We start from the raw sequence: 41,793 nt of genomic DNA, 5'->3' as shown, positions 1-41,793 counted from the left end.
ACGGATTTGGGTGGAAAAGAATTTAAGCTCAAATTAATCTGACAGACACGGTAATTTAAAACGGGGGACTGTCAGATTAGGTTTGATCTTCTACAGATAATTATTATCAGTATATCATTCATATTTTGTCTATGTTTCATACTTCGTTCAGGTCAAAAATTTATAAAAATTGGCTTTTTGATGTGTTGTATAAGATTAGTGAACATCCGTCCATTAAAGGTAGTTATAACTTAAAGGATGATGTGTATTTAACTATTTTAGAGGAAATAGCTGATAAACATTATAAAAAGAATAAATCTGATGCTCCTAATTTTTTTGAGAATGGTCAATCAACTCCTCACTATATTTTTAATTATTTAGATTATCTTTTATGGAAAAATTGGGATAAATATCTAGATAAGAAGGAGAATATATTTATAGAAAAGAATCAGTTTAGATTTTCTTTGTCACGAACATCAATAGAACATTACCTTGCTCAAAATAGAACAAGTGATTCAATAGTTCACAATTTTGGTAATCTTTGTTTGATTTCTCCACATCAGAATTCAGCATTAAGTGATTATGAAACGACTACAAAGAGAAGTTTTTATGAGGGAGCAAGTAAACGTTTCGATTGTATGAGTTTAAAACAAGCTATTATGCTTTCAAAAGAAAACTGGACAGAGAAGGATATAGAAGAACATTGCGAGGATATGAAAAAACTTTTAGATACTAAGCCTTCTCAGAATAAATAAATTTTCACAAGCGGTGCAACTTTGCAAAAACTTCGGTATTATGTAGCAGTTGCACAAAACCCCAAATTCATTAAAACCGCTTAAAAATGAAATGCCCTAAACTGATTTTTCAGTCTAGGGCATTTATTATCACATATTATGGTTAATAGGGAAAACTCACATCATTGTTATGCTGGTGATATTTTTGCCAAAATGCGTGATATTGTTTTTTCACCGATGTGTTTAATAAAAACGGGATTATCAAGACATAGGTCGGGCAATTCCATAGCATTGCACGTTGTGTATCCGTGCCGATTTTGGTGCGTAAGTAACCAAACTGATACATTAGACCCAATCCAACCGTCACCCATTCTAATAGCATAATAACTAAGGTCGCATCATTAAATTAAAAGCTCATTTTTTGCAAAAAATTTCCCAAATTCCACCGCTTGTTGGCGTACAATAGGCATAATTTTGATTTACGATGGAGGCAGAATGTCTGAACCGATAAAACTTACGCAGTTCAGCCACGGGGCGGGTTGAGGCTGTAAAATTTCGCCTAAGGTGTTAGGGACAATTTTACAAACTCAATTAGAACAATTTGTCGATCCGAATTTATTGGTAGGCAATGAAACGGCGGACGATGCTGCCGTCTATGATTTAGGGAACGGGCAGGCCATTATCAGCACCACCGATTTCTTTATGCCGATTGTGGACGCCCCGTTTGATTTCGGGCGAATTGCTGCTGCCAATGCGATTAGCGATATTTATGCGATGGGTGGCAAGCCGATTATGGCGATTGCGATTCTGGGCTTTCCGGTGAATAAATTGCCGGCTGAAGTGGCTCAACAAATTGTCGAAGGTGGGCGTTTTGCGTGCCAGCAAGCCGGTATTGCCTTGGCGGGCGGGCATTCGATTGATTCGCCCGATCCGATTTTCGGCTTGGCTGTTACCGGCATTGTGCCGACCGAACGGGTGAAACGCAATGCCTCTGCGGTGGCTGGGTGTGAGCTGTTTTTAACCAAGCCTTTGGGGATTGGCATTCTAACCACGGCAGAGAAAAAAGGTTTGTTGAAGCCTGAACATCAACATCTGGCAAGCGAGGTAATGTGCCAAATCAACTTGATTGGTTCAGCGTTTTCCGAACTGCCTGAAGTCACGGCAATGACTGATGTAACCGGTTTTGGCTTACTCGGGCATTTAAGCGAGGTGTGTCAAGGCTCGGGCTTACGGGCGGAGGTTGATTTTGAGGATATTCAAGTCCTTGATGGCACTAAGGAGTATATTGCATTGGGAGCAGTTCCGGGTGGGACAAATCGCAATTTCGACAGCTATGGGCATTTGATTTCGGCAATGACGGACGAGCAAAAAGCGATTTTGTGCGATCCGCAAACCTCTGGCGGTTTATTAGTGGCGGTGCTGCCACAAGCGGTCGAAAAAGTGCAACAAATTGCAAATCGGGCAAATGTGCCGTTATTCCACGTTGGCAGATTGCTGGAAATGGAACAGGGCAAACCACGGATTGAGGTAATTTGATGTTTAAACCAAATGTAACAATGGCTTGCGTGGTGCATTGTAAGGGAAAGTTTCTGTTTGTGGAAGAAATTGAATATGGCAAACGTACCCTTAACCAGCCGGCAGGGCATTTAGAAAAAGATGAAACCTTGCTGGAGGGGGCAAGCCGTGAGCTGTTTGAGGAAACCGGTATTCGGGCAGAAATGGCAAATTTGGTGAAAATTTATCAATGGCAAGCCCCTCGTTCACAAACCGATTTCTTGCGTTTTCTGTTTTCGGTGGAACTGGAAGAGTGGCTGGAGCCGAATCCGCAAGATGCGGATATTACCCAAGCCCTTTGGCTTACTTTAGCAGAATTTGAAGACTACATTCAGCAACAAGGGCAATGTGCCAGAAGCCCGTTGGTGGTTCAATCGGTCAAAGATTATTTAAGCGGTGAGCGTTATCCATTAAGTTTGTTGAATGCGTTTGAATGGGCGAGAAATGGAAAATAAAACAACAACCCAATTTGATGTGGTGATTGTGGGCGGGGCAGTGACCGGCTCGGTGCTGGCATTGGCGTTAAGTAGTTTTACTCATCACAAAATCTCGATTGCGATAGTGGAAAAATCGCTGCCGGACTATGAACAGCAAGGCGGTTTTGATGCTCGCAGTATTGCCTTAGCCGAAGGCAGTTTGCAAAAAATGGGGCAAATCAGACCGCTTGCAGGCTCAAGTTTAGGCGAGATGATTAGCGAAATCGGCACGCCGATTCAGCAAATTCAAGTAGCGGATAAAGGGCATTTTGGTAAAACGACCTTGAAAGCAAGCGAGCAGAATGTGGCTCAACTGGGTATGGTGGTGGAACTTGCAAAATTCGGCAGAAAATTGACCGCTTGTCTTGCACAGCAAGCTAATATTACGCTTTTTTGCCCGAATCAAGTGGTTGGCATTGAGCGTTCCCAACAACATTGTGGATTGAGCTTGAAAAATGGTGAGAAACTAAGCTGTTCCTTGCTGGTGGCGGCAGATGGTATTCAATCTCAGATTGCAAAACAGTGCGGTGTGGAAACCGTAAAAGTAAGGGATTATGCACAATCGGCAATTATCGCCAATGTGGAACTGAGTGAATCTCACCAAAATCAAGCCTTTGAATATTTTACGCCTCAAGGCCCTTTTGCTTTATTGCCTTTGAGCGGAAATATGATGTCGTTGGTGTGGTGTGTGAAAGAGCCGAACGAGTTAATCCAACTTTCAGACAGTGAATTTTTAGCCCGTTTGCAACAACAATTTGGTTGGAAGTTAGGGCAATTTGTTCGAGTGAGCAAGCGGTTTGTTTATCCGCTCATTTTGCAAAAAGCCCAGTCGCATATTCACCACCGCTTAGCAGTTGTCGGCAATGCCGCACAAATGCTTCACCCGGTTGCTGGGCAAGGTTTCAACTTAGGCTTGCGTGATTTGACTACCTTAGCGGAATTAGTGGCTTTGGCGTTTAATCAAGGGAAAGATATAGGCGAATTTTCGCTCTTATCAACTTTTGAGAATGAGAGAACGCAAGATCAAGCCAGAATGATAAATGCTACAAGCGGTCTGATTTCGCTTTTTTGTTGCGAAATGTTACCAGTTCAGGTTGTGAGGAATTTAGGGTTATTAACGGTTTCCCATTCAAAAATAGCCAGAGATTTTGTTGCTAATCAGGCATTAGGTTGGTAAAAAACACAAAAGCAGCAATTTTCTATTTGACACTGTTTTTAAAAAGGCGTATTATCCAGCCCGTTTAAAAATCTCACCAAAGCCTTGAATGCAAATTCAAGGCTTTTTCCTTTTTAGTGAAAGCCTATGAATTTTGTTTGCCGTAAAATCGGCAAAAAAATTTTGCCTAAAATTCGCAATCGTTTGCGAAATAGGTTTATAGCGTTGTTTTCATCTGGGTAACTGCAATGGTTACATCGCAATACATCAAAGAGAGTAAAAAATGACCACAGAAAATATGAGTACGCCAAAGCAGGCGTTTATCGGGCTGCAAATGCTGTTTGTTGCATTTGGGGCGTTAGTATTAGTTCCGCTGATTACCGGTTTAGATCCTAATGTTGCCCTTCTTACCGCCGGTGTCGGTACGTTAATCTTCCAAATTTGTACTAAACGTCAAGTTCCTGTTTTCCTCGCATCAAGTTTCGCTTTTATCGCTCCAATCCAATTCGGTGTTCAACAATGGGGAATTCCCGTCACAATGGGAGCATTGCTCTGTTCCGGTTTTATTTATATGGCATTATCTGCTTTAGTGAAAGCGAAAGGGGTGAATATTCTGCATAAATACTTCCCTCCAATCGTGATTGGACCGGTAATTATGGTGATTGGTTTAGGTCTTGCTCCTGTTGCGGTGGATATGGCAACGGGTAAATCGGCGAATATTGCCTATAACACCGCTATTATTGTTTCAATGATAACGCTGGTAACTACGCTGATTGTGGCGGTGTTTGCGAAAGGGCTATTAAAGCTCGTGCCAATATTAGCAGGTTTAACGGTGGGATATATCTTGTCTGTTTTTATGGGATTGGTGGATTTTACTAAAGTGGTTGAAGCTCCTTGGTTTAGTCTACCGAAAGTTTCCGCACCGGAATTCAAATTAGATGCAATCTTGTATTTATTACCTATCGCACTTGCTCCGGCAGTCGAACACTTAGGCGATGTAATGGCAATCAGCCAAGTTGCCGGTAAAGATTTTATGAAAAAACCGGGGTTACACCGCACGCTTTTAGGTGATGGTTTAGCAACTTCAGCAGCTGCGGCATTAGGTGGCCCACCAAATACGACTTACTCTGAAGTAACCGGTGCGGTAATGCTAACCAAAAACTTCAATCCGAAAATTATGACTTGGGCTGCGTGCTGGGCTATCGCTTTCTCATTCTGCGGAAAAATCGGGGCATTCCTTGCCACTATCCCTACTTTTGTGATGGGCGGTATTATGATGTTGCTGTTCGGTGCAGTTGCGGTTGTGGGGATCAATACTCTAATTAAAGCTAAAGTTGATTTAAGCATTCCACGTAATCTTTGTATTGCTTCTGTAGTAATGACATTCGGTATTGGCGGTATGTTAATTAACATCGGCGAATTCTCATTAAAAGGGATCAGCTTGTGTGCATTAGTCGCTATTGTACTTAACATTGTATTACCAAAAGAAAAAGTAGAAGATTCTGCTGCTCATTAATCAAAGGACGCTGTGGCGTCCTTTTTGCTAATAACCCTCTATTTGTAAATAAAAAGGAATAACACTATGCAAAAACTCACATTTTCACCACCACTTTTAAATACGCCTTGCCCTTGGTGTTCGGAGTTAGAGAGCTTGCGTGAACTTTATGCGTGTGAATATACCGGTGCGGTAACAACCCGTACTTCAATGCCTCAACCATATCCACACGATTGGGCGAAGAACCAATATGTACTCTTTGATTCCAACGCACAGAAAACAGCAAGTGTGAATACTCAAGATGCAACTAGCTTACAAACAGCAAGCCTTAACACCATCGGTTTAAGCCCAAATAATCTGGATACCACCATCAGCTTTGTACGCACCATTTCAAATGAGCTGACAGCGCCATCAAGCAAAGCATTTATTATTTCGGTGTTTGGTTCACCCGAAGAGGTGGGGGAATGTTATGAAAAAATTGTTGCTTTCCAAACTGAAGTGAAAATGCCTTTGGCAATGGAGATTAATATCTCTTGCCCGAATATTCCGGGTGAAATTTCGCCTGCTTATTCCGCAGAAGAATTATCACATTACTTGCACGCACTACAAACTTCGCTAAAAAAACTGGCTCAAGGTGATAATGCTTTACCAATCGGGATTAAAATTCCACCTTTTACTTACCAAAATCAATATGATGAATTAATCAAAGGCTTATTACAAGCGGTCGAAAATGGCGAAAATTTACCAATTTCCTTTATTACTTCAACCAATACGCTTGGCTCATCGCTTGTCTTAAATGCTGGCAAAGCGGTATTAAATTCAGAAGTGGGAACGGGCGTAGGCGGAATGGCAGGAACGGCAATCCATGCACTTTCTTTGGGGAATGTTTACACGATTCGCCAAATGTTAGATCAAGAGCCTAAGCTCAAACATCTTCAAATTATTGGTGTGGGCGGCGTGAATGATAAAGCCGGCTTTGAGCGAATGAAATCGGTTGGGGCAGACTTTGTGGGGTTAGCTACCGCATTAGGGGTGGAAGGAATCGGCGTTTTTAAAGAGATTCTGTCTGAATAATGAAGAGGAGGGCGTGCATTGCACGCCCGAATAAATGAAATTAGCCTAACCATTTCTCCACTAATTCATTAGTGGTTTCTTTATGTACCCACATACTGCCAAGTTCCGGCATTGGGAATTTGGTGTGGTTGTAGCCGACAAATTGGCGGAAATCAAACACGGCGTGCGGGTAGCCGTTGATCAGTAAAAAGGCTTGATAGCCGTCTTCACTCCAGCAAATTTCTAAACGGCGAGGTTCTTTTAATGAATTTTGCTCAATATCGCTGACCCGAAACACAAATAAACTATCCACTACCGGCTGTTCGGTTTGGTGTAAGTCCATTGCATAAAAGTAGCCGCTTTCTTCATCAATTTCAAACATCACTACTAAATGTTCGTGCTGGGTTGAATGAGCGCCATTACGGTAAGGTTCGTTCAGTAGAATATGAGCAGTTAAAACAGAGTAGAGCATTAAATTATCCTTATAAGTAAAATGCCACCGATTTCTCAGTGGCATTTAAATATTTAATCAGGCAATTACGCTTGACCTTTAATCTCTTTACGGCCGTTGAACGGAGCCGGTGTACCAGCACGCTCTAACGCTTCTTCGATACGGATTAACTGGTTGTATTTCGCTACACGGTCTGAACGGCTCATTGAACCGGTTTTGATTTGACCTGCTGCTGTACCTACTGCTAAATCTGCAATGGTTGCATCTTCAGTTTCGCCTGAACGGTGAGAGATAACTGCGGTGTAACCTGCATCTTTCGCCATTTTGATTGCAGCTAAAGTTTCAGTTAAAGAACCGATTTGGTTGAATTTGATTAAGATTGAGTTTGCGATACCTTTCTCAATACCGTTTTTCAAGATTTTGGTATTGGTTACGAATAAGTCATCACCAACTAATTGTACTTTGTCGCCTAATACTTTAGTTTGGTATGCGAAACCTTCCCAGTCAGATTCGTCTTGACCATCTTCGATAGACACGATTGGGTACTCTTTGCATAAGCCTTCTAAGTAGTGAGTGAACTCTTGTGAAGTAAAGGTTTTGCCTTCGCCTTTCATATCGTACACATTGCGTTCTTTGTCGTAGAATTCAGATGATGCACAGTCCATCGCTAAAGTTACGTCTTTACCTAACACATAGCCTGCTTTTTCTACCGCTTCTTTAATGCACGCTAATGCGTCTGCGTTTGAAGCCAAGTTTGGTGCGAAACCACCTTCGTCACCTACAGCAGTATTTAAGCCTTTCGCTTTTAATACTTTTGCAAGATTGTGGAATACTTCAGCACCGATACGAAGAGCTTCTTTTAATGTAGAAGCACCTACCGGTTGAATCATAAATTCTTGAATGTCCACGTTGTTGTCAGCGTGTTCACCACCATTGATGATGTTCATCATTGGTAATGGCATTGAGTAAACACCCGGTGTGCCGTTTAATTCAGCAATGTATGCGTAAAGCGGTAAGCCTTTTGAAGCGGCTGCTGCTTTTGCTGTTGCTAAAGAAACCGCTAAGATAGCGTTTGCACCGAATTTTGATTTGTTTTCTGTGCCATCTAAATCGATCATAATTTGGTCGATTTCAGCTTGTGCAGAACCGTCTTTGCCTACTAATGCGTTTGCAATTTCGTTATTTACGGCAGAAACCGCTTTTAATACACCTTTACCTAAGAAACGACCTTTGTCGCCATCACGTAATTCTAATGCTTCACGTGAACCGGTAGAAGCACCTGATGGAGCGGCTGCTAAGCCTACAAAACCACCTTCTAAGTGAACTTCTGCTTCTACAGTTGGGTTACCACGAGAGTCGATGATTTCACGACCGATTACTTTAACAATTTTAGCCATTGTTGATGTCCTCTAATATACGAGTTAATAGAAAAAAGAATAGGTATATAGTAAAGCGATTTTCTGCTTTTGTCTTGGAAAAACTGATTGAGTGGCAGAAAATTTGCCACTAATTTGATCTAAGACTATATTCGCCTGAGATTATAGCAACCTTTGCAAAAAACGGCAAAAATTTGCCCGCTTGTATGCTTATTTTTTGATTAAATGTGGGGTACTGATCTTTTTTGCATAGAGAGAAAGAAAAAAATTTGGGCGGAAAAATAACGGCGAGGCTAGGAAATACAAGGCTTCGCCGTTTTTGTTTGGTTGGGGCTATGCAAAAAAACAAAATGAGCAGGATTAGAAAAAAATGAGCAGTTTTTGCGATATTTTTTGCATAGGTTTGATCGGTTTTAAAACCATTTTAAAGCAGTTTTAAACGAGAGAATGCCCGATATGTACCACTTGTCCGATGATTTGGAGGTTTTGAGCTTCTTCGGCGGTAATCTGTATTGGGCGGTAGGACTCGTTATCGCTAATTAATTCAATATAGTCCCATTCTTTTCTAATCCGTTTAACCCATACGCTTTCCCCATTCTGCACAAGATAAATCTTATCATCACCACGAGGCTCTCGTTTGCTGAAATCTACCAGCATTTGGTCACCGTCTGCAATGGTAGGGTGCATTGATGTTCCATTTGCCCAAAACACGCCGCAGTTGTGGGCTTTTACGCCGAGGCTTTGCAGCAGGCTGTCGGCGTAAGGTTCTTGCCCGTCTGGCTTCGTTACGCCCTCGTTAAAGCTGCCAAAGCCTGCTGAAACGTTGATTGTGCTGAATCCGTTAATCATTGAAACAATATCATCAGCCATTTTTTCTAGTCGCTCAAACTCTCTTGCCACAATACTGGTATTCTCTGATTGTGGTTTGCTTTCCTTACCTGTTGCCAGCCATTCAAGGCTCACATTTGACACCTCTGCTATTTTTACAAGATTTGAACGAGATGGATCTGCCTCTCCTTTTACCCACCTAGATAGTGATGCTTGGGCTACCCCCACTGCTCTTGCAAACTCACTGTAATTGTCCTTAAAGCTATTTTTTGCAATCCATTTCATTCTTTCTGAGAAGCTCTCATCGTAAATGTTTGGTTTACTCATCTTTTACGTTTCCATTAATAAAGTTTTACTCGTAAAACATACTCATAAACCATTGATTTTCAAGTGATTTGTGAATAAAGCAAAAATATTTTAAATATTTTTATGTTTTACGGTTGATTTATTTAAAGTTTTACGGTTAAATACACACATCAGATAGATAAAAAGAGGTGTATCAAATGAGTGTATTAAGCGACGTTAAAAAAACCGCACAGAGAGACTGGCATCGAGCCGATATTCTGGCGGAACTTCGTAAAAAAGGTTGGTCACTTCGCACTTTGGCAGATGAAGGTAATGTTAGCTATAACACCCTGAAATCAGTCTTAGACAAGCCTTATCCCAAAATGGAACGTCTAGTCGCAAATGCTATAGGCGTTGCTCCTGAAGTAATTTGGGCAGGACGAACCGCAGAACGTATAGAACGTAATCGGCGACCAACCTTAACGAATAAGTTCTAATCATAAATGATCTTTAACGTAAAAGATACAAAAAGGAGCATTTATGAGTGAGATAAGTTTAAAAACACACTATTCAGTAGCTGAATTATTAAGTTTTAAGTTATCTAGTTTGCCAAGTGCTCATAAAAATGTGCTTGATAAAGCTATAAGAGAAAACTGGCAATCTCAAAAACGCAAAGGGCGTGGCGGTGGTGTTGAGTATGAATTAGCCTGCCTCCCTCAAGAAATCCAAACCGAAATCCGCTCCCGCTTTATGTCGGCGGTGGTGGAAGCCAAGCCGAAAAAGTTACCGGTAGTGCGTGCGGAGGTGGAGTTAGGCAACCTTACTACCAAACAGCGAGAAATTGCTGATGCACGAATGGCACTGGTGGCGTATGTGTTGGAGTTGGAAGGCTCAATGAGCCGAATTAAAGCGATAACCTACCTTTGCAACCTTGCCAAACAAGGCGAAATGCCACCGCACTTGGCGGAGCTGGTTGCCGTAGCAAATGCTAAAAAGACGGCAAAACGCACACTCTCGGTGCGAACCTTAAACGGCTGGGTGGTGGATTACTGCAAGGCGGAGAACGCCGAGCAACGGTTGAAACTGCTTGCCCCACAGGTACGGCAGGAGACCAAGCCAGAAGAAATTTGGTGGCTGAGTGCCTTTTTGGGGACGTATCGTCAGAAAAACGGCATTTGCCTCACCGAAGCCTACCGAGAATTTGAGGTGGAATGGGCGTATCAGTATGCAGACAACCCGCTACTGTTGGCACAATGCCCCAGCCTAAGCCAAGTACAGCGAGCGATGAATAAGTTGCCGTTGTATGTGAAAGAGTACGGCAGACGCACCGGCTCGCATTACAAGCAGTTGCTTAGCTATGTGAAGCGGGATTGGTCGGTACTTCGAGCAAATGATGTGTGGATTGGTGACGGTCACTCGCTCAAACTCAAAGTGGCCCACCCGATACACGGCAAGCCGTTTACCCCTGAGCTGACAATGATTGTTGATGGTGCAGGCAGAAAGGTGGTCGGTTGGTCGCTGGCACTCAGCGAGAATGCTTTTGCAGTTGCTGATGCCCTAAGGCACGCCATTAGCCTACACGGTGTGCCGGCAATCTACTACTCGGATAACGGTGGCGGTGAGAAAAACAAATTTTTGGATGCAGAGGTGACGGGGATGTTGCCCCGCCTCGGTATCCGACACGAAACAGGGATTGCAGGCAATCCGCAGGGGCGAGGCATTATCGAACGGTTAAATAAAACCATCGGTATGACGATTGCCCGACAGTTTGAAACCGGTTACGCAAGCGGTGCAGATCCGGAAACAGTGCGTAAAAACCTGTATGCGGTGAACTCGCTGGCAAATGCCAAAGGGGAATTAACCCCACTACAACGTAAAGCACAAGGCAAATTGCCAACGTGGCAGCAGTTGATTGATGTGATCCAGTCTGTGATTGATTGGTACAACAACGAGCATATTCACTCGGAAATCCGTACCACGCCGGCACGCAAATATCAGCAGATGTTGCACGCAGAAGATGTGGTGATGTTAAGCCCTGTTGAGTTGCGGGATATGAGCCGACCGGAATTTATCCGTAAGCCGGAGCGAGGTTGGGTAAGTTGGAATAACAACCACTATTTTAACCTGAAATTACTGGATTTTGACCGTGAAGAAGTGGTGATCGGGGTTGATATTCACAATGCCGAGAGCGTGCAGGTGCGTACCAAAGACGGCAGATTTATTTGCGAGGCAATTTGGAACGGCAACACCCGAGAGGCATTCCCGGTGGCGATGGTGGAACAGCAGCGTAAAGAACGCCATAAACGCCGATCCAACCTTAAACAGCAACAGCTTGATGAGATTAATGCGGAATTAAACCCGGTTTTAACCATTGAGCAGAAAAAGAGGATTACGAAAAAAAGTTAGCAGTGGGAGGCTAAACGATGAAAAACCAAGAACTTAGAGCCTTAATGGATAGCAAAGGCTATCAACAAAAACAAGTGGCACAGCTTTTAGGTGTATCCGTTGCCACAGTCAGTCTGTATCTCAAAGGCGATTATAACGGCAATGTGGCTGAAATGGATCGCAAAGTAGACGAGTTGATTGAGCGGGATAAGGCGAAGGTGGTGGAAGCGAAATATAACGCTGCATTTGTGCCAACTTTAGCGGCACGCAGAGGGATGGAGGTAATGCAGTTTGCCCATATTGAAGGCGAGATTAATGTGATTTTTGGGGCAGCCGGTTTAGGTAAAACCCAAATGCTCAAAGAATACGAACGCCGAAACAGCTCTGCCACATTAATTGAGGTTGATCCGAGTTGCACACCTAAAGTCTTGCTCCGCAAGATTGCCGAGGCGGTGGGGGCAAATGCCAGAGGGGTAAATAACGAACTATTAGAAAGCATTGTGAACAAGTTAAAAGGCTCTGAAAGGTTGCTAATGATTGATGAAGCTGAATTACTTTCGACCCGCTCGCTAGAGTTTATCCGCCGAATCCACGATTTAACCGGCGTGGGCGTAGTGTTAGCCGGTATGCCGAGATTGTTGGTTAATCTTAAAGGTAAAAATAATGAGCTGGCACAGCTTTATAGCCGAGTAGGTTTTGCTTGTGACTTAGGCAATGCCTTGAGCGAGGAAGATTTAGGGCTGTTAGCAGAAAGTGCGTTAGGTACAAATGAATTTAATGCCCCGCTGATTAAAGCCTGCAAAGGTAACGCACGCCGATTAAGTAAGTTAATGCGTGGTGTCGTACGGTCTAGCGAGATTAACCAAACGCCAATTAGTAAAGATTTGGTTGAGCAATATAGCAAGATGTTGATTAGTTAGGGAGCGAATTATGACTTGTTTTAGACACTGGACACAAAGAGTAACAGATGGAACAGAAGATTTGTTTTGGTTGGATGAGTTGCTAGTTGGTAAAGATGAGAGAGATGGTAGTTTTACACTTTCTATCTTTGATCCTGATATAGATGACTTTTTGTTATATGAGAAAGTAAAAACAAGAAAAGATTGGGAAATAGCTTATCGAAAAGCCAGAGAAATTATTAATGAACAGGACATAGATTGTAGAAGCTTTAGAGTTTAAGGGGAAAGTATGCAAAAGGTATTTAGCGAAAAAGCAGGCGAAATGATGAACCCATTTAACGCTTATATCCACGACAGCCTTGTGAAGTTAGAAATTGCCACGCTTGAGTGCGAGGCGTTGGATTTGGAAATTGAGCGGGTGGAATTTGAGGCGGCAAGCCCACCTCGCCTTGTGTTGCGAGATAACCGCAAAACGCAGGATTTTGTGAAAAACGGCTTAGCAAGCCTATTTGGAATGAAAACAAAAGGCGGCAGACGGTATGACAGCTACCAAATGCAGGTGCGGGGTGTGAAATGCGTGTGGGAGTCTGAACGTGTTACGAAGGTGTAGAAATGAAAAAACGGCGAATGATTTATGCCCTGTATGTCGGCGAAGAGAATGTGGCTGACGGCACGGCGGAAGAATTAGCAAAACGGTTGGGAGTGGAAGCAAAGACGATCCGATTTATGTCGTCCCCTGCTCATAACAAACGAGTGAAGTATAACGGTAAAGCAGTCCGCACCGTGAAAGTCGGGTTGGAATAGAGAGGAAGTATTATGAGTAAAGTAACAATCGGTAATGAAATTTACTGGAAAGATGCTGATGGCAATTTAAAGCCGGAGGCATTAGTAAAAGAAATCGACAAAGAACGTGATGAATTAGTTCGCCAATTTGTAAGTAAAGCACAAGCGTTAAGCAAAGCGTTAGGCGATTTTAAACAATCCGTATTTGATGACGTAGGGGCTTTTGTCAGCCTATCGGCTGAAAAATATGGAGTAAAAATTGGCGGTGCAAAAGGCAATATCACACTATTTACTTATGACGGTGAATATAAGTTGCAGTTAGCAGTGCAAGAGAATATTCGCTTTGATGAGCGTATTCACGCAGCAAAAGCCTTGATTGATGAATGCTTGCACGATTGGTCGGAAGGGGCAAAACCGGAGCTTAAAGCCTTAATTGATAATGCGTTTGAGGTGGATAAGGAAGGCAATTTATCTACGGCGAAAATCCTATCCCTACGCCGTGTTGAGATTGATGATGCACGCTGGAATCAAGCAATGACGGCAATTTCAGACAGCGTGCAGGTAATTGGTAGTAAAGGTTATATCCGTTTTTATAAACGTGATGAAAATGGCAAATATCAGCCGATTAGTTTAGATATGGCGGGGGTTTAGAATGTTTATTACTTTTAATGTTAATTATACGGATAAACCTGTTGTGGTTAATACAGACAAGGTTTGTTCAATAGAAAATATTAACGGGAATGTAACAGTACACTTTTGTGATAACACAAAATTAATAATGATGGACTTTGATGATAAAGAATATGTATCGTTATTAAATCATTTGCATATTTTAAATCAGTTAAAAAGAAAGTCTTAGTTAAAAAACCTTTTCAATGCCCTTTAAAAATCTCCCCTAGCCCCTCTTTTTCAAAGAGGGGGACAAGATAGAAGGGCATTTATAAAGTGTTTTAACCACAGGAGGAAAAAATGAAAACAGAACAAAAGGCGACTAAGTTTGACCGCTTTCGGTACTATGCCGAGAAAGCCGCAGAAGCAGAACGCAAAGGCAATTATATAGAAGCCCAAGACCACTGGGAAGTTGCAAAATTATCGGCAAAATCGACCGCTAACCTTGGCTGGGCGGAACAACGGGCGGAATTTTGTAAACGTATGCACAACAAGCCATTTGAAGGGGAATAAATATGATGACCGAACAAGATAAAAACGAACTTAACAGCCAATTAAACGAGGCGTTAATGCAGATTATTCAAGCCCAAAAGTATTTAAAACAAAGTGATTTTATTCGCAGCGGCGTGTATCTCGGCACGGTGCAAGATTTGTTGCCAAAGGTGCATTTGAAGTTATTAACGGCAAATCGTAAACATTAACTAAACTAGCAAGGAGTTAAAAATGAAATTTAGATTTTTTAAAGGGGATATAACCCAAGAGCCACTAAAAAGCATTTATGCAGATTATCAAGTATCTAAAGAAGAACGCAAGGATAAGCTCAATGCTATTTTAGAAAAATATCCTTTCAATGATGGATTAATTAGTAGGTCAGGCTGGTTTCATAGAATAGTTATAGGGATTGCTTGTAAAGCAACCAATATTAGCCAAGTTTTAGGTGTTAAAGGGTTCAAGGTCAGTAAATTTGATGATGAGTTTTACCTCGTCAAACCTGATAAACGTTACAAAAAAGGGAAAGAACTTGCAGAAGATTTTAAAGCGATTAATGAAATTTATGAACAACATCGTGATTTCTCACCCTACATCTTAAAGCGTTTGAATATGTTTTATTTTGCAAGTGATTTTAGTTATTCCCCAACATCAGGTCGAAGTTATTTAGCCGTAGCAGACATTTTTGAAAACACCTTACTGGTTAAAGTGCCAATGCCTATTGATAAAAATGATCAACCATTTCCTGATATTGCAGAGGGATTGGTTGAGATTAAAGAAAGTGAGTTTTTAGCAATACAGGGGAAATAAAAAATGACAGAAATGCAACAACAAATCATTAAATGGCTAGCAAATGGTGAAACAGGGACAAGTAGCAAAACAATGGCATTTGTAATTGGTTTTGATGTTATCCCAAGTCGTAGCGGTTACCCTCACGACGTGTCTGATTTCCGCCTTTGTTTTCAGTTGGTAGAAGCCGCTCCAGAAATGCGTAACCATATTTACAAGATGAAGGCAATCAGCCCAATTTGGTCGGAATTTGCCGAAAATTGGGAAGAGTTAGAAAGAAGATATAGAGCGGAGCAAGGTCAAGGGAGGTTACCGCACACCTATGCCTTAATTCAACAGATTACTGATAAAGATCAGAATGTCATAAGAATGGGGAATGTGAGTTTTTCATTTGGTCAATAAGCAAAACCCATTTACAGCCCATTTAACCCCTATTTAAGTGGGCTGAATAATGTGTTTTATAGGAGCATAAAATGGAATATCAAAAAATGCCTGAATATCGGTTATGTAAAAAGAAATCGGGAGATATTGTGTTACAACAATTAGTTATTTGCGAGATAACTCCAGCAACTTGGCATAACCCATACCCTGATAGTCGAACTTATTGGGTTGATCTCGAAACAATAGAAGAAGGAGCAGAATGATGAAACTATGCAAATGCCCGATTTGCCATTCGGAAATCTCGCTGGAGGCGTTGATTGAAGATGATGCGGGGCGTGAGTTGTTAAATACGATAGTCAATATCGGTGGGAATTGTGGGCGTGCAGTGGTGGCTTATTTAGGGTTATTTAAGCCACAGAAAAACAGCCTTGCCAATAGCCGAGCCTTGAAAATTGTGCAGAGTTTGTTGGAGCTTTATACACCCTCTAATGTGTTAGAAAAAGCCTTAATGGATACGGTGGAGCAAGTCCGCCGAAATCGTAGAGAAACCGGTAGATGTGAGCCGCTGGCAAATCATAATTACTTGAAGAAAGTATATGAAAGCGTGAAGCCACAATTTGCAGTAGTAAGAAGTGAAGCGAAAGCAGTGAGTAGCCTTGAGCAACAGCAACGCCAAGCAGACCAAAAGAAACACGATGCGGTGATGTATGTGGAACGAATGAAGCAAATGGGGCAACTGGAAGCCGTTAAGAACACCGAAAGTTATCAAATTTGGCTGAAATGGCAGGAGGAAAAGCAAAATGCAACCGCAAACTAGAAAGCAGATGATACAGAAAATCCATATCGGTAAAAATGAGCTAAAACTGGATAACAACGCCTACAAGATGCTATTGCTGGAAGCGGTGGATAAGCCGAGCTGCTCAATGATGACCGACAGCGAATTAATGACCGTATTGCAAACAATGAAAGCCAAAGGGTTTGTGGTGAAGTCGAAAAAATACGGCAAACGCCCAACAGCAAGTAAAACCGCCCCTCACCGGCAAGGGTTGATAAATAAAATCGGGGCGTTGCTTTATCAAAGCCAAAAGCCGTGGGATTACGCCCACGCCATTGCCAAACGCTCGTTTGGTATTGAGCGGGTGCAATGGCTGACCGATGAGCAGTTGCATAAATTAGTGCAGATGTTGGCGAGTTATAACTACAGGCACGGAATGAGTGTATAGAATTTATTTACAGCCTTCTGCGGAGGGCTGAATAATAAATTTTACGAAATATTTTGCATAGTTATGATTTTTGGGCTTGACTGTCAAGCGGAAAAAGTTTATTTTTCGACAACGATCTCAAAAATCGACAATACAGCTTGCACGGCTGAAAGTATGTGCTATTTTTTTGCCTGAATATCAGAAAGCCTTTGAGCTTCGGAATATCCGTGTAGAAAAATAAATATAATTTAAATCAATGACCGACAGTGCGAGGAATACAAGACCCGAAAGGGGAATAACTCCGCTGTTTATTGTGCAGTTTTGAGCTGTCGGTCGCCCTACTCAAAATAGGGTTTCCAATTCAAGGAAAAACACAATGAATAACTTCCAAATTGCAACCTTTACGGGTTCTCTTCAAAATCAATCTACCTTACTAATTAATGCACGTGATCTACATCAGATGTTACAGATTGGGCGTGATTTTTCTAACTGGATTAAATCAAGAATTGAAAGCTACGGCTTTGTTGAAAATGAAGATTTTACTTGCTCGCCAAATTTGGCGAGCGAGAAAAGCAAAGGTTTAGCCAGCTTTTGGGGCGGTCAAAATAAAATTGACTATCACATCACCCTCGATATGGCAAAAGAACTCTGTATGCTTGAACGCTCCGAATTGGGGCAACAGGCACGCCGTTACTTTATCCAAAAGGAGAAAGAAGCCAACGCCCTGAAACAAGCCCAACCCAAAGCCACAATCGAAATCAGCACCGATAAATACATTGAGCTACTCGAAACCCAAAACCAACTGCTTAAACAAGCGATGAAACCGCAAAAGTACAAGCTACGCCTAAGTGCCGAAGAAAAAAGCCATATTTTCCGCCTGCACCAGCAGGGATTAAGCACAGGGCAAATTGTGCAACAATCGGGGCGTTCAGAAAGTGCCGTGCGTGCGGTTATTCGTGAAAATTTAGGCAAATAAGGAGTGGGTTATGAGAACAGAATTTGAAGATATTGTGCAAAATACCGAAAATTTGGCAAGTGGCTTGTATAGTTTAAGCCATTTACTGGAAATTTTGGATAATACCGAAGACCAAATTTCAATGAGTGGCTTAGCCCATCTTGTCGCAATCATTGCCAGTGCGACTAAAAAACAAGCAAATGATGCAGCAACAGCCTTAAATTGTGTCGATAATTAAAAATTTACACTATTTTTTGCATAGCCCACTTTTTAAAGTGGGCTTTTTTGTGGTAGATTTTAAACAATTCAGGCAGAGAATTGAGGGTTAAGATGTTCTCATTTATTAAAAAATTATTTGATAATAAACCATCATCTATACAAAATATTGAAGAGCCACCTAAGGAAATAGAATCAGAATTGACATCATACGATGAGACCATAAAAACTCTTTTTGAGAAATTTTTAGTCAATTATTCTATTCCTGAAAGACATAATTACAATGTCAGAAAGCGAGTAAGTAAAGAAATTATCTTCTCTCAATTATTAGAATCTGATAGTTTTAGTATGCCAGAAGATAAAAGAGATAGGCTATATAATGCCCTAGTTATTTCAGAGAGCGTAGATTATCAAGAATTACATGCTATTTTTTTGCTAGATGATTTCAAATGGAGGCTATTTGATAATTGCAGAGAGTTTTGTGAAGAGAATAAAATTTATCCATATGCATATCAATTTTTAGCAAATAAACCAGCTATCCCTGATAATTTAGAAAGTGCGTTACTTTTTGTAAAAGTTTCACAACTTAGAGAGTTGTTAAAAGATAAATTATCCCAAAAAATCCCTACAAGAAAAGATGAAGTTTATCCTCTATTTGCTCAACACTTTACTCTCGAAGAGATGAAAGAAATCCTTGAAGAAAGATTCATTGAGGTAAAAAATCAATTTGAGAATACGGTTAAAAATCATAAAATTAATATATTGGGACAATGGTTTACATATTATTCGAATAACTTGTCGGATTATTACCTCTACAGAATTTTGGATAGAACACTAACACATCCTAAACTAGATGTCCCAGAATTTATAAGGCATAGCTACAAAGATCTAGAATTTATAAAAAAGGCTGGTTTAAGTTGCTTTGATGAAAAAGGAAATTTGACAAGTGTCCCTCCTTTATTCCCTGGTGATTATTCCGGAATAAACTATGGGAATTATTATTAAAGTATAAGACCGCTTCAAGCGGTCTTTTTTTATGCAAAATTTGCAAAAAAATTTTTAAGTAAGTATTACAGATTTGAATAACCCCCTTGGATAATGGCTTTTGTGGAAATTATTCAAGGGGATTTTTATGTCTGAATTTGAAAGTGTTGAGCATTATTTGCCTGAATCTGTAAAGGAAATTGTTGATTTGATTGGCTTGTCTGCAACCGAGAAACTGATTAAAGCCTTTGGAGGCTTTTCGTTCCAGTTTTCCAAGGGGAAGGTTTATTTTGAAAAACTTAAAGATGTGTTAGGAGAAGAAGATGCAGAAAAATTATACGATTACTTAAGATCTAATATAGCTTATTTGCCTCGTTGCCAAACAGCCTTGCGATTATTGCGTAATGAGCGAATTTATACCGATTATTGCCGAATGACAGAACAAGAGGGAATAAGCGGTCGTTTGGCAATTATGCAGATTTGCTCAAAATACGGTGTGTCCGACCGTATTGCGTGGGATGCCGTAAGGTATTTAAAATCTAAACCTAAGCAACCTATTACGCAAACATCACTTTTTTAATTTGTGGAACTCTTTCATCTCCCCTATCTTACATTAAATCATTAAAGTCTCTTTAAATCATCATTGAATTTAAAGAGGCTTTTTTATGACTGAACCTATCAAAAACAAGGCAACTATTGCTGACTTTAACCTTGCATTTGACCGTCTTATCGGACACGAGGGCGGTTATGTGAATGACCCGAAAGACCCCGGTGGCGAAACGAATTGGGGTATCACTATCCATACTGCCCGTGCGAATGGCTATACCGGCTCTATGCGTGCAATGAGCCGTGCGGATGCGAAAACTATTTACCTCAAAGCCTTTTGGCAACGTTATAACTGTGAGCAGTTCCCGCCTGAGTTGGCTTTTCAGTTTTTAGATGCGTGTGTAAACCACGGTTCGGGCAATGCTAGCCGAATGTTACAGCGAGCAGTAGGTGTGGCTGATGACGGCATTATCGGCAAAGTGACTTTGGCTGCGATTGAGCGTTATTCAGTGGCTGATGTGGGCTTGCTTTTCCAAGCGGAACGCCTTGAGTTTTACACCAAGCTCAAACACTTTGACCGTTTTGGTAGAGGTTGGATTAACCGAATGGCGGGCAATTTGCGTTATTTTGCCAAAGACACGGTGGAGGAATAATCGTGAAACAATTTTTACTTGATTTAATTACCAATAAAGACGGCACAGCCAGCACGACTGGTTTTATTCAGTTTATCAGTTGGCTGGTGCTGTCGGGCATTTTAATTCACGCCTACCTTTACGATAAGCCGTTTATTTCCGACTGGTGGTTTGCTTATGCCGGTATTTGTGTGCTGGGCAGCCCTGCCACAAAAGGCGTGGTAAGTGCGTTAAAAAAAGACCGAACAAAGGGAGATGAAGAATGATTACTCAACAAATTGTCGGTTTTATCGGTGTGATTGGCACAGTAATTGCCTATGCGTTTTTTAAAGGCTGGCAATTAAAGCAGGAGCGGAAACTTACCGCTACATTAAAGGCGGAAAAGCAGCAACAAGCGGTCGAAATTCAACAAAAAAATGCAGAGGTTAAAAATGCTCAAATTCAACAAAAACACATTAACGAAACTCGCCGTATTCAGCCTAGTGCCGTTGATGAGCGGTTGCACCAACACGGTTACTTCCGTGACGACTACGGGTTGCACGGCGTTCGGTCTGATTTATCCGAGCCGTGCGGACACAATGGAAACGAAACGCCAAGTGCTTGCACACAATCTGACCTATGAGGAAGTTTGCCAGAATGAAGTTAATTAAAACACTCAGACAGCGTTGGCAACAATGGCGTTTTTACCGCCGCCGACCTGACCTTGCAGAATTGCATAACGTGGTGCGTGCGGCGGCAGCACAAGGTAATCAACACCCGGTCGGGCGAGCCAAAAGGGGGCGTTATGATTGATGAAAAACTGTTTCAGATGCTGATCTCTTTTGTAGTTGCTCCGTTAGTGGCGTTTGTAGGCAAGGTCATATTTGATCGTATCAACCGCAATGAGCAAACGGTAAAAGAGCTAAAAGCAGAAATGGAGAGCAAATATCAATCCAAAGAGCTTGCCCACGAAGTGAATAGAGGGATTAAGGAAAAGCTAGACGATATTTTAGACTCGCTCAAAGAAGTAAACCAAAAACTTGATAAAAAGGCGGATAAGTAATGAGCCGTAAAAAACAAAAGCAAACCGATTCGGAAAAATTAGACCTGATTTTAGGTGGATTAAATGAGCTTAACGATAAGGTGGATAAACAAAACGAAGAAATCGAACGCTTACACCGTGAAATCCAAGCGACTAATCGTTTAGTGAATGAAATGGCACGCAAAAACCGCCGTGATGCCGTGGTTGCCGGTGGCTTGGGTGGCGGCATTGTTGCTGTGGGTTTTGAGTTGTTACGCCTGAAATTTGGAATGTAGAGGGCGTATGGCACACGATGTTGAAGTACAAAAAGCGGTTAGGCAAGCCTATGTGTTTGACCGTTTAAGCCTCGAAATGGCAGCCGAGCGTGCCGGTGTGTCGTTTGGCACAGCTCGCCGTTGGAAAGCCAACGCTGAAAAGAACGGCGATAACTGGGAAAAAGCCCGTGATGTGCAAGCAATGGCAAGTGGTGGCATTGAGAATATCGCTCAAGGCTTGTTAGCCGGTTTTTTAATTAAGTACCGCACGTTGATGACGGAGCTTGAGGAAAACACGAAAATGACCACTGAGGCGAAAGTGGAAGCATTAGCTGCTCTGGCTGATTCGTTTGCGAAGATGACGGCATCGAGCAAGAAACTATTGCCTGAAACAAGTGCAATGGCAACCGCTATGCGTGCGATTGAGATGATGGCGAATATCGTCAAAACCAAGAAACCGCATTTATTACCTGACTTTTTAGAAATGCTGGACGATTTAGAAGTGCAGTTTAAAAAGGAGTTTAAGTAATGGCTAAGAAAAAACAAACTGTGGTGCATAAGCATTACTCTTTCCGTTGGATTGTCCAACTTGCTTGTATTCTCGGAGCAATAAAACTAATGCTCAACGGTACAGACGGTTGGGGCTGGTTGTTGCTTATCGCAGTTTGTTTGTAATTTATGAAAATCAAAGAATTTGAAAAAGAACTGGAAGAATTACGGCGACAGTTACAACAAAACATCGAAGCGAGTTTTGAGGGTTGGGACGATAAACCACAAGCCATTAGCGAACGCCGCCAAAAGGTTTTAGACCCTGTTCACGGCTTTGAGTATTTTGTGCAGGCTTATTTTCCACACTATGTGCGGTCTGAACATAAATCACAGTTGCATCATTATCTCTTTGAGAATTTACCGCTTTCGGTAAGTGATCTTTCTAAGTCAGTCCGCCAAGCGATTGCAGCCCCTCGTGGCGAGGCAAAATCAACGATTTGTACGCAATTATTCCCGCTGTGGTGTTTAGTCCGTGATTTAAAAAGATACATCATTATTGCGATGGACACCAAAGAACAGGCATACAGTATGCTTGAAGCTATTAAAGTGGAAATTGAATCTAACCCTCGTTTAAGAATTGATTTCCCGGAGGTTGCACAAGGCAAGGTTTGGCGTGCAGGTGTCATTATGACGGCTAAAAAACAAAAAGTTGAAGCTGTGGGGGCTGGGCAAAAATTGCGTGGTCGTCGCCACGGAGCTTATCGTCCGGATTTAGTAGTGCTTGATGATATTGAGAATGATGAAAGCGTAGAAAAACCTGCACAGCGTAATAAATTGCATAACTGGGTTTTAAAAGCAGTTTTAAAACTTGGTGCTGCAGGTGAAAAGTTTGATGTAATTTATGTCGGCACAATTCTACATTATGACAGCGTACTTAACCGAGTTTTAAGCACCAAAGGCTGGAAAAAAGCCCATTTTAAAGCGATTTTACGCTTCCCCGACAATATGGCGTTATGGGACGAATGGGAGAATATCTATCTTTCTGAAGAGGGCGATGATGACACGCTTTCAGACCTATTCTATCAGCAACATAAAGCTGAGATGGATAAAGGGGCTGTCGTTTCGTGGTTGGCTCGCCCTATTCTCTATTTAATGAAAATTCGTGCTAGTGATGGGCATAGTTCTTTTGACTCCGAGTATCAAAACGACCCTGTTTCGGGTGATGATGCGATTTTTGCCAATAGTATTCAATACTGGACGGAGTTGCCCGAAAACTTAATCTATTTTGGGGCATTAGACCCTTCAATGGGTAAGGCTGGAGCAAGCCGAGACCCATCTGCAATTTTGGTGGGCGGTTATCACCGTGAGAGCGGTAAGCTCTATGTGGTTGAGGCTCAAATTAAAAAACGATTGCCGGATTTAATTATTGAGGACGTGATTAGACTGCATTCGCAATATAACTGTCACCGCTGGTTTGTGGAGACGGTGCAATTTCAGGAGTTTTTGCAGACGGAACTGGTCAAGCGTTCTGCCCAGCGTGGTAAGCCGGTGCCGGCAACGGCAACCAAGCCGAACAGTGACAAGATGTTACGGATTGAGAGCTTGCAACCGCATATTGCCAACGGTTTGATTTTGTTGCACCGCTCGCAATCTACGCTTGAAAGCCAGCTTCGCCATTTTCCGAAAGCCGATCACGATGATGGTCCGGATGCGTTGGAAATGTTATGGCGAAATGCACTCAGCAGCTCTGCCCCGATTGAGTGGGAGAGTGTAGATGATTTTGACGGTGAGTATCGCAGTAAGTGGCGGCATTAATGTAACTCCCCTCTTTGCTAAAGAGGGGGACTATATTGAGCGTAACTAAGCTCTGGAAAGGAAAATTTATGAGCAAAAAGAAGCATAACAAGCAGATTAAACCGAATTTAAACCCGATTAAAAATCAAGAATTGCAGACGGATTTAGCCGAAATTACCGCTACAGGTCGGGTACTCTCCGACCATCCGAGCAATTTTATTACCCCTGCTAAAATGAAAGCGATTTTTGAAGATGCGGAGAACGGCGATATTACCGCCCAGCACGAGCTGTTTATGGATATTGAAGAACGGGACAGTACGATTTTTGCCAATATCCAAACCCGTAAGCGTGCCGCATTAGGCGTAGATTGGGCGATTGTTGCCCCTCGCAATGCCACACCGCAGGAAGAAAAACTGCGTGATGAGGTTGATGAGTTATTTTATCAGCTCGGCAACCTTGAAGATTTTGTGATGGACTGTATGGACGCTGTGGGACACGGTTTTGCTGCCCTCGAAATTGAATGGGCGTTTAACGGTAAATTGTGGTATCCGAACGCCTTTATCCACCGTCCTCAATCGTGGTTTAAGTGGGATAAGGTAGATAATCTGTTGCTGAAAACCCGACAAAATACCGAAGGTGAGCCATTACGAGAATTTGGCTGGGTGGTGCATACGCATAAATCCCGCTCCACACAGGCGGCACGCAATAATTTATTCCGCTCGCTGGCTTGGCTGTATATGTTTAAACACTACTCTATCCACGACTTTGCCGAGTTTTTGGAGCTGTATGGTATGCCTATCCGCATTGGTAAATACGGTGCAGGGGCAACACCAAACGAAAAACAAACGCTTAAACGTGCATTAGCGGAAATCGGACACAACGCTGCCGGAATTATGCCGGAGTCGATGAGTATTGAGTTGCATAACGCCGCTAATGCAGGCGGTGCAGCCGGCAATAATCCGTTTTTGCAAATGGTGGATTGGTGTGAGAAGTCTATCGCCCGCTTGATTTTGGGGCAAACATTAACCAGCGGTGCAGACGGCAAAAGCTCTACCAATGCACTCGGCAATGTGCATAACGAAGTGCGGCGTGATTTGTTGGTGTCGGACGTGAAACAGCTGGGGCAGACGTTTACCCAACAAATTATTCTGCCGTTTCTGCAAATTAACTTCGGCAATATCGACCCGACCCGCATTCCGAGTTTTGAGTTTGATACCAAAGAGCCTGCCGACTTGGCGTTATTTGCCGAGAGTTTGCCAAAATTGGTGGATATTGGCTTACCGATTCCGACCCAATGGGCGATGGATAAATTAGGTATTCCGGAGGCTCAAGAGGGCGAAGCGGTGCTGGGGCGTGTCGCTCCTCTGCCAACATCGGGGCAAGCGGTGGGATTATCGGCACATTTTGTTAAATCTCCCCCTAACCCCCTCTTTGTCAAAGAGGGGGAACAGATTACTGGCTGTTCTTGTGGTTGTGGGGGTAAGGTTCAGGCCTTGTCGGCTCAACCCCAAACCGGTATTAAAGAGCAAGATGCGTTAGATAGCTTAGCCAATGAAGCCTTTGCCGTGCCGGATTTTAACAAGCAGTTCGACCCCATCACGAAAAAGGCGGTGGCGGTGGTAATGGCGTGTAGCTCTTATGATGAGGCAGCAGAGAAACTAGCAGCAGCCTACCCCGACTTAGTGAGTGAAGAACACGAACGCTACTTAGCCAATGCGTTATTTTTAGCGGATTTATTAGGGGCTGCGAATGCAGAAAGTTAATTTTGCCATTGGACTAGAGCCTAAGCAGGCGATTGAGTTTTTACGGCAGAAGAAGTTGCTTGCGAATAAAGTGTTTAAGCAGGAATTATTTGATTCTGCATTGGGGCGAGCCACCACCATTAGCAAGCTCACTAGCCTTGAAATGACCCGTGATATTTATGAGTCGATGGAAAAAGCACGGCGTGAGGGGAAATCCTTTAATGAATGGAAGAAAACGCTTACGGCAGAATTTGAGCGGAAAGGCTGGGTGTATGGACACGACAAGGCGATTAGTCGTGGTATTGATGGCAAATTACTTGCCGACCCGAAAACTGGCGAGCATTTTGGCACGCCTCGCCGCTTGAATACGATTTATCGTACCAATATGCAGCAGGCTTATTCTGCGGCTCGTTATCAGCGGTATATGGATAATGTGGATAATCGCCCTTATTGGCAATATTCGGCGGTAGGCGACCAACGCACCCGCCCTGCTCATCAAGCGTTAAACGGCAAAATTTATCGTTATGACGATCCGTTTTGGGCGACCTTTTACCCACCTAACGGCTTTAATTGCCGTTGCACGGTGATTGCACTGGGTGAGCGTGATTTAAAACGCAAAGGGATTGATGAGGTCGGTAGTAGTGAGCCGTTCTTAGTTAAGGCAAAACGCCCGAAAGATAAGCTCGGCAACCAAGAAGAAACCATTGGTTTTAAACTGCCTGACGGCACGGTGCGATTGGCTGATAAAGGGTTTGATTATAACGTGGGGCGTTTAACCTATAAGCCGAATTTGGATTTATACCCTGAAAAGCTGGCTCACCAATTTGCTAAGGCGGAAATGAATGGGGGTGAGTTTAAGCAGGCTTTTAAGAAGCTAGAAGATGCGGTAAATCAAGCCAAAGGCAGCCATAAAAAACTCTCCGCCGATGAGATGGTTAAGGTGCGAAATGCCCTCAATCAGAACTTTAAATTTGCGGCAGGTCGGTTAAGTGAGGAAACTCAAAAGCAGATTGATAGCAAAGTGGGTACTGTATGGCTTTCTGATGATACGCTGATTAAGCAATTCAATAGCCGTGAGGGGCAAAATTTTGATGTATCGGATTATGCAAATTTACCCGATATTTTTAATAACCCATTAAAAGTAGAATTAGATGAGCGTGATGGGTGGCGTTTTTATGCGGAATTGAACGGTAAGCGTTATTTTGCAGTGATAAAAGTGTTGGCCCAATATAATGAGATATTTGTGCAGTCGTTTAGATTAGTAAGCGATAAGCAGTGGGCAAAGGTTTTTAATTAGCCGCTAGGTAGGGCTCGAACCACCTACACACAGTCCAGAGTCTGTTGCACCTCGTCGCTTGCGATCCTCGAGATTATCATCGCTTTTCTAGCGGCTGTTTAAAATATACCCCTGTTTATTTTAAAAATCAACTCAGATGGTTAAAAAATGATTGAAATCCAAATTAACGGTATAGATGAGATTATTGCCACTCTCAACCGTATTGCGACTAAAACCAAAGATAAAACTGATTTAATGCGGAATATCGCCGGTACGATGGAATCGGCAGTGCTGACGAATTTTGATGAGGGCGGTCGCCCGAAATGGCTGGGTATAAAACATCGGCAAGGCACGCCGTTAGTTGATACGGAAAATTTAATGGGCAGCATTACTGCTGATTATAATAATGATTCGGCGATTGTTGGCACAAATGAGCCTTATGCTGCTATTCATCAATTCGGTGGTATGGCTGGGCGTGGGCGTAAAGTAAAAATTGAAGCCCGACCTTTTTTACAATTAACCTCGCAAGACAGGCAAGATATTTTGGACGATGTGCAAGCCTACTGGCAAAAACTGCTGGATTAAGCGATAAGATAATCGCCACAGATAGCCCCTAAATCGCTCTCTGTGGCGTTTTTGTTTTTTATGGTACGATTTATCATTCCAACTTTTTTAAAATTTTTTAAAACGGATTTAAAGCGTTTTAAAATGGGTTGCATTTCTTGCTTAATATAAGCGGTCACTTTTTTCTGAAAATTTGCAACTTGTGGAAGTTGCTCCCCGTTACTCTTTTTTCTCAATCTTCTATTCTTTAGCCTCATTAATTTGTTTTGAGGTGTTTTTGTGTTTAAGCAGAAATTCAAACTAAACCCCATTGCATTGAGTTTTAAACTCAACCAAGAGGCAAATGGACGTATTCAACTTTGCCCTTTTGGTTGGTTTGAGGCTCAAGACGGGCGTGGAGGACGTTGGTATGTAGGTGACGAGAATGGCTATGCGTTAGCCGATGATATTAACAACACTGCGATTGATCTGATGATTGATTATGAGCATCAGACCCTGTACATCGCCGAGAACGGCAAAGGCAACCCTGCTGCGGGTTGGATTACCAAGGCGGAATATATCTCGGGCGAAGGCTTGTTTGCGGATGTTAAGTGGACACCACAAGCGACCCAAGAGATTAAAGACGGCGTTTATCGCTATCTCTCGCCACTGTTTTTGACAGACGGCAGCGGAATGGTAATTAAGGTACTTAATGCCGCCTTAACTAACCGCCCTGCCTTGCATAATCTGCAAGAGGTGGTTGCGATGTCTAGCCGGTTTGCCCCATTTTTAACCCCAAAAGAGGAAAATCCAAAAATGAAAGAACTCTTAATTAAATTATTTGCATTGTCGGCAAATGCGACCGATGAGCAGATTACCGAAAAACTGACCGCACTTGAGAAAGCCAAAGGCGACAGCCCGGTGGCGTTGAGCGATGTGTATGCCGAGCTTGCCAAAGAGAAAGGCAATGTTGTGGCGTTATCAGCCAAAGTGAATAACCCTGACCCGGCGAAGTTTGTGGCGTTAAGCGACTTGCAAGCAGTGCAAACCGAGCTGAACGGCTTAAAACAGCAAATCAACGATAAAGAGCGTGATGCGTTAATTCAAACTGCTCTCTCTGATGGTCGTTTATTACCAGCTCAAAAAGAGTGGGCGGAAAACTTAGGTAAGCAGAATTTAGTGGCGTTATCCGACTTTTTGAAAACGGTAACACCTAACCCTGCTTTAGCAGGTACGCAGTCGGGGGGTGAAGACCCGAACAAAGGTGCGGAGAAAGTGGCGTTATCGGCTGCGGAAATTGCAACCGCTAAGACGTTGGGCTTAACCCCAGATGAATTTGCTCAAAAATACAAAGAGGAAGCGAAGTAATGTTTAAAAAATCGGAATTATTAAAAGCCTTAGATACGGCGTTTAAAAAAGAATTTGGTGCAGGTTTAGCTTTAATTAAACCGCAATGGGAAATGGTGGCGATGAAGATTAGTTCTTCGACCAAAACCAACACTTACGGCTGGTTGGGTCAATTCCCGAAAATGCGTGAGTGGGTGGGCAAACGCCAAATCAAGAAAATGCAAGCGGAAGCGATGTCGATTGACAATAAAACCTTTGAATCGACAGTCAGCGTGGCTCGTACCGATATTGAAGACGATCAGGTCGGGTTATTCACCCCGATTGTTCAACAAGCCGGTCAAAGTGCGGCGGAATTGCCGGATGACTTGGTATTTGGCTTGTTGGCAAAAGGTAAAGAAACGCTTTGCTATGACGGTCAGAACTTTTTCGACACTGATCACCCTGTTTATGAAAACGTGGACGGCACTGGCACGAGCAAAACTCAAAGCAATATCACCACCGGTGCAGCAAGTGGCAAGCCTGCGTTTTATATTTTAGACGATACCAATGCGATTAAGCCGTTAATTTGGCAGGAACGCACTAAGCCTGAAATTGAAACCAAGTTTGACCCGTCAAAATCCGATACTGTCTTTATGGAAGATGAATATCTGTGGGGGGTGCGTGCTCGTGGTAATGCCGGCTTTGGTTTCTGGCAGTTAATCCACCGCGTAGAAAATTCAGAGCTGAATGCGGAAACCGTAATGGCTGTTATCGCTAAAATGCGTATGCTCAAAGGCGATGGTGGCAAGTTGCTGAACATCCGACCAAGCACGATTTTAGTGCCGCCAACATTGGAATATGCAGCTCGCCAGTTAGTTGAGGCGGATATTATTAACGGCACAAGCAACCCATTAAAAGGTGTGCTGAAAGTAGCTGTTTCTGCTCAGATTGCAGAATAGTAAGTTAATCGGGCGTAGCAATACGCCCCTTTTGAGAGGATAGCAATTATGAGTCGTAAGAAAAAAGACGATGAAACCTTAAACCCAAAGGAAAATACACCACCTGAAGATAAGGTTGAAGAGCAACCAAAACCGCCTGAAGAGGAAACAAAACCTGATGATGGTGCTGTGATTGACCCTATCGCCTTTGAAATCAAGCTGAAATCTATCCACCCACAGGCAACATATGGTCGTTGTGGCTACCGTTTTAATAAAGAAACGGCGGTGGAAATTGCTCGTGCTGATTTAACTGATGAGCAGATTATCACATTAGCTAACGACCCTTATTTGGAGTTTGTACCTGTTGTTGAGGGCGATGCGTAATGTATGCGTTGGTTGATGATTTCGTTTTGCGAATTGGCGAACAGGAATCCATTGAGCTAACCGACCGTGAAATGGTAGGCGTGGTTGATGAAGCGACTCTTGAAGTAGCTTTAGCGGACTCTTCCAGCCAAATTGATGGCTATTTAAGTGGGCGTTACCGTCTGCCATTAAAGACTGTACCGCAAAATTTAAAGCGTATTTGCTGTGATTTGGCTCGTTATCATTTAACCAGCAAATCATTAGTAACGATGACCGAAGAGGTGGAAAACCGCTACAAACTTTGCTTAAAAGAGCTGGAAAACATCTCTAAGGGCGTAGTGTCGTTAGCGGTTGATGAAACCAATGAGGAAGAATCGGCTACTGGCGAAAATACAGTGCAGTTTTTTAACGGGGGCAACCGTATTTGGGGGCGTGATAAGCGATGATTAGCAAAATTGAGCGTGCTTTGATTGAGCGTTTAACGCTGGGCTTAGGCAAAATGGTGTATGCCGTTGCTGGTTATGCCGGGGAAATTAACGATGAGAAGTTAGATGTTCTCCGTTTGCCTGCTTGTCTTGTCTCTTATGGTGGCTCGGCGTTCGAGGCGAAATCAATGGGAGTAAGAGGTAAACGCTATCAAGCCACTGATGTGTTTGTGGTGTTGGTTATTACTCGCTCAATGCGAAATCAGACTGCTGGGCGTTTAGGTGGGGTAACAAGTCGTGAGGTGGGGGTTAATCAGTTGCTGGGAGCGGTGAAAACCTTATTGATTAACCAGACTTTAGACGGTTTAGTCCACCCTATCCAGCCTAAGCGAATCCGCACGATTTGGAATAATGCGGAGGTGAAGAAAGAAAAACTCTCTGCTTATGCTATTGAGTTTGAAATCAGCTACAACGAGTGCAATGTGCTTGATGACGGTAGATTCCCTGAAGGGGTTGAGCCGAATGAGCAAGTCTTTAAGCAGTACCAAGGCAAGCTAGATGAACCGCAAGGCGATTTGTCGGGCTTTAATAATCGGATTTTTGACCCGAATAACAATGCCGAAACGGCATTTAGAACAGAATTTAAGGATGGTGATTAGATGTTAAAAGTGAAAGCCGCTAAAGGGGTGCGTGTGCCGGTAGAAAACCGACCGCATCACTATATTGAACAAGAGGCAGTAGAGGTTGAAAACACCCTTTACTATCAACGCCGCATTGCGGATGGCGATTTGATTGTCGTCAAAGAAACCAAATCCGCTAAAGAAACAGGGGGCAAATAATGTCAAAAATTGAATTTGAGAAAATCCCGAACAGTATTCGCAAACCAAGTGTGCTGACCGAATACAACAACAAAGACGCAGTAACCACCTTGCCGACCAATGAGCAAGAGGTGCTAATTGTTGCACCAATGCTAAACGGTGAGGCTGCTTTTACTGCTCCGCAAAAGATTTTTAGCGATGTGGAGGCGGAAAATTTATTTGGTAAAGGCTCGGTAGCTCATTTAATGGTTCGCCAAGCAATCCAAAATAATCCGCTAATCCGTTTAACGGTGGTGGGCTTAAAAGACCACGAGGCAGGTATTGCAGCAACAGGGCAAGTTAGTTTTACCGGCACAGTAACTTATGCCGGTGTGGTGCGTATTACGATTGCCGGCACAGCTTACGAAATTGCAGCCGCAAAAGGCGAAGAAGCACAGGCGATTGTGGCTCGTTTAGTTAATGTGATTAATGCGGCGAGTTATAGCCCTGTGGTGGCAAGTGTGGAAAGTGAAACGACACTTAAACTGACCTCAAAAGCAAAAGGCGAAATCGGCAATGAAATCACGCTTGCAACACGCAATACAGCAACAGGTTTAACCCTTGAGGCTCGTGCGTTTGATAACGGTCAGCGTAATGCCCTAATTGCTCCGGCGTTGGCGAGTGTTGCCGGTACGCATTATAACGTGATTATTTCGCCGTTTTCAGATGATGAAAATGCCCTTGCCTTGCGTAGCCATTTAGAATCGGTTTCTGCCCCGATTGAAGATAAACCGGCTATTGGTGTAATGGGCTGGCGTGGCACTTATGCCACCGGCACAACCTTAACCGCAAGCCTTAACAGTGAGCGAATTATTGTAGGCTGGTATAAGGGAGCAACCGAATCAAATGCAATGATTGCGGCAGGGCTTGGTGCGGTAATTGCCGGTGAAGAAGATCCGGCTCGCCCGTTAAATACCCTTGAAGTTAAAGGCTTAACGGTCGTAGATGACTCGCAGAAACCGTTATTTAGCGAAGTAAACCAAGCATTATATCACGGTTTAAGCCCGATTGAGGTGGTGGCAAGCCGTGTGCAGATTACCCGTGCGATTACTACATACACCAAAAACGTGACGAATACTGATGACCCAAGCTATTTGGATTTAACCACCATTCGTACGCTTGACTATGTGCGTAAGGCAATCCAAACCCGTCAGCGTTTGCGTTTCCCTCGTGCGAAAAACTCCCACCGTATTGTGGCAAAAGTACGCTCGGAGATTTTAGATGTGCTTTATCAGCTTGAGAGCGAAGAGGTAATCGAAAATGTGGAAGCGTGGAAAAATCGCTTATTAGTGGTGCGTAATCAAGACCCGACTTACTTGGATTTAGAAATCCCTGCGGATGTGGTTAATGGCTTGCACGTTATTCGTAACAAAATTACGTTAATTTTATAGGGGGTGCTAGATGTCAATTGTTTATGAAGGCTCTTGCGTGCTTGAGGTAGATGGCGTTGAGATTGAAATTACCAAACTTGATGTAAAAACCGTAACCGGTCGCAAGCTGGTTAAAACGATGAACAGTTCCGGACGTGCAAGAGGTTATTCGCAAGGCATTGCGGAATATACTCTCTCGGTGACTGCAGTTGAGCCTCAAGATGGGACAGTGATTGATTGGGATAATATCAAAAATGCTAAGCTCACTAAATATCCACTGGATAACAGTGAAAAACGTACCTCTTATTTAGGCTGTTTTACTACCGATGTGAGCGAGTCTTACACCGTTGATGGTGAGTCGGTGCGTGATATTCAACTCAACGCATTGCGTAAGGTGAATGAATAATGAAAATCACTTTAAATTTTGGCATTGAATATAACGGGAAAATTCGCCGTGATTGTACGGTGCGATTGCTGACGATGGGCGGTCAATGCACGGCTCAAGAAATGATTGCGGATTTAGGGTTTGAGGAAAACTCGGAAGCCCTATCAAAGCGTGAACAAACCTTGGTCGATATGGCTTACCTTTCGCAGCAAGTTACCTTTGATGGTATTTATCAAGGTAATGTGACGGCTCAATTTTTATTTGACAATTTAGCTCCCGAAGACTACTGGCAGTTGATTGAGGCAACGCTCACACTCCGAAAAAAGCGGTTAGAAAATGGGGTGAGCCAAAGCGAGAGCGAAAGCCCGGCAAATCCCGATTTGGCGTAGCAGAAGCCTTTAAGCAGTACCGACAAGCGGTGATTTTACTCTCAAAATTTGCAATTACCGCCGAGCAGGTATGGCAAATGCCGTTGCTTGAGGTATTTGCGTGGATTGAGAGCTACTTGGAGAGTGAGGGCGTAAAAACACCGCATAGCCCAATGGGTGCGAATAGCGAAGTGAAACGCGAAAGCTATGTCTTTACTCGGTGTGGCAAAATTGAATAGGGGCGAAAGCCCCTTTTTTGTACTTTAAAATTAGTTTAAAGAGACTTTAAAAATGGCAAAAAATATGAAAGTGCAACTGGAATTGACGGCAAAAGATACTGCCTCCCCAGTTTTAAACCAAGCCGCTAAAACCACCGAAAAAGCCTTTAAAAATACAGAGCGAGCGGCACAACAAAGTGGCAATGCTCAAACGCAAGCAGCACAGAAAGCAGCGAATGCTACAGAAAGCTCAAATCGGAAAATAGAACAGAGTTACCGTAATGCCCGCCGAGTGGCTGCCGATGTGAGCCGAGCCCGTGAAACATTAGGTGTTCGGGCGGAAAATGCAATCCAACGTGAAATTGAACAAACTCGTGCAGCCTATGACCGCTTAAAACGCTCAGGTGTTGCCTCGCAAAATGAGCTACGCCGTGCTTCAGAGGCAACAAAGAAACGTGTGCAGGAATTGAATGCGGAACTGGGGAAAACGAGTTTTGGGGATAAAGCTGGAAGTTTTGGGCGTGGGTTGATGGGTGCAGGGGTTGGAATTGCTGCAGGTGCAGCAATGGCTCGCCAGCCTGCAAGAAATCAAATGGAATTTGATAGACAGCTTGCAATGGTAGCGAATACCGCCTTTTCAGATCGTGATGTGAAAGGGCGTATTGATGGGAAAAGAGAGTTACTTGATGCCGTACAGAAAGCAGTAAGTGTAGGCGGTGGCTCAAAAGAAGAAGCGTTGAGCTCACTAGACGCTTTACTTGCCTCAGGTGCTGTTTCTACCGAAACCGCTCTCAATTTACTCCCAACGTTGCAGAAAGGTGCGGTCGCAACAGGGGCAAGTGCAAATGATATGGCTCAAATTGCTATTTCCTCAATGCAACAATTTGGGATTAAAGAAGAGGATATTGGTCGAGTCTTAGATATGGCAGTTGCTGCTGGGCAAGCCGGTAGCTTTGAGCTTGCAAATATGGCAAGTTGGTTGCCTCAACAAATGGCCGCTGCAAAACAAGCTGGCTTAAGCGGCATTGAGGGATTTGAGCGTCTTTTAATTGCCAATCAGCAAGCTCGTGTCACTGCCGGTACAAGTAACGAGGCTGGTAATAATTTAGTGAATCTGTTGGGTAAGATTACTGCTAAAGAAACTAATGAGCGTTTTAAGAATATTGAATATAAAGATCCGAAAACTGGCAAAACCAAAGCGATTGATTTTGCAAAAGCTATGGAGCATTACAAGGGAAAAGGGCAAGATTCATTGCAGGCTTTTATGTCTATTATGGATGATGTTGTCGGGAGTGATAAACGCTATCAAGAATTACAAGCCAAACTAAAAACAGCTAAAGGTGAAGATCAGAAACGCTTATTCAATGAATTAACCAACTTGGTTGAAGGTACTGCAATCGGAGAAATTATTTCTGATCGTCAAGCATTAATGGCTTTGCTGGGGATAAAGAATAATGTTCAGTTAGGTGAAAAGGTACAAAAAGATATTCAGAATAGTGAAGGGGCTGTTGAAACCTCCCACGCTGTTATCCGTGATACTAATTCGCACAAAGTGGAGGCATTAAAGAATGCGACCGAATTTGCCCAAATGGAGAACTTTGAGAAAGTAAACGGTGTGTTGGGTACTTTAGCGGAACATTTAACGAGCTATGCTAACCAATACCCTAATTTAACTCAGTTTGTTAGCGGAGCGACTGATGCCGTTAAAATCTTTGGGGCTGCATTAGCAGCCTCTAGTGTGCTGGATTTATTGACTGGCAAAAAGGGAAATGATGGTGGAATGGGTGATTTATTTGATAAATCATCGAAAGCTACTGGAAGTAAAGGAAAAGTTAGTAAATTTCTTTCAGTTGGAGGCTCATTTGCTAGTGTTGCGGGCGTTGCCACAATGCTACACGGAGACCAAGCTCCGATGAGTGAGGAGCGAAAAGCACAATTAAACGACCCTAATTATCAAGCTCGTCAAATGTACGAATATAAAAAAGAGATTTTAGGTAGCCGTTTCCACTCGTTTTTTCGTAGTAATGAAACCCTTGAGCAATATCGGAAAGATGTGAGTGCTTATGAGGCTAAGCAAAAGAATGGCAATACTATGGGAGCTGTACAAGGGGTTTTAAGTACCATTCCGAGCTTACAAGAGTTACGCCCTAAAGTTGATTCGGTTACTCAAACCCTATCCACCTACCAAGCCGACTTTCAGGCATTCGGAGCAACTCTTTCTGCCGGTATTGAGGCAGGGCTTGCCTCGCAATCTCATACGATTGCAAATCAAATCACCGTGGAGTTGGACGGTTCGGTGGTGGCTGAAAAAGTGGCTGAATATCAGTTTAATTTTAACAAGAGGATGGCGTAATGAGCGGTTGGACAATGCCTATACAGCAGGCAAGTTTTAAAGGTGTGCGTTTCGATGTGCTTGCGGTAGATGACAGCTTTGAGCGAGCGGTGATTGAACACGCCTACCCTTTTGTGAATGGGGCTGACTTAGAGGATATGGGGCTAAACACCCAAACTATTCGGCTGCAAGCGGTCTTTTTCGGCTCAAGTTATTACACGGACTATATCCGCTTACTGTCGGTATTGCAGCAAAAAGGGGCTGATGTATTAGTCCATCCTATTCGTGGGCGTTTACCGAATATGTTACTCGTTTCGGCGAATCTACATACCGATGCCGAAAATATCAATTATGTTGCCTTAGATTTGACTTTTAAAGAGGCAACCGAAATGCAGCCGATTTTTGCAATCGAAGATTCTCTGATTACTAAAATTGATAGGTTGTTGCTTGATCTCGAAAACCTATTTGATGATGGATTGCGTTTTTGGGATAGCGTTGCGGTGTTTGATCTTAAATCTCGCTTGCTTGGGCTTTGGGGGGCATTATTTGCCTCATTTGAGGCGGTGCGTAACTTGTTTGATTTAGACAAGAAAAAATACAGCATTGCCTCATCAACCTCACAACGAACCTATTTGAAAGATGGTTCGGGGGCATTACACCAGTTAAAAGAAATGGTGGATAGCGGTATTCAGGGGCGTGCTGATTTAACGACACTCTCGTTTAAATCTCAGTTACTCAATATTACGGATGCGGTAGATAACATTCAGGCGATTGTGAGCAAAGTGGCTAGAGATGAGGGCTTTAACCGCTCAAAAACGGTTAAGTTACTTGGCTCTGATGTGGTTGAGCTTGGTATTATGCTTGACCTTATTGCCACGACTAAGCTCACTAAAGTTTTAACAGAACTGATTGAGGATCGAGAGGAAGAGCTGCTAATCGGTGATTTAGAGTTAATTAACCAAATTGTGCGTGAACATTGGTTAAACATTATCAATAAACTGCGTGAGCAACAAAAGCACGCTCAAAAAGGCATAATGAGTGATAAGACAAAATCTATCTACGAGACCGCAGAAAAGTTGATTAATCGTATCCGTAATGTAGCTCATCAATTTACTGTACTTGTGCTTGCGGTAATTAATAAAAAACCGCCTTTGACCGTGCGAATGGTAATGGATAGCGGCACAATCCATAAAGTAGCCCATTATTTTTATGGGGATTACGAGCGGGCGGATGAGCTGTTACGCCTTAATCCGCATATTCGCCAGCCGAACTTTATTGAGCGAGGCACGCTGTTAAATTGTTATTGGGAGTAAAAATGGAAAATGAAATTGTGGTGGAGATTGACGGCTCGCAGCATAAAAACTGGAAAAGTTATGATATTGACAGCGATTTTTTAATTCCTGCTGATAGTTTTAATTTTGAGTTGGGTAAATCTAGCAATATAGAGGTTTTACCTAATTATTCGGGCAAAACGGCAATAGTTAAAATCAATGGCAAAACGGTGCTCACTGGCATTGTGGATACCACACATCACACCATTAGCAAAAGCGGGCGTGGGTTTAGCCTAAATGGACGTGATAAAGCCGCTATTTTGGTGGATTGCTCTGCCCCGATTACCAATGTGCAAGGGCTCTCTTTGCTTGATGCTGTTAAAAAAATTGTAACCCCTCTTGGGATTAAAGAGGTGCAACTGAAAGCCGAGAAAAACCCGACCTTAAGCAAGGTAGATATTGATGTGGGCGAGTCAGCGTGGGAAGCGATTATGCGGTGTGCCAACTCGGCAGGTTTGCATTGTTGGTTTGACCCCAAAGGCGTGTTAATTGTCGGCGGTGCGGATTACGCTCAACCGCCCGTTGCCACGTTATATTGCGTGAAAGAGTCGGGGGATAGCCGTAAAAATAACTTTGTTGATGCAACACTTTCTTATGATGTGTCGCAAAGCTATTCGGAGGTCACTTTTCTTGCTCAAAAACACGGCAAAGATTCTGATAATGCCAAGCACGATTTTAAATGGGTGTATAAAAATGAGGAAATGGAGCTTTATAAACCGAAAACTATCGTGCTGGGCGATGTGGAGAACCTCGAAGCCTTGATGAAACAGGCGAAAAAACAGGTATCAGATTGGCAGTTGGAGTCATTTAACCTCACGATTATTGTACCTGACCATAAAACCAAAGACGGCACGTTGTGGCAAGCTGGGCAACGTGTGCACGTGGTATGTGAGGAGTATGATTTAGATGGTATTTTCTTTTTAATGGGGCGACGTTTTCGACTCTCTCGCACGGGTGGCACAACCACCGAATTGCGGTTAAAACTGGATGGCGTGTGGACACCTGATGCTTATCAAGCTAAAGCACAAGAGGCTCGCAAGCGTAAAGGCAAAAAAGGACGTAAGAAAAAAGAGCCTGTAGAATATGTAGGCTCGTGGGAGTTGGGAAAATAATATGATGAGAAAATTAGCAAAACAGACTAAAGAGGTGGCAAAAGGTGTGCAAGATAGCGTGCGTGCTGCTTTTAGAGGGGTATTAAATTTAGTCAAGAGTGGCAGTGATATTCAGCAGGTACAGGTGTCCGCTTTAGCGGACGAAACTATCCAAGATTTAGAGCTAATGCAGCATTTTGGTTTCACTTCCGTGCCACCTGCCGGCACGCAAGCGGTTGTTATCCCCTTAGGTGGTAAAACCACGCACGGTATTATTGTGGCGACTGAAAACGGATCGTTCCGAGTCAAAAATCTCAACGATGGAGAGGTGGCAATTTACGATTCGAGTGGCTCAACCATCATATTAAAAAACGGGCGAGTGATTGATATTGAGTGCGATAGCTTTAACATTAAATGCAAGCAATATTCCGTTACCGCAAGCGGTGGAGCAAATTTTAACACCCCGAAACTAGAAACCGACCAGCAGTTTGTTTCACAAGGGCAAATCAGCGGCAATGGCGGAATGGCGGTGCAAGGTGGAGAAGGGGCAAGTTTTAGCGGCAATGTAAACCAAACCAGTGGTAGCTTTAAAACAAGTGGGGATGTGACTGCAGGTACGGTATCCCTTAAAAACCATACTCATCAAAGTGATGGGCGAGGTAAACCAAACTGATGATTTCAAGCGGTTATTTTTTGCAAAATTTTTGCAGAATCTAACCGCTTGTTGTTTGTGGAAGTCTCTCCCCGTTACTCCTGTCTTTAATGTCTCTACCATAGCAATATGGACAGAGAAATCAGCCCGCTCACTCGGGACTATACAAGTGACAACATAGCTACACTGCAAAATGCCGTGTATATCAGACTAACAACGCCAAAAGGCTCATGGTGGGCAGATGGGCGTGTAGGTTCTTTGCTCCATCTTATTCAGCGAGAAAAAGATTTAAGCCGCGTAGGGCTTTTAGCCCAACAGTACGCCGAAGAGGCTTTGCAGCCGATTATTGATGACGGACGAGCCAAAAGCATTACGGTGACACACGAGCAGCCAAAAGACGGCTCGTTAAATCTTTTAATCTCCGTTATTGATAATCGTGGGGTTAAATTTGAGTTTAAACACCCTGTAAAACTGGTTTAAGTGGTTTTTAAAATGTATCAAATCCCAACGCTTGAAGATGTTAGAAGAGAAATTCTACGAGATATTCAATCTTTAGAGCCAACTGCTGATATTGAGGTGGATTCGGATTATTTTGTTCGTGCCTCCGCTTTGGCAAGCTGTGTGGTGGGGCTGTATGCTCACCAAAACTGGATTGTTCGTCAGTATTTCCCAGATACGGCAGACTCCGAATACCTCGAAATGCACGCTAAATTGCGAAATCTTTACCGTAAAAATGCGACCTATGCGAGTGGTTCGTTGAAAGTTTTTGGTACTGCTGGCTCAGTAATCAATGAGGGCTTGCAAGTTAAATTTGGCGAGCGTTTTTATGTAACCAAAAGCTCGGACGTTATTGGTGATGATGGCTCTGCAACGGTGCGAGTGATTTCAATGGCAACAGGGGCATCAAGCAATGTTAAATCTGAAAGTAAAGCACAACTGACTGCTGCTCCTGCTGGCGTATCAAGCGATTGCTTGTTATTGCCTGATGTAACAGGCGGAACAGAAGTGGAAAGTGATGCGACACTGCTTGCTCGGTTATTAGAGCAGATTCGCCGACCACCGTCAGGCGGGAATAAAAATGACTTCCGCCAATGGGCAGAAAGCGTTGATGGCGTAACCTCTGCGTTTGTTTATCCATTACGGCGTGGCGAGGGTACGGTAGATATTGCAATCACCTCAGGTGATACCGTGCCAAGTGATGAAATCGTGCGAGCAACTCAAGCTTATATTGATGAAGTCCGCCCTGTTACGGCTAAATCGGTTTATGTACTTAAGCCAGTTGAAAAACGGGTCAATTTTAACATCAAAGTGCAACTTGATACGGATACGACGCTTGATGGTGTAAAAGCGGAAATCGAAAACGCTTTAGAGAATTATTTTTTATCACTCAAACCTGCTGACACCTTAATTATTTCGCAAATTGAGGCAGTAATTAGTGATTTAGTGGGCGTAGTAGATCGTGAGATTGTACAGCCAACCAGAAACCAAACGATTGATGCCTACCGTGAAATGGGCTGGTTCAGATTGGGTGATGTAACTGTGGAGTTGATGTGATGGTAACGATTAACTCTAAACACGGCAAGGCATTGGGCGGTTTATTACCGCCTGTATCGTATGACCCAAACGGCAGATGGCTAGCGTTATCCCTTGAAGTTGAGGGGAGAGAGCTAGACCGCATTGATGCGAGAGCCAAGACTTTAATCGATGCCGTTGATGTATCAACAGGCATTTTTATTGATGATTGGGAGCGGGTTTGTGGCTTAACGGCGAATAGCTCACTACTGCTTGAAACCCGAATTGAGCGTGTGATTGCGAAGTTGAATCAGCTTGGTGGGTTGTCGATTTCGTACTTAATGGAGCAAGCGAAAGCACTAGGCTACGAATTTAAAATCCACGAGCCTGAACCCTTTAGATGCGGTATTAACCGTTGTGGCGATAGACTTTGGGATAAAGATGTGATTTGGATGTTTTTTGTCGATTTTAACCGAGCCGAAAACACCGACCCTTATTTGCCTGCACCTGTGATTAAAACGCCACAAGCATTAAAACTATTATTGGACGAAATTAAACCTGCATTTACCCGTTATTGGGTAAGAGATTTTACAGCGTGGAATAACTAAATGAGACAAACGATGAACCCTATTACGACTGATAACGGTCGATTTAAAGACGGTAATCCCGCAACGGGAGAGTACGGCACAGTTGTAACAGCCGAACATATGAACAATGTGCAAGACTCCGTTATCTCAATGCAGAATGAGATTATAACTGTATTGAATGAGGCTGGGATTGCAGTTAATCCTAATGATAATACTCAACTTTGGCAGGCATTGCAGATGATTGCTGGGCAAGTTGAGAGTATTGCTGATTTACGCCAATTTGAGCCAGTAAAAGACCGCCAGGTTGTATTTGTTAAAGCGTATCATACTGGCAGCGATAAAGGTGGTGGGTATTTCGTTTCGGATTTTGCAGATACAGTTTCTGCAGATAATAGCGTAACCCTATTTGTGACAGCAAATGGAAAACGCTGGAAACGACTTTATTCAACACTCAATATCTTTGACTTTGGAGTCAGATTAGACAGCGTGAATAACGATGCCATCAACCGCTTGCAAGCGTGGCAAGAGCCGGTTTTAGGGTTGGGGAATGTGATTCCGGCAAGTTCAAGAATTGTGCCGGCTAGCCATATCTCACAAGTAGC

At 43.0% G+C, this 41,793-nt stretch carries 57 protein-coding genes and 2 pseudogenes; 54 read left to right on the top strand and 5 right to left on the bottom strand.

The window, feature by feature from the left end:
• Positions 1-242 precede the first annotated feature (242 nt).
• On the top strand, positions 243-734 hold the full coding sequence (locus EDC41_RS10140) for an HNH endonuclease family protein (RefSeq protein ID WP_165876903.1): 492 nt from the start codon (positions 243-245) through the stop codon (positions 732-734).
• Between the two features lie 142 nt (positions 735-876).
• Here the strand turns inward: EDC41_RS10140 and EDC41_RS10135 are convergent, their stop codons facing one another.
• Positions 877-1,095, bottom strand: coding sequence for a hypothetical protein (locus EDC41_RS10135; protein ID WP_235658915.1), 219 nt, complete (start codon positions 1,093-1,095; stop codon positions 877-879).
• 113 nt (positions 1,096-1,208) lie between these two features.
• Between EDC41_RS10135 and selD the strand changes: the two genes are divergently transcribed.
• The 5 genes from selD to EDC41_RS10110 all read left to right on the top strand — a co-directional run bounded on the left by selD (position 1,209) and on the right by EDC41_RS10110 (position 6,468).
• Positions 1,209-2,249, top strand: coding sequence for a selenide, water dikinase SelD (gene selD / locus EDC41_RS10130; protein ID WP_080542692.1), 1,041 nt, complete (start codon positions 1,209-1,211; stop codon positions 2,247-2,249).
• Positions 2,249-2,722, top strand: coding sequence for an NUDIX hydrolase (locus EDC41_RS10125; protein WP_006248779.1), 474 nt, complete (start codon positions 2,249-2,251; stop codon positions 2,720-2,722). The genes selD and EDC41_RS10125 overlap by 1 nt, the downstream gene beginning before the upstream one ends.
• Positions 2,712-3,920: a 2-octaprenyl-6-methoxyphenyl hydroxylase gene (ubiH, locus tag EDC41_RS10120; RefSeq protein ID WP_006251194.1), complete on the top strand. Its 1,209-nt coding sequence runs from the start codon at positions 2,712-2,714 to the stop codon at positions 3,918-3,920. Before EDC41_RS10125 ends, ubiH begins: the two co-directional genes overlap by 11 nt.
• Before the next feature lie 262 nt (positions 3,921-4,182).
• A complete protein-coding gene (locus EDC41_RS10115; protein WP_006248781.1) occupies positions 4,183-5,415 on the top strand; it encodes a uracil-xanthine permease family protein in 1,233 nt (410 codons plus the stop codon).
• 66 nt (positions 5,416-5,481) lie between these two features.
• Positions 5,482-6,468 carry a dihydroorotate dehydrogenase gene (locus tag EDC41_RS10110; RefSeq protein ID WP_006251193.1) on the top strand — a complete coding sequence of 329 codons (987 nt, stop codon included), beginning with the start codon at positions 5,482-5,484 and terminating at the stop codon, positions 6,466-6,468.
• 40 nt (positions 6,469-6,508) lie between these two features.
• Here EDC41_RS10110 and EDC41_RS10105 read toward each other — a convergent pair whose 3' ends face one another.
• The 3 genes from EDC41_RS10105 to EDC41_RS10095 form a co-directional block, all read right to left on the bottom strand.
• Positions 6,509-6,919, bottom strand: a complete 411-nt coding sequence (locus EDC41_RS10105) for a DUF2251 domain-containing protein (protein WP_006248783.1) — start codon at positions 6,917-6,919, stop codon at positions 6,509-6,511.
• Between the two features lie 65 nt (positions 6,920-6,984).
• Complete coding sequence (gene eno / locus EDC41_RS10100; RefSeq protein ID WP_006251191.1) at positions 6,985-8,295, bottom strand: phosphopyruvate hydratase; 1,311 nt, start codon at positions 8,293-8,295, stop codon at positions 6,985-6,987.
• A 414-nt stretch (positions 8,296-8,709) separates the two neighbouring features.
• Positions 8,710-9,429 (bottom strand): XRE family transcriptional regulator, encoded by a 720-nt coding sequence (locus tag EDC41_RS10095; protein WP_020831176.1) that lies wholly within the window; start codon positions 9,427-9,429, stop codon positions 8,710-8,712.
• Positions 9,430-9,605: 176 nt separating this feature from the next.
• Here EDC41_RS10095 and EDC41_RS10090 point away from each other — a divergent pair, with 176 nt between their 5' ends.
• From EDC41_RS10090 to EDC41_RS09960, 30 genes and pseudogenes are all read left to right on the top strand, one after another.
• Positions 9,606-9,884: a helix-turn-helix domain-containing protein gene (locus EDC41_RS10090; protein WP_020831178.1), complete on the top strand. Its 279-nt coding sequence runs from the start codon at positions 9,606-9,608 to the stop codon at positions 9,882-9,884.
• Between the two features lie 43 nt (positions 9,885-9,927).
• Positions 9,928-11,807, top strand: a pseudogene (locus EDC41_RS10085) (transposase).
• Positions 11,808-11,810: 3 nt separating this feature from the next.
• A complete protein-coding gene (locus EDC41_RS10080) occupies positions 11,811-12,692 on the top strand; it encodes an AAA family ATPase (protein ID WP_006251264.1) in 882 nt (293 codons plus the stop codon).
• Between the two features lie 10 nt (positions 12,693-12,702).
• A complete protein-coding gene (locus EDC41_RS10075) occupies positions 12,703-12,951 on the top strand; it encodes a hypothetical protein (RefSeq protein ID WP_020831183.1) in 249 nt (82 codons plus the stop codon).
• A 9-nt stretch (positions 12,952-12,960) separates the two neighbouring features.
• Positions 12,961-13,281 (top strand): hypothetical protein, encoded by a 321-nt coding sequence (locus EDC41_RS10070; protein ID WP_006251265.1) that lies wholly within the window; start codon positions 12,961-12,963, stop codon positions 13,279-13,281.
• Positions 13,282-13,283: 2 nt separating this feature from the next.
• Positions 13,284-13,475 (top strand): hypothetical protein, encoded by a 192-nt coding sequence (locus EDC41_RS10065; RefSeq protein WP_005822932.1) that lies wholly within the window; start codon positions 13,284-13,286, stop codon positions 13,473-13,475.
• Positions 13,476-13,487: 12 nt separating this feature from the next.
• A complete protein-coding gene (locus tag EDC41_RS10060; protein WP_006251266.1) occupies positions 13,488-14,105 on the top strand; it encodes a DUF3164 family protein in 618 nt (205 codons plus the stop codon).
• A gap of 318 nt (positions 14,106-14,423) precedes the next feature.
• The gene (locus EDC41_RS10055) at positions 14,424-14,636 is read left to right on the top strand and encodes an ANR family transcriptional regulator (RefSeq protein ID WP_006251267.1); all 213 of its coding nucleotides are present in this window, start codon (positions 14,424-14,426) and stop codon (positions 14,634-14,636) included.
• A gap of 5 nt (positions 14,637-14,641) precedes the next feature.
• A complete protein-coding gene (locus tag EDC41_RS10050) occupies positions 14,642-14,824 on the top strand; it encodes a hypothetical protein (RefSeq protein ID WP_032844828.1) in 183 nt (60 codons plus the stop codon).
• Positions 14,825-14,846: 22 nt separating this feature from the next.
• A complete protein-coding gene (locus EDC41_RS10045) occupies positions 14,847-15,422 on the top strand; it encodes a DUF5420 family protein (protein WP_006251269.1) in 576 nt (191 codons plus the stop codon).
• Between the two features lie 3 nt (positions 15,423-15,425).
• Positions 15,426-15,803 (top strand): hypothetical protein, encoded by a 378-nt coding sequence (locus EDC41_RS10040; RefSeq protein ID WP_006251270.1) that lies wholly within the window; start codon positions 15,426-15,428, stop codon positions 15,801-15,803.
• Positions 15,804-15,874: 71 nt separating this feature from the next.
• Positions 15,875-16,045 carry a hypothetical protein gene (locus tag EDC41_RS13570; protein WP_006251271.1) on the top strand — a complete coding sequence of 57 codons (171 nt, stop codon included), beginning with the start codon at positions 15,875-15,877 and terminating at the stop codon, positions 16,043-16,045.
• Entirely contained in the window at positions 16,045-16,599 is a 555-nt protein-coding gene (locus tag EDC41_RS10035; protein WP_006251272.1) for a hypothetical protein, read from the top strand. Before EDC41_RS13570 ends, EDC41_RS10035 begins: the two co-directional genes overlap by 1 nt.
• The gene (locus EDC41_RS10030) at positions 16,583-17,005 is read left to right on the top strand and encodes a gp16 family protein (protein ID WP_020831190.1); all 423 of its coding nucleotides are present in this window, start codon (positions 16,583-16,585) and stop codon (positions 17,003-17,005) included. The genes EDC41_RS10035 and EDC41_RS10030 overlap by 17 nt, the downstream gene beginning before the upstream one ends.
• A 355-nt stretch (positions 17,006-17,360) precedes the next feature.
• Entirely contained in the window at positions 17,361-17,960 is a 600-nt protein-coding gene (locus EDC41_RS10025; protein ID WP_006251274.1) for a phage antirepressor Ant, read from the top strand.
• Positions 17,961-17,970: 10 nt separating this feature from the next.
• On the top strand, positions 17,971-18,177 hold the full coding sequence (locus EDC41_RS10020) for a hypothetical protein (protein WP_006251275.1): 207 nt from the start codon (positions 17,971-17,973) through the stop codon (positions 18,175-18,177).
• A gap of 92 nt (positions 18,178-18,269) precedes the next feature.
• Positions 18,270-19,160, top strand: coding sequence for a hypothetical protein (locus tag EDC41_RS10015; RefSeq protein WP_006251276.1), 891 nt, complete (start codon positions 18,270-18,272; stop codon positions 19,158-19,160).
• 127 nt (positions 19,161-19,287) lie between these two features.
• Complete coding sequence (locus EDC41_RS10010) at positions 19,288-19,719, top strand: hypothetical protein (RefSeq protein ID WP_006251277.1); 432 nt, start codon at positions 19,288-19,290, stop codon at positions 19,717-19,719.
• Positions 19,720-19,804: 85 nt separating this feature from the next.
• Complete coding sequence (locus EDC41_RS10005; RefSeq protein ID WP_006248646.1) at positions 19,805-20,338, top strand: glycoside hydrolase family 108 protein; 534 nt, start codon at positions 19,805-19,807, stop codon at positions 20,336-20,338.
• Between the two features lie 2 nt (positions 20,339-20,340).
• Complete coding sequence (locus EDC41_RS10000; RefSeq protein ID WP_020831193.1) at positions 20,341-20,583, top strand: DUF2644 domain-containing protein; 243 nt, start codon at positions 20,341-20,343, stop codon at positions 20,581-20,583.
• Complete coding sequence (locus tag EDC41_RS09995; RefSeq protein WP_020831194.1) at positions 20,580-20,939, top strand: DUF2681 domain-containing protein; 360 nt, start codon at positions 20,580-20,582, stop codon at positions 20,937-20,939. The genes EDC41_RS10000 and EDC41_RS09995 overlap by 4 nt, the downstream gene beginning before the upstream one ends.
• 14 nt (positions 20,940-20,953) lie before the next feature.
• Positions 20,954-21,109, top strand: a complete 156-nt coding sequence (locus EDC41_RS13565) for a hypothetical protein (RefSeq protein ID WP_006251280.1) — start codon at positions 20,954-20,956, stop codon at positions 21,107-21,109.
• Positions 21,102-21,359, top strand: a complete 258-nt coding sequence (locus tag EDC41_RS09990) for a hypothetical protein (RefSeq protein ID WP_005606396.1) — start codon at positions 21,102-21,104, stop codon at positions 21,357-21,359. The genes EDC41_RS13565 and EDC41_RS09990 overlap by 8 nt, the downstream gene beginning before the upstream one ends.
• Positions 21,359-21,613, top strand: coding sequence for a hypothetical protein (locus EDC41_RS09985; protein ID WP_005606393.1), 255 nt, complete (start codon positions 21,359-21,361; stop codon positions 21,611-21,613). Before EDC41_RS09990 ends, EDC41_RS09985 begins: the two co-directional genes overlap by 1 nt.
• A 7-nt stretch (positions 21,614-21,620) precedes the next feature.
• A complete protein-coding gene (locus EDC41_RS09980) occupies positions 21,621-22,121 on the top strand; it encodes a DUF1804 family protein (RefSeq protein ID WP_006251281.1) in 501 nt (166 codons plus the stop codon).
• Positions 22,121-22,267 carry a hypothetical protein gene (locus tag EDC41_RS13560; RefSeq protein WP_006251282.1) on the top strand — a complete coding sequence of 49 codons (147 nt, stop codon included), beginning with the start codon at positions 22,121-22,123 and terminating at the stop codon, positions 22,265-22,267. The genes EDC41_RS09980 and EDC41_RS13560 overlap by 1 nt, the downstream gene beginning before the upstream one ends.
• Before the next feature lie 3 nt (positions 22,268-22,270).
• Positions 22,271-23,896 carry a phage terminase large subunit gene (gene terL, locus EDC41_RS09975; RefSeq protein WP_020831198.1) on the top strand — a complete coding sequence of 542 codons (1,626 nt, stop codon included), beginning with the start codon at positions 22,271-22,273 and terminating at the stop codon, positions 23,894-23,896.
• A 68-nt stretch (positions 23,897-23,964) separates the two neighbouring features.
• A complete protein-coding gene (locus tag EDC41_RS09970; protein ID WP_020831201.1) occupies positions 23,965-25,638 on the top strand; it encodes a DUF935 domain-containing protein in 1,674 nt (557 codons plus the stop codon).
• Positions 25,625-26,914: a phage minor head protein gene (locus EDC41_RS09965; protein ID WP_006251285.1), complete on the top strand. Its 1,290-nt coding sequence runs from the start codon at positions 25,625-25,627 to the stop codon at positions 26,912-26,914. Before EDC41_RS09970 ends, EDC41_RS09965 begins: the two co-directional genes overlap by 14 nt.
• 147 nt (positions 26,915-27,061) lie before the next feature.
• Positions 27,062-27,478, top strand: coding sequence for a phage virion morphogenesis protein (locus tag EDC41_RS09960; protein ID WP_006251286.1), 417 nt, complete (start codon positions 27,062-27,064; stop codon positions 27,476-27,478).
• On the opposite strand, the gene EDC41_RS09955 is transcribed toward EDC41_RS09960, so the two are convergent.
• Positions 27,475-27,693: a hypothetical protein gene (locus EDC41_RS09955; RefSeq protein ID WP_132303683.1), complete on the bottom strand. Its 219-nt coding sequence runs from the start codon at positions 27,691-27,693 to the stop codon at positions 27,475-27,477. The genes EDC41_RS09960 and EDC41_RS09955 overlap by 4 nt on opposite strands.
• Positions 27,694-27,736: 43 nt before the next feature.
• On the opposite strand from EDC41_RS09955, the gene EDC41_RS09950 reads away from it, so the two are divergent.
• From EDC41_RS09950 to EDC41_RS09865, 18 genes and pseudogenes are all read left to right on the top strand, one after another.
• Positions 27,737-28,804 carry a phage protease gene (locus tag EDC41_RS09950; RefSeq protein ID WP_020831206.1) on the top strand — a complete coding sequence of 356 codons (1,068 nt, stop codon included), beginning with the start codon at positions 27,737-27,739 and terminating at the stop codon, positions 28,802-28,804.
• Positions 28,804-29,721, top strand: coding sequence for a Mu-like prophage major head subunit gpT family protein (locus EDC41_RS09945; protein WP_006251289.1), 918 nt, complete (start codon positions 28,804-28,806; stop codon positions 29,719-29,721). Before EDC41_RS09950 ends, EDC41_RS09945 begins: the two co-directional genes overlap by 1 nt.
• 48 nt (positions 29,722-29,769) lie before the next feature.
• Complete coding sequence (locus EDC41_RS09940) at positions 29,770-30,084, top strand: hypothetical protein (RefSeq protein ID WP_020831209.1); 315 nt, start codon at positions 29,770-29,772, stop codon at positions 30,082-30,084.
• The gene (locus tag EDC41_RS09935) at positions 30,084-30,509 is read left to right on the top strand and encodes a gp436 family protein (RefSeq protein WP_006248659.1); all 426 of its coding nucleotides are present in this window, start codon (positions 30,084-30,086) and stop codon (positions 30,507-30,509) included. Before EDC41_RS09940 ends, EDC41_RS09935 begins: the two co-directional genes overlap by 1 nt.
• Positions 30,506-31,147, top strand: a complete 642-nt coding sequence (locus tag EDC41_RS09930) for a DUF1834 family protein (RefSeq protein ID WP_006248660.1) — start codon at positions 30,506-30,508, stop codon at positions 31,145-31,147. Before EDC41_RS09935 ends, EDC41_RS09930 begins: the two co-directional genes overlap by 4 nt.
• Positions 31,148-31,327 (top strand): DUF2635 domain-containing protein, encoded by a 180-nt coding sequence (locus tag EDC41_RS09925; RefSeq protein ID WP_006248661.1) that lies wholly within the window; start codon positions 31,148-31,150, stop codon positions 31,325-31,327. It begins immediately after the preceding gene.
• On the top strand, positions 31,327-32,736 hold the full coding sequence (locus tag EDC41_RS09920; protein ID WP_020831214.1) for a phage tail sheath subtilisin-like domain-containing protein: 1,410 nt from the start codon (positions 31,327-31,329) through the stop codon (positions 32,734-32,736). The genes EDC41_RS09925 and EDC41_RS09920 overlap by 1 nt, the downstream gene beginning before the upstream one ends.
• A gap of 10 nt (positions 32,737-32,746) precedes the next feature.
• Positions 32,747-33,121: a phage tail protein gene (locus EDC41_RS09915; RefSeq protein ID WP_006251294.1), complete on the top strand. Its 375-nt coding sequence runs from the start codon at positions 32,747-32,749 to the stop codon at positions 33,119-33,121.
• On the top strand, positions 33,121-33,489 hold the full coding sequence (locus tag EDC41_RS09910) for a hypothetical protein (protein ID WP_006251295.1): 369 nt from the start codon (positions 33,121-33,123) through the stop codon (positions 33,487-33,489). The genes EDC41_RS09915 and EDC41_RS09910 overlap by 1 nt, the downstream gene beginning before the upstream one ends.
• Positions 33,490-33,518: 29 nt before the next feature.
• Positions 33,519-33,707 (top strand): hypothetical protein, encoded by a 189-nt coding sequence (locus tag EDC41_RS09905; RefSeq protein ID WP_006251296.1) that lies wholly within the window; start codon positions 33,519-33,521, stop codon positions 33,705-33,707.
• Between the two features lie 52 nt (positions 33,708-33,759).
• Positions 33,760-36,039 (top strand): phage tail tape measure protein, encoded by a 2,280-nt coding sequence (locus EDC41_RS09900; protein WP_006251297.1) that lies wholly within the window; start codon positions 33,760-33,762, stop codon positions 36,037-36,039.
• Positions 36,039-37,331 carry a DNA circularization protein gene (locus EDC41_RS09895; RefSeq protein WP_006251298.1) on the top strand — a complete coding sequence of 431 codons (1,293 nt, stop codon included), beginning with the start codon at positions 36,039-36,041 and terminating at the stop codon, positions 37,329-37,331. Before EDC41_RS09900 ends, EDC41_RS09895 begins: the two co-directional genes overlap by 1 nt.
• Before the next feature lie 2 nt (positions 37,332-37,333).
• Positions 37,334-38,461, top strand: a complete 1,128-nt coding sequence (locus tag EDC41_RS09890; protein ID WP_006248665.1) for a phage baseplate assembly protein — start codon at positions 37,334-37,336, stop codon at positions 38,459-38,461.
• 4 nt (positions 38,462-38,465) lie between these two features.
• Positions 38,466-39,113, top strand: a complete 648-nt coding sequence (locus EDC41_RS09885) for a phage baseplate assembly protein V (RefSeq protein WP_006253023.1) — start codon at positions 38,466-38,468, stop codon at positions 39,111-39,113.
• A gap of 108 nt (positions 39,114-39,221) precedes the next feature.
• Positions 39,222-39,572, top strand: a complete 351-nt coding sequence (locus tag EDC41_RS09880) for a phage GP46 family protein (protein WP_020831216.1) — start codon at positions 39,222-39,224, stop codon at positions 39,570-39,572.
• Between the two features lie 12 nt (positions 39,573-39,584).
• Positions 39,585-40,646, top strand: a complete 1,062-nt coding sequence (locus EDC41_RS09875; protein WP_020831218.1) for a baseplate J/gp47 family protein — start codon at positions 39,585-39,587, stop codon at positions 40,644-40,646.
• The gene (locus EDC41_RS09870) at positions 40,646-41,212 is read left to right on the top strand and encodes a YmfQ family protein (protein ID WP_006251302.1); all 567 of its coding nucleotides are present in this window, start codon (positions 40,646-40,648) and stop codon (positions 41,210-41,212) included. Before EDC41_RS09875 ends, EDC41_RS09870 begins: the two co-directional genes overlap by 1 nt.
• Positions 41,213-41,793 (top strand): annotated as a pseudogene (locus tag EDC41_RS09865) (hypothetical protein); the annotation flags it as partial.

The organism is Mannheimia haemolytica (assembly GCF_004342115.1).
Lineage (GTDB): Bacteria > Pseudomonadota > Gammaproteobacteria > Enterobacterales > Pasteurellaceae > Mannheimia > Mannheimia haemolytica.
The sequence above is the reverse complement of the archived record's forward strand: the minus strand, read 5'-3'. Positions and strand labels throughout refer to the sequence as shown.

What these genes read in the sequence shown, in the direction of transcription:
- EDC41_RS10030 (WP_020831190.1), top strand. Translation starts at nt 16,583, where the DNA reads ATGCAACCGCAAACTAGAAAGCAGATGATACAGAAAATCCATATCGGT.
- EDC41_RS10115 (WP_006248781.1), top strand. Translation starts at nt 4,183, where the DNA reads ATGACCACAGAAAATATGAGTACGCCAAAGCAGGCGTTTATCGGGCTG.
- EDC41_RS09925 (WP_006248661.1), top strand. Translation starts at nt 31,148, where the DNA reads ATGTTAAAAGTGAAAGCCGCTAAAGGGGTGCGTGTGCCGGTAGAAAAC.
- EDC41_RS10075 (WP_020831183.1), top strand. Translation starts at nt 12,703, where the DNA reads ATGACTTGTTTTAGACACTGGACACAAAGAGTAACAGATGGAACAGAA.
- EDC41_RS10080 (WP_006251264.1), top strand. Translation starts at nt 11,811, where the DNA reads ATGAAAAACCAAGAACTTAGAGCCTTAATGGATAGCAAAGGCTATCAA.
- EDC41_RS09980 (WP_006251281.1), top strand. Translation starts at nt 21,621, where the DNA reads ATGGCACACGATGTTGAAGTACAAAAAGCGGTTAGGCAAGCCTATGTG.
- EDC41_RS09885 (WP_006253023.1), top strand. Translation starts at nt 38,466, where the DNA reads ATGAGAAAATTAGCAAAACAGACTAAAGAGGTGGCAAAAGGTGTGCAA.
- EDC41_RS13570 (WP_006251271.1), top strand. Translation starts at nt 15,875, where the DNA reads ATGGAATATCAAAAAATGCCTGAATATCGGTTATGTAAAAAGAAATCG.
- EDC41_RS10095 (WP_020831176.1), bottom strand. Translation starts at nt 9,429, where the DNA reads ATGAGTAAACCAAACATTTACGATGAGAGCTTCTCAGAAAGAATGAAA.
- terL (WP_020831198.1), top strand. Translation starts at nt 22,271, where the DNA reads ATGAAAATCAAAGAATTTGAAAAAGAACTGGAAGAATTACGGCGACAG.
- EDC41_RS09990 (WP_005606396.1), top strand. Translation starts at nt 21,102, where the DNA reads ATGATTGATGAAAAACTGTTTCAGATGCTGATCTCTTTTGTAGTTGCT.
- EDC41_RS10035 (WP_006251272.1), top strand. Translation starts at nt 16,045, where the DNA reads ATGAAACTATGCAAATGCCCGATTTGCCATTCGGAAATCTCGCTGGAG.
- EDC41_RS09870 (WP_006251302.1), top strand. Translation starts at nt 40,646, where the DNA reads ATGGTAACGATTAACTCTAAACACGGCAAGGCATTGGGCGGTTTATTA.
- EDC41_RS10005 (WP_006248646.1), top strand. Translation starts at nt 19,805, where the DNA reads ATGACTGAACCTATCAAAAACAAGGCAACTATTGCTGACTTTAACCTT.
- EDC41_RS10045 (WP_006251269.1), top strand. Translation starts at nt 14,847, where the DNA reads ATGAAATTTAGATTTTTTAAAGGGGATATAACCCAAGAGCCACTAAAA.
- EDC41_RS09880 (WP_020831216.1), top strand. Translation starts at nt 39,222, where the DNA reads ATGGACAGAGAAATCAGCCCGCTCACTCGGGACTATACAAGTGACAAC.
- EDC41_RS13560 (WP_006251282.1), top strand. Translation starts at nt 22,121, where the DNA reads ATGGCTAAGAAAAAACAAACTGTGGTGCATAAGCATTACTCTTTCCGT.
- EDC41_RS10055 (WP_006251267.1), top strand. Translation starts at nt 14,424, where the DNA reads ATGAAAACAGAACAAAAGGCGACTAAGTTTGACCGCTTTCGGTACTAT.
- EDC41_RS09910 (WP_006251295.1), top strand. Translation starts at nt 33,121, where the DNA reads ATGAAAATCACTTTAAATTTTGGCATTGAATATAACGGGAAAATTCGC.
- EDC41_RS09930 (WP_006248660.1), top strand. Translation starts at nt 30,506, where the DNA reads ATGATTAGCAAAATTGAGCGTGCTTTGATTGAGCGTTTAACGCTGGGC.
- EDC41_RS10110 (WP_006251193.1), top strand. Translation starts at nt 5,482, where the DNA reads ATGCAAAAACTCACATTTTCACCACCACTTTTAAATACGCCTTGCCCT.
- EDC41_RS09945 (WP_006251289.1), top strand. Translation starts at nt 28,804, where the DNA reads ATGTTTAAAAAATCGGAATTATTAAAAGCCTTAGATACGGCGTTTAAA.
- EDC41_RS10065 (WP_005822932.1), top strand. Translation starts at nt 13,284, where the DNA reads ATGAAAAAACGGCGAATGATTTATGCCCTGTATGTCGGCGAAGAGAAT.
- EDC41_RS10020 (WP_006251275.1), top strand. Translation starts at nt 17,971, where the DNA reads ATGAGAACAGAATTTGAAGATATTGTGCAAAATACCGAAAATTTGGCA.
- EDC41_RS09960 (WP_006251286.1), top strand. Translation starts at nt 27,062, where the DNA reads ATGATTGAAATCCAAATTAACGGTATAGATGAGATTATTGCCACTCTC.
- EDC41_RS10060 (WP_006251266.1), top strand. Translation starts at nt 13,488, where the DNA reads ATGAGTAAAGTAACAATCGGTAATGAAATTTACTGGAAAGATGCTGAT.
- EDC41_RS10050 (WP_032844828.1), top strand. Translation starts at nt 14,642, where the DNA reads ATGACCGAACAAGATAAAAACGAACTTAACAGCCAATTAAACGAGGCG.
- EDC41_RS09935 (WP_006248659.1), top strand. Translation starts at nt 30,084, where the DNA reads ATGTATGCGTTGGTTGATGATTTCGTTTTGCGAATTGGCGAACAGGAA.
- EDC41_RS09995 (WP_020831194.1), top strand. Translation starts at nt 20,580, where the DNA reads ATGATTACTCAACAAATTGTCGGTTTTATCGGTGTGATTGGCACAGTA.
- EDC41_RS10135 (WP_235658915.1), bottom strand. Translation starts at nt 1,095, where the DNA reads ATGCTATTAGAATGGGTGACGGTTGGATTGGGTCTAATGTATCAGTTT.
- EDC41_RS10040 (WP_006251270.1), top strand. Translation starts at nt 15,426, where the DNA reads ATGACAGAAATGCAACAACAAATCATTAAATGGCTAGCAAATGGTGAA.
- EDC41_RS10090 (WP_020831178.1), top strand. Translation starts at nt 9,606, where the DNA reads ATGAGTGTATTAAGCGACGTTAAAAAAACCGCACAGAGAGACTGGCAT.
- ubiH (WP_006251194.1), top strand. Translation starts at nt 2,712, where the DNA reads ATGGAAAATAAAACAACAACCCAATTTGATGTGGTGATTGTGGGCGGG.
- eno (WP_006251191.1), bottom strand. Translation starts at nt 8,295, where the DNA reads ATGGCTAAAATTGTTAAAGTAATCGGTCGTGAAATCATCGACTCTCGT.
- EDC41_RS10015 (WP_006251276.1), top strand. Translation starts at nt 18,270, where the DNA reads ATGTTCTCATTTATTAAAAAATTATTTGATAATAAACCATCATCTATA.
- EDC41_RS09890 (WP_006248665.1), top strand. Translation starts at nt 37,334, where the DNA reads ATGGAAAATGAAATTGTGGTGGAGATTGACGGCTCGCAGCATAAAAAC.
- EDC41_RS09875 (WP_020831218.1), top strand. Translation starts at nt 39,585, where the DNA reads ATGTATCAAATCCCAACGCTTGAAGATGTTAGAAGAGAAATTCTACGA.
- EDC41_RS10010 (WP_006251277.1), top strand. Translation starts at nt 19,288, where the DNA reads ATGTCTGAATTTGAAAGTGTTGAGCATTATTTGCCTGAATCTGTAAAG.
- EDC41_RS10070 (WP_006251265.1), top strand. Translation starts at nt 12,961, where the DNA reads ATGCAAAAGGTATTTAGCGAAAAAGCAGGCGAAATGATGAACCCATTT.
- EDC41_RS09965 (WP_006251285.1), top strand. Translation starts at nt 25,625, where the DNA reads ATGCAGAAAGTTAATTTTGCCATTGGACTAGAGCCTAAGCAGGCGATT.
- EDC41_RS09940 (WP_020831209.1), top strand. Translation starts at nt 29,770, where the DNA reads ATGAGTCGTAAGAAAAAAGACGATGAAACCTTAAACCCAAAGGAAAAT.
- EDC41_RS13565 (WP_006251280.1), top strand. Translation starts at nt 20,954, where the DNA reads ATGAAGTTAATTAAAACACTCAGACAGCGTTGGCAACAATGGCGTTTT.
- EDC41_RS09985 (WP_005606393.1), top strand. Translation starts at nt 21,359, where the DNA reads ATGAGCCGTAAAAAACAAAAGCAAACCGATTCGGAAAAATTAGACCTG.
- EDC41_RS09970 (WP_020831201.1), top strand. Translation starts at nt 23,965, where the DNA reads ATGAGCAAAAAGAAGCATAACAAGCAGATTAAACCGAATTTAAACCCG.
- EDC41_RS09900 (WP_006251297.1), top strand. Translation starts at nt 33,760, where the DNA reads ATGGCAAAAAATATGAAAGTGCAACTGGAATTGACGGCAAAAGATACT.
- EDC41_RS09895 (WP_006251298.1), top strand. Translation starts at nt 36,039, where the DNA reads ATGAGCGGTTGGACAATGCCTATACAGCAGGCAAGTTTTAAAGGTGTG.
- EDC41_RS10125 (WP_006248779.1), top strand. Translation starts at nt 2,249, where the DNA reads ATGTTTAAACCAAATGTAACAATGGCTTGCGTGGTGCATTGTAAGGGA.
- EDC41_RS09920 (WP_020831214.1), top strand. Translation starts at nt 31,327, where the DNA reads ATGTCAAAAATTGAATTTGAGAAAATCCCGAACAGTATTCGCAAACCA.
- EDC41_RS10025 (WP_006251274.1), top strand. Translation starts at nt 17,361, where the DNA reads ATGAATAACTTCCAAATTGCAACCTTTACGGGTTCTCTTCAAAATCAA.
- EDC41_RS10105 (WP_006248783.1), bottom strand. Translation starts at nt 6,919, where the DNA reads ATGCTCTACTCTGTTTTAACTGCTCATATTCTACTGAACGAACCTTAC.
- EDC41_RS09915 (WP_006251294.1), top strand. Translation starts at nt 32,747, where the DNA reads ATGTCAATTGTTTATGAAGGCTCTTGCGTGCTTGAGGTAGATGGCGTT.